This window comes from Methylobacter sp. (assembly GCF_036845245.1).
Lineage (GTDB): Bacteria > Pseudomonadota > Gammaproteobacteria > Methylococcales > Methylomonadaceae > Methylobacter_A.
Map to the genome: position 1 here is coordinate 1 of NZ_DAIUEH010000050.1, position 42,260 is coordinate 42,260.

General features: G+C 47.5%; 46 protein-coding genes and 3 pseudogenes. 19 read left to right on the forward strand and 30 right to left on the reverse strand.

Going from position 1 to position 42,260, the window contains the following annotated elements; translation table 11 throughout:
• Nucleotides 1-67: 67 nt before the first annotated feature.
• Nucleotides 68-244 (forward strand): annotated as a pseudogene (locus tag V7051_RS24725) (IS1/IS1595 family N-terminal zinc-binding domain-containing protein); the annotation flags it as partial.
• 164 nt (nt 245-408) lie between these two features.
• Here V7051_RS24725 and ftsH read toward each other — a convergent pair.
• The 3 genes and pseudogenes from ftsH to V7051_RS19160 all read right to left on the reverse strand — a co-directional run bounded on the left by ftsH (nt 409) and on the right by V7051_RS19160 (nt 3,048).
• A pseudogene (ftsH, locus tag V7051_RS19150) lies at nt 409-2,312 on the reverse strand (ATP-dependent zinc metalloprotease FtsH).
• 14 nt (nt 2,313-2,326) lie between these two features.
• On the reverse strand, nt 2,327-2,629 hold the full coding sequence (locus tag V7051_RS19155) for an SPFH domain-containing protein (protein WP_442919680.1): 303 nt from the start codon (nt 2,627-2,629) through the stop codon (nt 2,327-2,329).
• A gap of 29 nt (nt 2,630-2,658) precedes the next feature.
• On the reverse strand, nt 2,659-3,048 hold the full coding sequence (locus tag V7051_RS19160; protein ID WP_333877832.1) for a hypothetical protein: 390 nt from the start codon (nt 3,046-3,048) through the stop codon (nt 2,659-2,661).
• Nucleotides 3,049-3,524: 476 nt separating this feature from the next.
• Between V7051_RS19160 and V7051_RS19165 the strand changes: the two genes are divergently transcribed.
• A complete protein-coding gene (locus V7051_RS19165; RefSeq protein WP_334181168.1) occupies nt 3,525-4,049 on the forward strand; it encodes a MarR family winged helix-turn-helix transcriptional regulator in 525 nt (174 codons plus the stop codon).
• 319 nt (nt 4,050-4,368) lie between these two features.
• Here the strand turns inward: V7051_RS19165 and V7051_RS19170 are convergent, their stop codons facing one another.
• The 3 genes from V7051_RS19170 to rlmN form a co-directional block, all read right to left on the reverse strand.
• On the reverse strand, nt 4,369-5,043 hold the full coding sequence (locus tag V7051_RS19170) for a hypothetical protein (protein WP_333877829.1): 675 nt from the start codon (nt 5,041-5,043) through the stop codon (nt 4,369-4,371).
• A gap of 14 nt (nt 5,044-5,057) precedes the next feature.
• Nucleotides 5,058-5,612: a cyclin-dependent kinase inhibitor 3 family protein gene (locus tag V7051_RS19175; RefSeq protein ID WP_333877828.1), complete on the reverse strand. Its 555-nt coding sequence runs from the start codon at nt 5,610-5,612 to the stop codon at nt 5,058-5,060.
• A gap of 90 nt (nt 5,613-5,702) precedes the next feature.
• On the reverse strand, nt 5,703-6,758 hold the full coding sequence (gene rlmN, locus V7051_RS19180; protein WP_334168766.1) for a 23S rRNA (adenine(2503)-C(2))-methyltransferase RlmN: 1,056 nt from the start codon (nt 6,756-6,758) through the stop codon (nt 5,703-5,705).
• A gap of 805 nt (nt 6,759-7,563) precedes the next feature.
• Here rlmN and rdgC point away from each other — a divergent pair.
• The 3 genes from rdgC (at nt 7,564) to V7051_RS19195 (ending at nt 9,588) form a co-directional block, all read left to right on the forward strand.
• On the forward strand, nt 7,564-8,472 hold the full coding sequence (gene rdgC, locus V7051_RS19185; RefSeq protein WP_333877826.1) for a recombination-associated protein RdgC: 909 nt from the start codon (nt 7,564-7,566) through the stop codon (nt 8,470-8,472).
• A gap of 231 nt (nt 8,473-8,703) precedes the next feature.
• A complete protein-coding gene (locus V7051_RS19190; RefSeq protein ID WP_333877825.1) occupies nt 8,704-9,168 on the forward strand; it encodes a peroxiredoxin in 465 nt (154 codons plus the stop codon).
• A 45-nt stretch (nt 9,169-9,213) separates the two neighbouring features.
• On the forward strand, nt 9,214-9,588 hold the full coding sequence (locus V7051_RS19195; RefSeq protein WP_333877823.1) for a VOC family protein: 375 nt from the start codon (nt 9,214-9,216) through the stop codon (nt 9,586-9,588).
• A gap of 6 nt (nt 9,589-9,594) precedes the next feature.
• Here the strand turns inward: V7051_RS19195 and V7051_RS19200 are convergent, their stop codons facing one another.
• The 3 genes from V7051_RS19200 to V7051_RS19210 form a co-directional block, all read right to left on the reverse strand.
• Nucleotides 9,595-9,870, reverse strand: a complete 276-nt coding sequence (locus V7051_RS19200) for a SemiSWEET transporter (protein ID WP_333877821.1) — start codon at nt 9,868-9,870, stop codon at nt 9,595-9,597.
• A 21-nt stretch (nt 9,871-9,891) separates the two neighbouring features.
• Entirely contained in the window at nt 9,892-10,107 is a 216-nt protein-coding gene (locus V7051_RS19205) for a DUF1289 domain-containing protein (RefSeq protein WP_333877819.1), read from the reverse strand.
• Between the two features lie 161 nt (nt 10,108-10,268).
• On the reverse strand, nt 10,269-11,948 hold the full coding sequence (locus V7051_RS19210) for a DUF342 domain-containing protein (RefSeq protein WP_333877817.1): 1,680 nt from the start codon (nt 11,946-11,948) through the stop codon (nt 10,269-10,271).
• 565 nt (nt 11,949-12,513) lie between these two features.
• Between V7051_RS19210 and hisB the strand changes: the two genes are divergently transcribed.
• The 10 genes from hisB to V7051_RS19260 all read left to right on the forward strand — a co-directional run bounded on the left by hisB (nt 12,514) and on the right by V7051_RS19260 (nt 18,070).
• A complete protein-coding gene (hisB, locus tag V7051_RS19215) occupies nt 12,514-13,107 on the forward strand; it encodes an imidazoleglycerol-phosphate dehydratase HisB (protein ID WP_333877815.1) in 594 nt (197 codons plus the stop codon).
• 27 nt (nt 13,108-13,134) lie between these two features.
• Nucleotides 13,135-13,779, forward strand: coding sequence for an imidazole glycerol phosphate synthase subunit HisH (gene hisH, locus V7051_RS19220; protein WP_333877813.1), 645 nt, complete (start codon nt 13,135-13,137; stop codon nt 13,777-13,779).
• Between the two features lie 93 nt (nt 13,780-13,872).
• Nucleotides 13,873-14,607 carry a 1-(5-phosphoribosyl)-5-[(5-phosphoribosylamino)methylideneamino]imidazole-4-carboxamide isomerase gene (gene hisA, locus V7051_RS19225; RefSeq protein ID WP_333877812.1) on the forward strand — a complete coding sequence of 245 codons (735 nt, stop codon included), beginning with the start codon at nt 13,873-13,875 and terminating at the stop codon, nt 14,605-14,607.
• Nucleotides 14,608-14,609: 2 nt separating this feature from the next.
• Nucleotides 14,610-15,383: an imidazole glycerol phosphate synthase subunit HisF gene (hisF, locus tag V7051_RS19230; protein WP_333877809.1), complete on the forward strand. Its 774-nt coding sequence runs from the start codon at nt 14,610-14,612 to the stop codon at nt 15,381-15,383.
• The gene (gene hisI, locus V7051_RS19235) at nt 15,380-15,766 is read left to right on the forward strand and encodes a phosphoribosyl-AMP cyclohydrolase (protein WP_333877807.1); all 387 of its coding nucleotides are present in this window, start codon (nt 15,380-15,382) and stop codon (nt 15,764-15,766) included. Before hisF ends, hisI begins: the two co-directional genes overlap by 4 nt.
• Nucleotides 15,763-16,080, forward strand: a complete 318-nt coding sequence (locus V7051_RS19240; RefSeq protein WP_333877805.1) for a phosphoribosyl-ATP diphosphatase — start codon at nt 15,763-15,765, stop codon at nt 16,078-16,080. Before hisI ends, V7051_RS19240 begins: the two co-directional genes overlap by 4 nt.
• A 68-nt stretch (nt 16,081-16,148) precedes the next feature.
• Entirely contained in the window at nt 16,149-16,361 is a 213-nt protein-coding gene (gene tatA / locus V7051_RS19245) for a Sec-independent protein translocase subunit TatA (RefSeq protein ID WP_333877803.1), read from the forward strand.
• A 5-nt stretch (nt 16,362-16,366) separates the two neighbouring features.
• Nucleotides 16,367-16,747, forward strand: a complete 381-nt coding sequence (gene tatB / locus V7051_RS19250) for a Sec-independent protein translocase protein TatB (protein WP_333877801.1) — start codon at nt 16,367-16,369, stop codon at nt 16,745-16,747.
• On the forward strand, nt 16,734-17,540 hold the full coding sequence (gene tatC, locus V7051_RS19255; RefSeq protein WP_333877798.1) for a twin-arginine translocase subunit TatC: 807 nt from the start codon (nt 16,734-16,736) through the stop codon (nt 17,538-17,540). Before tatB ends, tatC begins: the two co-directional genes overlap by 14 nt.
• Before the next feature lie 326 nt (nt 17,541-17,866).
• Nucleotides 17,867-18,070 (forward strand): cold-shock protein, encoded by a 204-nt coding sequence (locus V7051_RS19260; RefSeq protein ID WP_292432729.1) that lies wholly within the window; start codon nt 17,867-17,869, stop codon nt 18,068-18,070.
• A 71-nt stretch (nt 18,071-18,141) separates the two neighbouring features.
• Here the strand turns inward: V7051_RS19260 and V7051_RS19265 are convergent, their stop codons facing one another.
• The 8 genes from V7051_RS19265 to V7051_RS19300 all read right to left on the reverse strand — a co-directional run bounded on the left by V7051_RS19265 (nt 18,142) and on the right by V7051_RS19300 (nt 24,767).
• Entirely contained in the window at nt 18,142-18,570 is a 429-nt protein-coding gene (locus tag V7051_RS19265) for a TM2 domain-containing protein (protein ID WP_333877794.1), read from the reverse strand.
• 92 nt (nt 18,571-18,662) lie between these two features.
• Nucleotides 18,663-19,106, reverse strand: a complete 444-nt coding sequence (locus V7051_RS19270; RefSeq protein WP_333877792.1) for a universal stress protein — start codon at nt 19,104-19,106, stop codon at nt 18,663-18,665.
• Between the two features lie 8 nt (nt 19,107-19,114).
• Nucleotides 19,115-19,627 carry a hypothetical protein gene (locus tag V7051_RS19275; protein WP_333877790.1) on the reverse strand — a complete coding sequence of 171 codons (513 nt, stop codon included), beginning with the start codon at nt 19,625-19,627 and terminating at the stop codon, nt 19,115-19,117.
• A 61-nt stretch (nt 19,628-19,688) separates the two neighbouring features.
• Nucleotides 19,689-21,584 (reverse strand): ATP-binding cassette domain-containing protein, encoded by a 1,896-nt coding sequence (locus V7051_RS19280; protein ID WP_333877788.1) that lies wholly within the window; start codon nt 21,582-21,584, stop codon nt 19,689-19,691.
• Nucleotides 21,585-21,680: 96 nt separating this feature from the next.
• On the reverse strand, nt 21,681-22,349 hold the full coding sequence (locus V7051_RS19285) for a hypothetical protein (RefSeq protein WP_334181169.1): 669 nt from the start codon (nt 22,347-22,349) through the stop codon (nt 21,681-21,683).
• Nucleotides 22,350-22,353: 4 nt separating this feature from the next.
• Nucleotides 22,354-22,746: an MAPEG family protein gene (locus tag V7051_RS19290; RefSeq protein ID WP_333877784.1), complete on the reverse strand. Its 393-nt coding sequence runs from the start codon at nt 22,744-22,746 to the stop codon at nt 22,354-22,356.
• A 125-nt stretch (nt 22,747-22,871) separates the two neighbouring features.
• On the reverse strand, nt 22,872-23,402 hold the full coding sequence (locus tag V7051_RS19295) for a YcxB family protein (protein WP_333877782.1): 531 nt from the start codon (nt 23,400-23,402) through the stop codon (nt 22,872-22,874).
• Nucleotides 23,403-23,465: 63 nt separating this feature from the next.
• Nucleotides 23,466-24,767 (reverse strand): NAD(P)/FAD-dependent oxidoreductase, encoded by a 1,302-nt coding sequence (locus V7051_RS19300; RefSeq protein ID WP_333877780.1) that lies wholly within the window; start codon nt 24,765-24,767, stop codon nt 23,466-23,468.
• Between the two features lie 387 nt (nt 24,768-25,154).
• On the opposite strand from V7051_RS19300, the gene V7051_RS19305 reads away from it, so the two are divergent.
• Both V7051_RS19305 and V7051_RS19310 read left to right on the forward strand, forming a co-directional pair.
• On the forward strand, nt 25,155-25,355 hold the full coding sequence (locus V7051_RS19305; RefSeq protein ID WP_333877778.1) for a CsbD family protein: 201 nt from the start codon (nt 25,155-25,157) through the stop codon (nt 25,353-25,355).
• Between the two features lie 228 nt (nt 25,356-25,583).
• Nucleotides 25,584-25,754: a hypothetical protein gene (locus V7051_RS19310; protein WP_333877776.1), complete on the forward strand. Its 171-nt coding sequence runs from the start codon at nt 25,584-25,586 to the stop codon at nt 25,752-25,754.
• Nucleotides 25,755-25,823: 69 nt separating this feature from the next.
• On the opposite strand, the gene V7051_RS19315 is transcribed toward V7051_RS19310, so the two are convergent.
• The 12 genes and pseudogenes from V7051_RS19315 to V7051_RS19370 form a co-directional block, all read right to left on the reverse strand.
• Nucleotides 25,824-30,971, reverse strand: coding sequence for a RecQ family ATP-dependent DNA helicase (locus V7051_RS19315; protein WP_333877775.1), 5,148 nt, complete (start codon nt 30,969-30,971; stop codon nt 25,824-25,826).
• Nucleotides 30,972-31,036: 65 nt separating this feature from the next.
• Nucleotides 31,037-31,627, reverse strand: a complete 591-nt coding sequence (locus tag V7051_RS19320) for a hypothetical protein (RefSeq protein ID WP_333877773.1) — start codon at nt 31,625-31,627, stop codon at nt 31,037-31,039.
• A complete protein-coding gene (locus tag V7051_RS19325) occupies nt 31,620-32,993 on the reverse strand; it encodes an AAA family ATPase (RefSeq protein WP_333877772.1) in 1,374 nt (457 codons plus the stop codon). The genes V7051_RS19320 and V7051_RS19325 overlap by 8 nt, the downstream gene beginning before the upstream one ends.
• A 256-nt stretch (nt 32,994-33,249) precedes the next feature.
• Nucleotides 33,250-33,574: pseudogene (locus tag V7051_RS19330) on the reverse strand (HepT-like ribonuclease domain-containing protein).
• Nucleotides 33,571-33,855, reverse strand: a complete 285-nt coding sequence (locus tag V7051_RS19335; protein ID WP_333877770.1) for a nucleotidyltransferase family protein — start codon at nt 33,853-33,855, stop codon at nt 33,571-33,573. Before V7051_RS19335 ends, V7051_RS19330 begins: the two are co-directional and overlap by 4 nt.
• A gap of 310 nt (nt 33,856-34,165) precedes the next feature.
• Nucleotides 34,166-34,435 (reverse strand): hypothetical protein, encoded by a 270-nt coding sequence (locus tag V7051_RS19340; RefSeq protein WP_333877768.1) that lies wholly within the window; start codon nt 34,433-34,435, stop codon nt 34,166-34,168.
• Nucleotides 34,428-34,694: a DUF4160 domain-containing protein gene (locus V7051_RS19345; protein WP_333877767.1), complete on the reverse strand. Its 267-nt coding sequence runs from the start codon at nt 34,692-34,694 to the stop codon at nt 34,428-34,430. The genes V7051_RS19340 and V7051_RS19345 overlap by 8 nt, the downstream gene beginning before the upstream one ends.
• A gap of 94 nt (nt 34,695-34,788) precedes the next feature.
• Complete coding sequence (locus V7051_RS19350) at nt 34,789-35,346, reverse strand: hypothetical protein (protein ID WP_333877766.1); 558 nt, start codon at nt 35,344-35,346, stop codon at nt 34,789-34,791.
• Between the two features lie 22 nt (nt 35,347-35,368).
• On the reverse strand, nt 35,369-35,635 hold the full coding sequence (locus V7051_RS19355; RefSeq protein WP_333877764.1) for a hypothetical protein: 267 nt from the start codon (nt 35,633-35,635) through the stop codon (nt 35,369-35,371).
• A gap of 86 nt (nt 35,636-35,721) precedes the next feature.
• Complete coding sequence (locus tag V7051_RS19360; RefSeq protein ID WP_333877762.1) at nt 35,722-36,543, reverse strand: hypothetical protein; 822 nt, start codon at nt 36,541-36,543, stop codon at nt 35,722-35,724.
• 90 nt (nt 36,544-36,633) lie between these two features.
• The gene (locus V7051_RS19365; RefSeq protein ID WP_333877760.1) at nt 36,634-38,067 is read right to left on the reverse strand and encodes an alkaline phosphatase family protein; all 1,434 of its coding nucleotides are present in this window, start codon (nt 38,065-38,067) and stop codon (nt 36,634-36,636) included.
• Between the two features lie 226 nt (nt 38,068-38,293).
• Complete coding sequence (locus V7051_RS19370) at nt 38,294-38,977, reverse strand: YggS family pyridoxal phosphate-dependent enzyme (RefSeq protein ID WP_333877758.1); 684 nt, start codon at nt 38,975-38,977, stop codon at nt 38,294-38,296.
• A gap of 139 nt (nt 38,978-39,116) precedes the next feature.
• Here V7051_RS19370 and V7051_RS19375 point away from each other — a divergent pair, with 139 nt between their 5' ends.
• Together V7051_RS19375 and V7051_RS19380 are read left to right on the forward strand one after the other, a co-directional pair.
• Nucleotides 39,117-40,154 carry a type IV pilus twitching motility protein PilT gene (locus tag V7051_RS19375; protein ID WP_333877755.1) on the forward strand — a complete coding sequence of 346 codons (1,038 nt, stop codon included), beginning with the start codon at nt 39,117-39,119 and terminating at the stop codon, nt 40,152-40,154.
• Nucleotides 40,155-40,218: 64 nt separating this feature from the next.
• On the forward strand, nt 40,219-41,112 hold the full coding sequence (locus V7051_RS19380; RefSeq protein ID WP_333877753.1) for a phosphoribosylaminoimidazolesuccinocarboxamide synthase: 894 nt from the start codon (nt 40,219-40,221) through the stop codon (nt 41,110-41,112).
• Nucleotides 41,113-41,224: 112 nt separating this feature from the next.
• Here the strand turns inward: V7051_RS19380 and V7051_RS19385 are convergent, their stop codons facing one another.
• Nucleotides 41,225-42,175: a hypothetical protein gene (locus V7051_RS19385; RefSeq protein WP_334181170.1), complete on the reverse strand. Its 951-nt coding sequence runs from the start codon at nt 42,173-42,175 to the stop codon at nt 41,225-41,227.
• Nucleotides 42,176-42,260 lie beyond the last annotated feature (85 nt).

The window sequence follows — 42,260 nt, forward strand, 5'->3', positions numbered from 1 at the left end:
AATAATTCCTTCGATATTGAAGGATGACAACTAATGATTGTAGCGAAAGTCCAGATAATATTGAATTATGACCTGTTATCAAGAAATTGCCTGCCCGGCTTGTGGCAGCAACCTCATCATGAAGTCTAGCCGTAGTGCAGCGGGTACACAGCGTTACCGCTGCCACAAGCCGGAATGCAAAACTAAAACATTCATGCTGAATTACCGCTGTAAGGCTTGCGAACCCGGTATCAAACAGCAAGTAGCGAAGCGTTTGGCCGAAGTCTTCCATAGTGAGAAGGAGAGGTTCTTTCGCAAAACTTGTAAAACCGAAAGATAATTCATTTTGAGACCATTAACCCTGTGCTCTACCTCAAGTAGATTAATAAAAATATCTCAATTTTGGATAACGACTAGCCAATTCTGAGCTCAGGACAAAACCAGCGGCCCGCTGGCTGAGGGCTGATGTTGGGGCTCACTGCCGCTCAGCGCATGTTCATCCTCACCGTCGACCGGTGGCTCGATTTCGAGTTCGGGAGGCGCAATCATCCCCCCTGCATCAGCTCATCAATCTGATATTTATCCAGGGTTTCCCAATCCAACAAGGCATGGGCCATGTTGTGCAGGATGTCGATATGTTCCTTGAGGATGGTTTCGGCGCGCAGATAATTGCTGTCCACCATCAGCCGGATTTCCTTGTCGATGAGCCGCGCCATCTGTTCTGACATCGGTTTGGATTGCAGACCCATGTAGCCACCTTCGCTGTCGCCGTAGTCCATCGGCCCGAGACGGTCAGACAGGCCCCATTTGGTAACCATGTTACGGGCCAAGTGGGTGGCGCGCTGGATGTCGTTTGAAGCGCCGGTTGTGACCTTGTTTTTGCCGTAGATCAACGCTTCAGCGACCCGACCGCCGAACAGGCTGGCGATCTGGCCTTCCAGTTTGTCCTTGCTGGCGCTGTACTGGTCGCGTTCCGGCAGGAACATGGTAATGCCTAGTGCGCCGCCGCGCGGCATGATGCTTATTTTGTAGACTGGATCATGCTCCAGCACCAGACGGCCGACAATGGCGTGACCTGCTTCGTGGTAGGCGGTCATTAGAAGGTCTTCACGGCTCATGATCATCGTGCGCTTTTCAACGCCCATAATCGTTTTATCGCGGGCCTTGTCGAGATCGTTCATCGTCACCACCCGCTTGTTATTGCGGGCGGCGAATAATGCGCCTTCGTTGATCAAGTTGGCCAGTTCGGCGCCGGAAAAACCGGGGGTGCCGCGCGCCAGATCGTTGATGTTGACATCGTCGGCCAGAGGAACCTTGTCGGCGTGTACTTTGAGAATCTGTTCTCGCCCCTTGATATCGGGCAGACCGACCTGCACTTGCCGGTCGAAACGGCCCGGTCTGAGCAGAGCTTTATCCAACACGTCGGCGCGGTTGGTGGCGGCGATCACGATGATGCCTTCGTTGCCGCTGAAGCCGTCCATTTCCACCAGCAGCTGGTTCAGGGTTTGTTCGCGCTCTTCCGCGCCTCCCATATTGCCGGCACCGCGCTGGCGGCCGACCGCGTCGATTTCGTCGATAAAGATGATGCAGGGCGCGCGCTTCTTGGCTTGTTCAAACATGTCGCGCACCCTGGAGGCGCCGACGCCGACGAACATTTCCACGAAATCCGAACCGGAGATCGAGAAGAACGGCACTCCGGCTTCACCGGCAATCGCACGGGCCAGCAGGGTTTTACCGGTACCCGGAGGGCCGACCATCAGCACGCCACTCGGAATTTTACCACCCAGTACTTCGTATTTGCCGGGGTCTTTAAGGAAGTCGACCATTTCCATCACGTCTTCTTTGGCTTCCTCGACACCGGCCACATCCTTGAAGCGCACTTTGATCTGATCTTCGGCCATCAGTTTGGCGCGGCTTTTACCAAAGCCGTTTTGACCTCCGCCGGCGCCCTGTTGCAGCTTACGCATGAAATAGACCATTACCGCGATCAGCAGCAAGGTCGGTGCCCACGATTCAAAAAGCTGCATGAAGGTAGACGTTATCTGTGGCTTCTGGCCCTTGATTTTGACGTCATGCTCCAAAAGCTCGTCTATTATGCGGACATCGTTAGGATTGTAGGTGGAAAAAACAGTGCCGTTGTGACGGCGACCATCAACATATTTGCCGTCGATTATCACTTCTGTAACCGCTTTGTTACGCACCGCCTCGATAAATTCCGAATAGGGAATCTCGTTTTGCTGATCGTATGCAGAAGGCGTGGGATTAAACACCGCAAACATCGTAATGCCGATCACAACCAGTATGAACAACAGAGGGATTAGTAATTTTTTCATGGGGGTGTCGCTTCCTAAGGCAAAGGGCAAAGATGCCCTGATTTGATGTTTGGTTTTTTTCGCCTTTCAAGACGGAGGTTGGCCTCGTATTCGTCGCCACCGACCGTGGTATAAAAAAGACCCACATCACCGATTCGCCACTTGGCGAACGAGTCTACAATCACGTTCTTCTTCTCGAAGGTAAGAAAACGCTTGAACTGGGTGTCCAAGGTCAGCACACGCGCATCAAATGTACCGACTTTATTGATGATGAGAGTCTTAAAGTGGAGTCCCGGTGTAAAGTCGCAGGCAACCATTTCCCCGAGACGAAACAGGATGGCTTTACGGCCATCCTGTTTTAGAGCAGTTAGTGGTTAGCCGCGTAGAGCTGTTTGATTTCTTTATACCGGTTTAAAGCATCAGCCAAAGACTCTTTTGCCGCTTGCGGCTCATTGTTCGACAAAGCCGTACGCGCTTGCTTCAACACGTTGCTGGCTTGATTACGTTTTAGATCAAGCACGTTATTGGCAATATCTTTTTGCAATTGACGGGCATCGGTAACCAGGTCTATGACCGCTTCGTTGTTTGCTCCATTGTCCAGAGCCGTTTTAGCCTCTTCTACTTTGGCAAGCGTATTGTCGATAGCTGCTTTAACATCTTCATAGGATGGGTTCGCTACGGCAGAAGCAGTGGATGACATTGCCGCCATAGATAAAGCCATAACAGAAGAAACCAGGATTTTGTTGAATGTGTTCATGGGATAAACCTCAAAGTTGATAAATAAAGTATTTCTACGTAGCAATTGAAATGAGCTTTTATGTAAGGAAGATTCAAGTTAATCGCTAGGTATGGATATAGTCTAGCAGGTTTAGTCCTGATTAGTACTATTATTTGTTCTAGTAAGGACTATTTTTTTATTAACACTGCCTTTTACCCATCGCTTCTGCTTACGATTCTAAATATATCCATTATTTATCAATAATTTATATCTTTTCAAGACATCCCTGTTTGCACGTTTAATTGGCTGCAGATTTCGTTCGATTTGAGTCGCAAGGTTGCGCGTCTTGCTGAAAAATAAGTAAAACACCTTAATAGCGACAACTTGGTTCCATTCAAATGTTAGAGTGGAAAGGTTTTTAAGGTGAATACTCCAAATTACTATAAAAAGCTTGAGGCTATTATTGATTAGGATTACCATTTAGTCCTTATTAGAACTAAATGAGTGTAACCGCTATGTCTCCTCCATCCACATTTCCCAGCGTACTACGTGAGTTAGTACGAACACATCAAGCTTTTTTAGCTTATGCGGCCATTCATGCGCATACGCTGGATCTGACGCTGCCTCAATTTGATATTATTCTGACCTTGGGCAATGCGTTCGGTATGACCTTTAAGAGGCTGGGTGAGAAAACCTTAATTACTAAAGGGACGTTAACCGGCATTGTCAACCGCCTGGAGGATAAAGGGCTGGTTCAGCGGGTTGCCTCGAAAACGGATGGCCGCAGTCAGATTGTACGACTAACGACGGCAGGAACGGTCTTATTCGACAGCGCTGTTCCCGAGCATTTGGACTATATTCATCGAATATTTAAGGGTTCTTCTCCAGAAGACATAGCGACGCTGGAAGCCGCCCTATTGCGGTTGCGGAAGGCGGTCATTGCCGAACGCGGCGATGGCAACGGAAAGCTTAATGATGAAAGCGATGGCTGGTGCACCAAAGTTAAGGATGTCTGTAAAAATTATCAAGATAGTCTGTAAATCAACCCAAATATTTGCAAGCTATCAACATTGACTAAATCCTTATCTCTCTGAATTATTTCTAACTAAAACCATCTAATTGCAGAATTCTGAATTAGTGTGTTTCAGCTAATATCGTAATAGAGTCGTTACGGATAGTTATGGTGTTAAATTGGAATGGACTGTACGGTCAAAGAATGTGGATGGGTCTCTTAATGGCCGAAACTGTGAATTGGCATATTTTTAAATGCCGTTTTCGATAGCTGAAGTTCAAATCTGTTTGGCCAACGATGTCGAGGTCGCTGCCAGCCCCTAAGGCGAAATAGAACCTAACTTGCTTCTAGCTTTTAGCCATATCGGCTTTGCGTGCAATCATCTTTTCGGCCAGCGCGTGTCCGCCACCGTTGTCAATAATGACCTGGCGAATTTTTTCGTCAGAAATCCGTACTACCACCCTGATGGCCTGTCTAATGTCTTCAGGACTCATGTCGGCGAAGAGTTTGACCGCGTGTGGGTTGCCATCGTCACTTCGCAGCGCATCGAGTTCGTCCACGCGGATGCCGAATGCTTTGCCTTTGGGATCCCCCTGAGCCCGGAATGCCAGCGCTCCGCCCACATCAAGCGTCAGCACTTTACCGTTGAGAACACCTTGGTTGTCGCCATTGAAGCCGGCGGCGTCCCAGTTGGCCGTCCAGGCATGCACACCGAACCACCGCTGCGCCTGTTTGCGTTCGCTTTGACTGAGATGTGCAATGCTCTTTTTATCGAGTTCGACCCACTCAGTCGCAATTTGGTCGGGCGTGTTCGTGTTCACATAGGTCAGAGTCGGAGCGCCGGCCAGTTGGTAGAGCTTGACTGCGATCATCTCATTGCGTGCATGCGCAGGAGATTCCAGCGTCTTCACGTAGTAGCGTTGCCCGTTGTCGGCCTGAAAAATGCCCGCAGGGTTGGTGCCCAATTGTCCGCCAACCCGCTGCATCGTGGTGGTATCAATCGGAGGCATTTCGGCGCTCATCTCTACGCTCCCGCTCAGGGAATGAGCTTAGTTCGACGCACTAATGCCAGTTGTGCAGGCGTTTCGATGGCGCCCTTGCGCACGCGACGAACGGTATGGATCGCCTGTTCGGGATCCATACCTAATTCCACCAGTAGCCGCGCCGCAATCATGCCCGCCCGGCCCAGGCCGCCTTTGCAATGCACGAGCAAATCATCGCCATTGCGCAACATCTCACGGATCTCGCGGCCTTGCGTGGCCCACTGCTGTTCGAAAGCCTGGGTAGGAACGGAAAAGTCGGCAATGGGCAAATGGAGCCACTCAATGCCGCGTCTGCGAATTTCATGCCCGAGCTGAGGCACCTTGAGAGCTTTGAGCTCTGCGGGTTCGACCAGTGTCAGCACCAGCTTTGCGCCCCATGTAGCGATAACATCCAAATCGATTCCGAGGTCGCGTTCCCAAGCACCCGTGTAAGCAAAATGGTCGTGCTTGCCTGGGCAGAAGGTAATCCCGATCCGTCCATGCGAGGGGCTCGCACGTACTTCTGCGATCTGAATAGGGTGTGTATGGCTGGTCCGCGTAGCTGTCATAGTGCTATCCTGACGAAATTTTTTATGTATTTTTTTATGAAAAATATTGTCGACTTACTCCGACCCCATTCACTGGCACTTGATGGCTATTTAATTTTTAGAATTGAGTTGACCACAGGCTGCCAATACATCATCGCCTTTAGCACTTCTTATTAAAGTCGGGATTTTAAAAGTATCTAAAACTTCTTTAAACTTTTCGATTTTATCCAAATCCGGATGATTGTAATGTGATCCTGGGAATGAGTTAAAAGGAATTAAGTTGATATAAGCCCTTTTACCAGACAGTATCGTTCCCAATTTTTTAGCATCATCGGGAGAATCATTAAAATCTTTTATCAGAATATATTCATAAGTAATAAATTGCTTTTTATTTAAAGGTATCTTATCAATATATGCTAATACCTCATCTAGCGGATATTTTTTATTAATCGGAATAAGTTCATTTCTTTTTTCTTTAAAGGGTGAATGAAGAGATAACGCAAGATTCACTCCAGGAATTTCCTGGCTCCATCTTTTAAGCCCAGGAATATAACCCGCCGTTGAAATGGTAATTTTTTGGACACCAATTGAAGTGCCGTGTTGTGATAAAAATATTTCACAGGCTTTTTTGACGGCATCAAAATTATGTAAAGGTTCGCCTTGCCCCATAAAAACAATATTTAAAATCCGCTCTTCTCCAGGTCTATTTTTCGCTAACCAGCGCCAAGCCTGTAGAAACTGGCCGACAATTTCACTTGTCGTCAAATTCCTTTTAAGCCCTTGTTCTCCGGTAAAACAAAATGAACAATTCATTGCACAGCCAACCTGAGATGAAAGGCAGATAGAATATTTATTATTAAACGGAATAAGGACGGTTTCAATTTTATGATTGTCTTTAAGTTTAAAAAGAAATTTTACTGTTCGATCTTTTGATTCATGAACAGTATCGATTTCGGGCAGAGAAAAGTCGAAATTATTTTGAAAAAAGGCCAATGAACATTTGGCAATTTGATCAATGCATTGAGTATTTTCTTTTTTCTTATAATGCCAATTAAAAAGAACTGCCGCTGCTGAGTGGTTTAAATTATTCTGATTTATAACCGTTTCTAAATCAGAATAATTTAAGTCATAAAAGGATCGTTTCAGAAAATATCTCCTAGTATTAATATTTTATCGATACCAAATAGTATGAAATATTGGATTTGGTATCGCAATTATATTGAACCTGTTTATAAGGTTTGGTATTTGTCATGTACAGAGAATCATGTTTTTTATCATAGTTAGGCATCCTGACTTTCGCCTATCCTACGAAAGTAAAGGTTTTCGCCCAAGCTTTACCGTATTTCATTCTGCCATATTCATCGTCATAAAGCTGCCAGTCACGATAGGCAGTTTATGGACGAACTCGGGCAGCCAACTTTTATTATTCTGCCCCAAAAAATGTAATAGTTTATAGGGCTATTTTAGATGACATTGAGACCATAATTTTGTAGGTGCCATTATATTGAACTCGGCCCCTTTTTTGCCGACAGAATCGGGGAATTCGCGTCGGCGGTAAAGATCGAAGTGGGTGATGATCTGGACGTGCTTGATTGTCGGGGATTTTGCTCCGTCCTGCCTGGTGAAGTTGATGCGCTCCAATACGCCTAAGACTGGTGTTAACGGTCTTAAAATCTGCCAAGGCATTATTGAGAAAATCGCCGACGTTGTGAGGGGCTTCGTTGATCAGGTATTGATATCGAGAATGTTCCGACATCCAGAATGAGCCATTCCCCATGCACCAGTCTTTCTGGTATATAAGGCGTCCTAAAATCTGTTCATTGACGCACGTACTGACCCTGTACATGAGTGTACATGTTTAAAACGTCTTTAATACATTCTCCTGTGTCACTTGCACAAAATTTACTTTATTTTTACTCTGCCAAATTTGCGATAATGCACAGTCATTTTATTTACAAGGTATTCGTTGCACATGTGGTTTAAAAATCTGAGCATTTTTCGTCTTACTGAAGATTTCACTTTGGCTCCAGCAGACCTGGAACTAAAACTTGAACAAATGGCTTTTCGTCCCTGCGGCAGCCATGAAGAATTTACTTTCGGCTGGACTTCACCGCTGGGTAAATCGTCAGAACAACTGGTGCATAGCGCGAACGGCTTTTTAATGCTGTGCGGAAAAAAAGAAGAAAGAGTGCTGCCTGCGTCCGTCGTCAATGAAATGATGCAGGAAAAGATTCTTGAAACAGAAGAACAGCAAGGACGTAAATTATCTAAAAAAGAACGCACGGCGATCAAGGACGAGCTGATCTTTGAGCTATTGCCAAGAGCCTTCACGTTCTCGAACAAGACTTACGCTTATATCGACCCTAAGGGCGGCTGGCTAATTGTCGATGCGGCTTCCGCCAAAAAAGCCGAAGATTTGCTGAGCAGTTTGCGCAAATGCTTAGGTTCGTTACCGGCGGTCCCGCTTAATACCATCGAAAAACCGGTCAAAGTCATGACCGAATGGTTGATCAACAATCAAGCGCCGGACGACATTACCATTGAAGACGAATGTGAGCTGCGCTCACCTGAAGAGGAAGGCGGCATTATCCGCTGCAAACGCCATGACCTGAGTCTGCCGGAAATCAAGAACCACCTGGATACCGGCAAGGAAGTCATCAAGCTGGCGGTGAATTGGGCTGATCGTATTGCTTTCATTATCGATGAAAACCTGGCAGTTAAGCGCTTGAAGTTTCTTGATTTGATTCAGGACCAAGTGTCCGATATTGATACCGGCTCTGAAGCGGAACAGTTCGATGTGGATTTTTCGATTATGTCGCTGGAATTGGCAAACTTCCTGCCGCGTTTGCTGGAGCTATTCGGCGGCGAGAACAAAGCGTAATTATCCTAACACCTCCACTCATCGCCAATGCTTGCGATGAGTGGAGGTGCTACTGAGTAGGGCGTGCCGTGCGCGCCTTTTACGATCTTAATCCTCTCTGGCGCGCATGGCACGCCCTACGTTGGACGTATTTACCCCGCTTAGTTTCATGGATGGCTTGCAGGGAAACTATGATGCGCTTAAACTCCGGTCTTAGGTTTTAACTACCCGTGAACTCTCAAGGAGACTCCCATGTTAGAAAAATACCAACCAGCCCCGCTATTCAGCTCAAAAAATCAATTCAATGAAACGGTTAATTTGTCCGACTACCTGGAAAAAAAGAATGTTGTGTTGTATTTTTACCCCAAAGATGACACGCCGGGCTGCACGATAGAAGCCAACCAGTTTACCCAACTTGCCGAGGAATTTGCCAAGGCCGATACGGTGGTTATCGGCGTGAGCAAGGATACTTGTGCCAGCCATACTGATTTTATTAATAAATTCGGCCTGAAAGTGGATTTACTGGCCGACGTGGATGGCGAACTCTGCGAGAGCTACGGCGTATGGCAGGAACGCGAAAAAAATGGCGTTAAAAGTATGGCTATTCTTCGTTCCACTTTCATTATCAACAAAGAAGGCATATTGGATGATGTTACGTATGGCGTCGTACCTGAGGGTCATGCTCAAGAAGTGTTGGAAAAAGTAAAAAACCTGTAATTCAGGGCGATTGTTATCACTGCCGCTGCACTTGGGATTAGGCTAATGCCAAAATTTAACTTCACCATACATCATGCCAGCCTCGTTGTTGCCGATACCGCGGTATCGCTGACATTTTATTGCGATGTGCTCGGCATGCAACAAACGGACAGACCGGATCTGGGTTTTCCTGGCGCCTGGTTGCAGTTGGGCGCACAGCAGATTCATTTGCTGGAACTGGAAAACCCCGATCCGATAACCGGCCGCCCAGAACATGGCGGACGGGATCGGCATATTGCGTTAACTGTGCCGGACTTGACACCGGTTCGGGAGGTATTGGATCAAAACGGTGTTAATTACACCTTGAGCAAATCCGGACGCAAAGCGCTGTTTTGCCGCGATCCGGATGGAAATGCGCTGGAGATTCTTCAGCCGGCATAAATTCGCTTAGGCTTTTTTTCTGTACATTAAATTGTAGATTTTAAAGCAAAGTATCGATGAGGCCAGCAGCAGTGTTATCGCGTTTGCAAATATGATTGCCTTATCGTCGAGATAAATTCCGTAAATAAGCCAACATAACACGCCCAAGGTAAAGGTGCTGTACATGCCTAACGAAAGGGATTCGGTGTCTCTTGTTTTTATCGTTAATATGGCCTGAGGCACAAATGAGGCGGTAGTGAGAGTCGCAGCTAAATAGCCGATAATTTCAGGGGTGAATATCATAAGTGTTTTGGCGTAACGCCATTATTTCCTCGCCGCGGATTTCTTTAGTTTTTTAAGTATGCTTTGACCGATAGCGTTTGCAAATTCTTCAATATTTTCATACTCCTGCTCTTGAGCAAAATCCACTACCGCCATAACCAGCTTTTTAGTTTCCGCTATTTCTTTGTGGCTTCGGCCGCAACCTTCACAATGCGTTCCTTCGTAAGTACATTTATCAATGCATGGACTAAATTTCATGGAATTTCCTCTCATCTTAAAGCTTTGTTCATAACGATAAAAGCGGGCAAAAACTGAAATAAGCTGCCCACGGTGAATTTGTCCTGAGGAATTTTAGCATACTGAAGATTAGCCTCTACAATCGCTATCGATAATCAAGCCTAGGCATTAATTTTTCTATCTCAGCGTGATCCGCTGACACTCAACATGATATTTCCAAAATCAATTTCACCGTCAACGATTTGAAAAACGCCTTTGCCTCGCTCCTCATTATTTTTCCAGATAGAGTTCCCAATCTGGACTTCAACGCCGCAATGCACGGCTTCTTCCGCAATAACCTGGACGTTCTCGGCAAGGGTCATTTCCGACAAAAGATGGACTCGCTCAGCATGCAGTTCAGCGCAATCGGTTTCAAATTTTTCCTTGGTATGAAGGGCCTTGTTTAACAACCCGTTTTTGTCTTTTTCGGGATGCGCCATAACAAAGGCGATAATCTTCTTAAGGTCTTCCTGCTCCTTTTCGTTCGCATCAATTTCAAGTTTAAGCTTGTCCTGCTGCGCCTGAAGATAAGGATTAAAACCGGCTCTGATTTTGGTTATAAACCCGGCATTCGAACCGATTATCGCTGTTTTCACCAAAACCGATGCGCTGGCAATACCGCCGATGATACGGCCTTTTTTTCCGCCTGATTTCCCAACTAATATCCGGTTAAGTGCGGTCAGGTGGTTATGCATGGAGAATTCTTCAATAACAATATCTATGCCCGCTTCCATACAGACATTTTCGGCAAAGTGCGCACTGATCGAGCCTTTGCTGATAATTATCGCGTTAAAAGTGGGCACTTCGTTTGGGTCGCCGCTATGTTCGTTATGACCGATCACGCCGCCTTTTATAACGATATTTCCACCCGCTTCAATTTCTGCCGCTTCGACGGTTCCGCCCACGAACACATCCCCAGTCACGTGAATTTTCATCCCATCCTTGACATCGCCTTTGATATTAATGGTGCCGTCAAAATTCATGTTCCCTGTTGAAAGATCCACCAGCGGCAGGTCGAGGGTCGGTTCCACGATGACGCCATGGGGGACAAGCTTCGGTTGCCCGGTGACCGCAGCCAACAGTAGACTGTTATTATCAGGGTCAAGCTCCGCCTCCGGGTCTAACTCTACACCTTGCAGTCCCGAGGCAAACTGTACATCCTGCCCTGGTTGCGGAAGAAGCACTCGCCCGGTGATGTCCCATCCTTGCTTGCCTTCGGTGGGTGGAGTGCGGCACATCAGCGGATCGCCAGGCCTTACGACAATCAACTGGCCAAGATCGCGGTAATCAACCATACCTCGCTCATCTACCTGGGGTTTCCGTTCTCTTATTTGCGGTATCAGGCTTTGGAACCGTGCGTCAAGACCCCGGACCGGGCGCAATCCTTGGGCTATGATACGATCTGTGGCGACGCCTGCCTTTAAGGCGGCCTCGATTTCATTTGTCATGATACCTTTGACTATTCCTTTTTCCTGCAAAGCCAGCTGAATTTGAAACAGAGTGACTGGAGCGCCACCGTAGGGAGGGGTTAGAGTAAGCTTGGCCGCCATTTTGTCATTGTCAATTTTAAGCTTATAACCGCCATCCCGACGCTCACCAATTTCCAGCACAAAGCTCTCAGTAGAACTGCTGTACTTTTTTAGCAAATTTGAGAGCGCGTTGTCATATAAAAACAGATTGGATAAGCTTTGCTTAGCCAGTGCCGCTTTGATTGTTGCTTCATCCAAAGGCGGTTTGCATTCACACGCTTCAAATGTTGCAAGCAACTTGCCTTCATCGCTCAGCTTAAAAGTCAGTACGTCTGTAGGTGACTCATCATTCACAACGTGTTCCTTGGATAATTATTACAGTCTGTCGAGAATAGAAAACATTGAGAATATCAGGCGTTTTTTCGCCGTTTGATCATCATCGCCAGCAGTAGGCGGAAACAGAAACAATCTTTAAATTAGCAAGATAACCTGCTTTGAAGAGTAGCACATTATTGAAAAGCCACACTTAATAGAAAAAAATCAAGGGACCTGTTTATCCATATTAAGATGCACACACTGCGAAAGTGCTTTGCTGATTTCAAAAAAAAGCCCCAGAACACTTAATCAGAGTGTACTGGGACTAAATGTCGCCGTTTGGCTGGCCTTTCTTTCCATCCCTGGCAAACATCCTTTTGGACTTTCTTAAAATCCGTTTCCCATTTTGGCGACGTAGTTATTGTCTCAAAAAATAACCACAAAAAAAGCCAGCTAAAGCTTAAGATAATGTACGCTCAAAATTACGTCCGATATCATTTTGTAAGTTGCACATTGCCAAGATTTACAATGAATAACAAACACTGCAAAATCTTGCTTGTCATAGTAGAATGCCGTTAGTCACCAAAATATAAATAATGCAAACATGGATCAACGTACTGCGGAAGTAGAGCGAAATACGCTTGAAACTCAAATCAAAATCAGAATTAACCTGGATGGGTCGGGTAAATCCTCGTTTTCCACCGGCGTACCTTTTCTTGAGCATATGCTCGACCAAATTGCCAGACATGGCTTGATCGACATGGACATTGAAGCCAAAGGCGATTTGGATATTGATGATCACCACACTGTTGAAGACATCGGCATTACCTTAGGCCAAGCGTTTACCAAAGCCATGCAAGACAAAAAAGGCATTTACCGCTACGGACACGCCTACGTGCCGTTGGATGAAGCATTATCGCGAGTCGTGATTGATTTTTCCGGTCGTCCCGGCTTGTTTTATGAAGTTAAATATCCGAAAGCCATGATCGGCAGATTTGACGTGGACTTGTTCCGCGAATTTTTTCAGGGCTTTGTCAACCATGCCGGAGTCACTTTGCATATCGACAACCTGAAAGGCGCAAATGCCCATCATGTCGCAGAAACTATCTTTAAAGCCATGGGTCGAGCCATACGCATGGCGATTACCGCCGACCCGCGTATGGCAGGCATAATGCCATCGACCAAGGGCAGTCTCTAACCTTCTAACCTTTAGCTTGTATTTCTTATGTCTTCTGTCGCTGTAATTGATTACGGAATGGGTAATCTGCACTCAATCGTAAAGGCTCTGCAACATGCCGCGCCTGAAGTCGATGTTATTTGCGTTTCCGATGCTGATTCGATTCTCCATGCTGACCGGGTAGTTTTCCCCGGTGTCGGTGCGATACGGGATTGCATGCTGGCTCTCAATCAATCGGGCTTAGCTGACGTTATCCAACAAGCTGCCAAAACCAAGCCTTTACTCGGCATTTGCTTGGGTATGCAGGCTTTATTAACCAATAGTGAAGAAAACGGCGGCACCCCATGCCTGGACATTTTTTCCGGGCAGGTCGTACATTTCCCTGAATCGTTGACAGACAGCGACGGGAACTCGCTCAAAATTCCGCACATGGGTTGGAATCAGGTTCATCAGCTGCAACAACATCCGCTATGGGAAAATATTCCCCAAGACAGCCGCTTTTATTTTGTGCATAGTTATTATGTGCAGCCGGATGATGTAACGATCATGGCGGCGACTACGCGATACCCGGATGCATTTACCTGCGCTTTGGCACAAGACAATATTTTTGCCGTACAATTCCACCCCGAAAAAAGTCAGGCAGTTGGCTTGCAACTGCTGAAAAATTTTATGCATTGGGATGGGCAAGCGTAAGGATGAATACACTTGTGCCCACTGGGTATGTCGTCTTTGGGCGGGTAAATCCGCCCCTATAATAATTACACGCCGCTGAGGATCTTATAAGTTATGTTGTTAATACCTGCAATCGATTTAAAAGAAGGAAAATGTGTTCGTTTGCGTCAGGGACGAATGGATGATAATACGATTTTTTCCGATGACCCGGTCGCTGTAGCAGGCAAGTGGGTCGCCGCCGGCGCGAAAAGAATTCATTTGGTTGACCTGGATGGCGCGTTTGCCGGCAAACCACGAAATGCCGATGTTATTCATGCCATTGTCGAAGCTTACCCCAATGTGCCTATACAAATAGGCGGCGGTATTCGCGATGAAGAAACTATCCAGGCTTATCTTAACGCCGGTGTGGAATACGTTATTATCGGTACCAAGGCGGTTAATGAGCCGCATTTTGTCAGGGATATGGCGCTGGAATATCCGCGCCGCATCATCGTCGGCTTGGATGCAAAAGACGGCAAAGTGGCTATTGACGGCTGGTCCAAACTGTCCAAACATGATGTGATCGATATGGCCCGACATTTTGAGGAAGACGGCGTCGAAGCCATTATTTACACCGATATTTCCAGGGACGGCATGATGTCCGGCGTCAATGTCGAAGCCACCGCAAAATTGGCGCGCGCGATCCGGATTCCGGTAATTGCTTCCGGCGGCATTACCAATATGGATGACATCAGGGCTTTGGGCGCTGTTGCAGCTGACGGCATCATGGGCGCGATCACCGGACGGGCAATTTACGAAGGCACGCTGGATTTTGAAGCGGCCGAAAAATTAGCGGAATCATTTCAATAACCATGAGCTTAGCCAAACGCATTATTCCCTGTCTGGATGTCGATAATGGCCGCGTCGTTAAAGGCGTGAAATTTGTCGATATTCGCGATGCCGGCGACCCTGTAGAAATCGCCAGGCGTTATGACCGTGAAGGCGCCGATGAAATCACTTTCCTGGATATTACCGCCACCCATGACAATCGGGACACCATTGTTCATGTCGTTGAACAGGTCGCCAGTGAGGTTTTTATCCCATTGACGGTCGGCGGAGGCATCAGAACCCTGGACGACATTCGCCGCATGCTGAATGCGGGTGCCGATAAAGTCGGCATTAACAGCGCGGCGGTATTTAATCCGGATTTTGTGCGCGAAGCGGCGGAGCGTTTTGGCTCGCAATGTATCGTGGTAGCCATAGACGCTAAGAAAGTCAGCTCAGCCGACGAACCCAGCCGCTGGGAAATTTTCACCCACGGCGGCCGCAAGCCGACAGGTATTGATGCGATTGCCTGGGCAAAAAGAATGGTCGATTACGGCGCCGGGGAAATCCTGTTAACCAGCATGGACCGAGACGGCACCCGCGAAGGTTTTGATTTGCCGTTAACCCGCGCCATTAGCGAGGCGGTGACGGTGCCGGTCATTGCGTCCGGCGGCGTCGGCAATCTGGATCACTTGGCTGACGGTATTATTGAAGGCAAGGCCGATGCAGTATTAGCTGCCAGTATTTTTCATTTTGCCGAATACACCATTGAACAGGCCAAACAGCACATGGCTTCACGTGGCATAGAGGTGCGTTTGTGAGCTGGTTGGACGAAATACGCTGGACTGAAGATGGCCTGGTACCGGTCATAGCGCAACAGGCGGAAACCGGAAAGATATTGATGTTCGCCTGGATGAATCGTGAGTCCTTGGATTTAACAGTTGCGGAAGGTTATGCCGTTTATTGGTCAAGGTCACGCGGAAGATTATGGCGTAAAGGTGAAGAATCCGGGCACAGGCAGAAAGTTATAGGTATATTTCTGGATTGCGATGAAGATGTTATTCTGCTACAAGTCGAACAGGAAGGCGGCATTGCCTGCCATACCGGCCGGGAAAGCTGCTTTTACCGTAGTTTGGTGGATGGGCAATGGCAAAGCATCGAGCCGGTTTTAAAAGATCCTGAAACTATTTATAGAAAATCATGAGCGATGTATTAAACCAACTGGCGCAAATTCTGGAACAGCGTAAATTAGAATCGGCCGATAAATCTTATGTCGCAAGCCTGTATGCCAAAGGACTGGACAGCATACTGAAAAAAATCGGCGAAGAAGCCACGGAAACCGTCATCGCCGCCAAAGACGGCGATAAAAAACAGATTATTTATGAAACTGCCGATTTGTGGTTTCATTGCATGGTGTTGCTGGCCGACCAAGGGCTGGGACCGGATGATGTATTGCAGGAACTGCAACGTCGTTTCGGTTTGTCCGGCCTGGAAGAAAAGGCGCAACGTAACAAGTAAAGATCTTGCAGTGCAAGGTCTCCAGCAAATACGGCATTGCAATCGCAACGCCTCCATTGGAGTAAGAAATGGGCCTTAGCGTTACTCACTTATTAGTTGTATTAGCCATCGTCATCGTTGTTTTCGGCACCAAGCGTCTACGCAATATTGGCGCTGACCTGGGTGGAGCCATCAAAGGCTTTCGCACCGCGATGAAAGACGGGGAAGAAGACAAACCTGTCGCAGATAAAGATGAAACCATTGAAGGTGAAGTCACTTCCAAAAAAACCGGTGAAAATTAACATTTATGTTTGATGTAGGATTTTCTGAACTGTGCCTGATCGGCTTGGTCAGCTTATTGGTGATAGGCCCTGAAAGATTGCCCAAAGTAGCAAGGCTGGCGGGATTTTGGCTCGGTAAAACACGCAACATGGTGGCTTCCGTCAAAGAAGAAATCAAGCTGGAGCTGCAAGCCGAAGAAATGCGGCAAATATTTAAAGAGCAGTCCGGCTTACAAGAGGTTCAGCAAATACTCGATGAAACCTCCGATACGCTCAAATCCACGATTGACCCGTTATCCACGACTTCAAGAACACAGGACGATGACTTGAATGCAGCGGTTGCCGAACCAGAGCCAAACAAAGAGCAACTACCTATAGATAAAGCCGAGCAGCATGAGTCAAAATAATTATAACGAGGCCGGAGAGCAATCTTTTATCAGTCATCTGATTGAGTTGCGTAACCGCGTATTGCGAGCGGTTTTATGCGTATTAGTTGTATTTTTGGGCCTGGCTTCATACGCCAATGAGATTTACAGTCTCTTGGCTGGCCCGTTGCTACAGCACATGCCGAAAAACAGCACGATGATTGCTATTGATGTGGCCTCCCCCTTTTTCACGCCGTTTAAGCTCGTTCTGATTGTTTCGATATTTATTTCAGTCCCTTTTATTCTTTATCAGTTCTGGGCATTTGTAGCTCCAGGCTTATATAAGAAGGAGCGGCGCATGATTTTGCCGCTGCTGGTTGCCAGCACCCTGTTGTTTTATATGGGGGTAGCCTTTGCTTATTTCGTGGTTTTCCCGCTGGTTTTCGGCTTCTTGACAGCCGCCGCACCTGCTGGCGTAGCAGTAATGACCGATATTGCCAAGTATCTTGATTTTGTTTTGGCGATGTTTTTTGCGTTTGGCATTTGCTTTGAAGTACCGATCTTCACTATCGTCTTGGTCTGGACCGGTATGGTAAGCCCCGCCGACCTCGCCGACAAACGTCCTTATGTCATCGTCGGCGCGTTTATCGTCGGAGCGGTTTTAACGCCTCCCGACGCTATCTCTCAAACATTATTGGCAGTACCGATGTGGATGTTGTTTGAGCTAGGTTTGTTATGCTCCCGGCTTTTTGTACCCGACAACGACTATCAAACATCCGATGGCACCGAAATAAAAGCCCAGCTGAATCAAATTGAACAGCAAGAAGATGAATAGCATTCTGGAGGCAACGAAGGCCTATATTGGTTAAATAAGCCAAGGGCTCTTTTTACCCAGTTTTTTCTCCATCCCTCGCAGTGTTATCAGCGTATCGATGCGGCACTTTCCTCCCTTCTCTATATAACAAACTACCCTGCTCCAACTCTTTACCGGTGGTCGGCTTTTTATACAATCTGCTAATGACAATATCATAAAAAAAACAGTACAATACCCCAAGTCAGAAAACAGATGTTGAGTTAAGGGATTCCTAAATTGTTAGGTTGTCCGGTTATCAATGTTGTAGTTCTGTGTTAACCGTAAGTTTTTATTTTAGGAGTTTCAAAATGGCAACAGGCACTGTAAAGTGGTTTAACAACACGAAGGGTTTTGGTTTTATTGCACCTGCTGATGGCGGCGAAGATGTTTTTGTTCATCATTCAGTTATTCAGGGCGAAGGGTTTAAAACTCTGACTGAAGGCGAAACAGTCACTTTTGATATCGAATCAGGTCCAAAAGGCTTAACTGCTGCTAATGTTTATTCCAAATAAGGAATAAACGGTTTTAAAAAAGCCCTTGTGATAACTCACAAGGGCTTTTTTTTGCCTTGCTGTTTTAAAAACTATTTTAAAGGACGACCTTTGGCATCTTGATGGATCTGCCCGCCAAAAAGCAGAACGCCCTCTACAAAGCCCCAGAGCGCAGCAAACCCGGGCAGACCGGTTACGTAAAGTATCACCGTCAGTGTTAACTGAATAAAGCCCAACTTGTAAAAGCCCAGATAGAAGCGATGTGCCCCGGTCCAACCCAAAAATAACGCCAGCACAGCAGACAGGTATTTATATTTAACAGCTTTAGGTGGCTCCAAATACGCGCCGACCAGATTAATGTTGCTCGCAATTGTTTCATGAACATCAAAATTAACGTCATCGCCTACATCCGGCGGCACGTCCGCAATCCAATCATCTAAATGAAACGTAAACAACGCTCCCTCAGTTTTTATCACCCCGGTTTGCGTGTCGGGATCATAACTTTCAATCTCTCCAATCATTTACTATCTACCTTTAAAATTAGGACGCCCCATCGGCCGCCATTTATAACCGCCCGGGTCACAAGTACCCTGTGGACACTACAATACCAACATCATTCGTCATGCAAACGTACGGCTAAAACATCACACTGCGCATGATGCAGCACTCCGTTTGCAGTCGACCCCAGCAACAAGGCGAATCCGTGCCGACCATGGGAGCCGACTACGATTAAGTCAACCTCGGTTTCTTCAGCAACCCTGATTATTTCCAATTTAGGGCTTCCTGTTTCCATCCAACGACAGTCTTCGGCAATATTTAGTTTATCCGCCAAATTCGCCAGTCTCTTTTTTGCCGCCGCCATTAACTCGGCAGTTAAATCGAGATCGAAAGGAATAGTCGATCCATAAGCCGCATCGGTAATCATCAGATTATCCATCACATGCACAATACTCAGTTTGGCCTGATATTTTTCGGCTAAATCCTTCGCTCTGTCGGCAACGGTGTCGCCGTGCTCGGAAAAGTCGGCCGCCAGTAATATATGTTTATAGTTTTCCATGATGTCTCCTATTTAGCACCGGCAACGTCAGGAAATAGTAAAGCCACCACCTGATAAGATCCCAGTATGTATAAAAACGCCAAGCCTAAACTAAAAGTCCAGGTTTGTCCCAGCGCATTGCGAAAAATATGCCCGGTAACCGCCCAATGCCAAATCATTAAAATTATCGTTATAGTAAATGCCAGTAAAGAACCTCTTCCGATCATCATTGAGGCCATTCCCGGCAGGGCAAGAAAACTAATCAACGCATCAGTGCCCAATAAGGCAGCGCCCGTTTGATAAAATCGCTCCGGTTTTCGATCTACGTATAACATTAACCAGCTAAATCCGACGATCAACAAAGCCCCGACAATAGCCTGTAACAGTGCGTTAAGCCAGCCCGCATTGATACTTATCATTAAAAAACTGATGATAATATCAATAACTACCAACAGCCTCACCAACCCTATGGAAGGCGGTAAATCCTGCGGGCCTTTTTTAAACAGGCAAATATCAAATAATAGCGTTATGACTTCAAACATGATTATTCCTGTATGCATCCGCCTTCGATCATAACGCTAGCTGTTCCGGTCACTGCCACGCTTACATTTCATTATTTTTGACCGCCTCAATCTCTTCCTCAGCTTCCATCCAGGCCGCTTCTGCGTCATCCAGCGCTTTATCGACTTTTACTTTGCGTTCCATCAGCTTTTTTAATTGCTCCTTTTCCGATTCCGCATAAATGGCAGGATCGGCCAGTTGGTGCTCCAATTGCCGCTGCTCATTATGATATTTTTCAACAGCGATTTCAGCTTTTTTCAGGGCGTCAAATAAAGGCTTATGTTTTTGTCTGCGTTCCGCATCCAACTTTCTTTGATCTTTCCGCGATACTGTCTGCGTACTGTCAACAACGGTTTTTTCTTCGCCTTTTTTCTGCTCCGTCAGCCACACGCGGTAATCGTCAAGATCGCCATCGAAAGGCTGTACCTTGCCGCCTGACACCAATAATAACTGATCAGTCACCGAGCGCAATAAATGCCGGTCATGCGAAACGACGACTATAGCGCCTTCATAGTCCTGCAAGGCCACACTCAGGGCATGACGCATTTCCAGGTCTAAATGGTTGGTCGGCTCATCCAGCAGCAACAGGTTCGGATTTTGATAAACCAGCAGCGCCAATACCAGCCGCGCTTTTTCGCCGCCGGAAAAGGGTTTAACGGCTTCCAGAACCTTGTCGCCACAAAAATCGAAGCCGCCCAGAAAATTGCGTAAATCCTTCTCGGTCGCCTGCTTGTCCAACTGCTGCAAGTGCCACAAAGGACTTTCATCAATGCGTAACTGTTCCAGTTGATGCTGGGCAAAATAGCCGATTTTTAACGCTTCCGCTTCGTTCCTATTGCCTGATAACGGCTGCATATCGCCTGCCAGCACTTTAATCAAGCTGGACTTACCGGCGCCATTCGGCCCGAGCAAACCGATACGATCGCCCGGCGATATCGACAATCCCGCCTGTTTAATGACGCAGGTTTGCCCATAGCCGATATCAACCTTATCCAGCGTTAACAACGGATTAGGCATTTTCCCCGGTTTGGCGAAGCAAAAATCGAACGGTGAATCGACATGCGCCTGCGCAATCAACTCCATGCGCTCCAGAGCTTTGATCCGGCTCTGCGCTTGTCTCGCTTTAGTCGCTTGCGCCTTAAAGCGGTCGACAAAGCTCTGCATATGAGCAATTTCGCGTTGCTGCTTTAAATAAGATGATTGTTGTTGCGCCAGTTTTTCGGCGCGCATCCGTTCAAAGGCCGAGTAATTGCCGGTATAAATTTCGGCCTTATTTTGCTCAATGTGCACGATATGATCGGTAATGGTATCCAGGAAATCCCGGTCATGAGAAATCAACAACAAGGTGCCCGGATACTTGCACAACCAGTCCTGCAACCAGATCACCGCATCCAAATCCAGGTGGTTGGTCGGTTCATCGAGCAATAATACGTCCGAGCGGCACATCAAGGCTTGAGCCAGATTAAGCCGCATCCGCCAACCGCCGGAAAACGAATTGACCGCATTGTTTTCCTGGTCGGCGGTAAAACCCAAGCCGTTCATTAACCGCGAAGCTCTGGCCTGTGCGGTATAACCGCCGATGGTATCCATAACGGCATGCAATTCGGCCTGTTTCAAACCATCATCGGCCTGTTCGGCGGCAAGCAACTGCTCTTGCAAGCGTCGTAATTGCTGATCCCCGTCAATGACGTAATCAATCGCGGAACAGTCAACGGCAGGCGTTTCCTGGGCAACGTGAGCGATTTCAAGCCCAGGCGGCATTGAGAAATCGCCCTCATCCAAGTGCAGCTCATCTCTAACCAGCGCAAAAAAACTGGACTTGCCCGCGCCGTTTGCGCCGGTAAAACCTACTTTTTGACCTTTGTGAATAGTGAATGAAGAGTTGGCAAACAGCACCCGCGCACCGCGACGGAGGGTTATATTTCTAAAATTTAGCATTTCAAGTAAAAAAGTAAGGTGCTCAAGGCGAAAGGTTCAAAATAAAGCTTCTTGGACAAAATTTACGAATGATCATCCCATTCAATTTTATAGAGATTATTTCGCAAAATTATTTGGGTTATAAATTCTCTCAAAATCTTTCTTATTCAGATTCTTAGCTTCTTCCATTATTTTTTGTACATTCTTATACACACTTTCCAAATATTGGAGATATTGCTCATGTTCTTTTGTGTAAGGCGATAAATCTGGTGACTTTGGGTTATCCAAATGAAATTTTATATGCCATATAGCCATAGACACATTGTGAAACTCAACTTTTATCGCTTCTCCCCATGATTTACATTCTGCGTTACTAATACTACCTTCTCCTTCAAGGACGTGCTTTTTTTGTAGATCACCTGTTACTTTGTCTAGCTCTTTGATACGGATATTGATGTTCTCAATTAATGTGTGGATTAGTTGGAAAGATATTCTTTGATTCTTGTTTAAAACTTGCACAACGTCTTTATAGTAGTTTTTGAAGATATGGTTTGATAATGGCGTGGCACAACCATTATCTATACATTGCAAAGAATATATTTGTAGCTGACGAGAATAAATTATTAGTGTCCTATTCAGTTCAGTTTGCAATTCTTCAAGTTCTTCGATTAGACATTTTTGAATCTTCTTCTTGCACAGAAAATCCTTAATAACACCAGTAACTTGAGCCAGAGACCAGCCTGCAAAAATGGAGGCCAAAGTGTATATCAGCTTTTCGTAGTCCATATTGTTAAAGTTTGAGCGATCCAGGAAACGCAAAAAATAATATATTCAGTATCGCCAAGCCGATTAACAGATAAATAGTTATCTGCATGCCCAATACTCTTTTCTTAAAGTCCTTTGCGGGAAGCCCCATCGCATGAAGTATCCGTCCAATTAACAACGTGACGCCAAGTATATGGATCAGTATTTTCGGCGCCCCATCTAATTCCAACGTTAATAACAGCATGAGTGTTATCGGGATATATTCCAATGCGTTTGAATGAGCGCGAATTGCCAAATGCAGCTCTTCGTTTCCGCCGTCGCCGACACTGACCCGATTTTTTCTACGCAGTTTTATTACCGCAAGAGAAAGTCTCACTATTAATAAGGCTGAGAGCGATGCATATATTGACGTAATCATGGATACCTCTTAGTGCTTTTTAACCGGTAAGAAAAATCTTAAATAACGTTGTAGGATAAGTAATGTCTTTCCAGGCCATGGGGAATTAAGACTGACTTTCCTTCTCCCGCCGAGGAGAAAGCTTTTTAAGCAAAGCGCTCAATCATTTTCTCCGCCTGCTCGGCAAACTGCTCAAGATTGCCTTTTTTGACCGTTTCCACCGGAATAACCAATGCGGTATTCAAACTAATATAAATATAAACATAGCGTTTGCCGTACTCCACCCTGACCAGCTCGCTCCAAGCCATTTTATGTTTGCCGCTGGGCGATTTTTCCAACAGGTAATTGGGATTGGCAGGATCTATGGTTAGCGTATAAGAGCCGAACATATTGATCTTTTCTTTAGGGGTATAGCTTTTAAGTATTTGCCTGCGCAAATCCAGCATCATTATTTTTGGCGAGAACAGCGCCCAGAGCATCGCAATAGCAATGACGTATCCCGACGACTTTATATCGCCATAATAAAAATAATAAAACGAGCCGATAAGCCCCATGATGCCCGGCACTATCCAGCGATTTTTTCTTATATTGTTCTGTATTTCCTCGTTCCTCATGAACTGTATTTCATTAAAATGGATTAAGTCTTCTTCGCGGAATTCGTATTCAATTTCAAACATGTTTTTGATCTTGGTAAATAATTATAAAAAAATAACTACGCAGGCGTAGGTACGTAAAAAATTCTAATGCATTTTTATCGTTGCATGAGCGCTACGTCTGAACAGATTGGACAGCGTCAACATCGCCGTCCTGAAATAACCGTGTACAGCCACCTGATGCATTTTATACAAGGACAGATAAACCACTCTGGCAATAAATCCCCCGATACTGACCGATCCCATCAAATTGCCCATCAGATTGCCGACCGTCGTATATTTGCCAAGCGCAACCAGCGAACCGTAATCCAGATAAACATATTTCACCGGACTACCGCCCTGTAACTTATTGACTATCGACTTGCTTAAAGTCGATGCCTGCTGATGCGCGGCCTGCGCTCGCGGCGGCACATTGCTGTCATGTCCAGGCCATGGACAGGCCGCGCAATCGCCTAGCGCAAAAATGTCATCATCACTGGTCTTCAACGTTTCATCGACCACCAATTGATTGATTCTGTTAACTTCCAGGCCGTCCAAATCCTGCATCCAATCCGGCGCCTTTATGCCCGCCGACCAGACTTTAAGATCCGCCGGTATCATCTCGCCATCGTGGGTATGAACGCCTTCCTTCGTTACTTCGATCACCCTGCGCCCCAGCTTAAGGTCGATACCCAGCTTGACCAGTTGTTGTTGCGTCGCAAGGGCCAATTTGCCGGGTAATGCGGGCAACAATTGATTAGCCGCTTCAATAATAGTCAATTTTACATCGCTGGATTCACCCAGGCCGTAAACCGCCAACAGATCGGTGACCTCGTGCAATTGCGCCGACAATTCGACGCCGGTGGCTCCCGCGCCGATAATAACGATAGACAAGGTCTTATCGGCGGCTTTACCTGCATGGCTTTTAATATACGATTCAACCAGCTGCTTTTGAAACTTGAACGCCTGTGCGGTCGTATCCAGAAACAGACAGTGTTCCGCTACGCCCTTGATATTAAAAGTATTACTGATACTGCCGACCGACATCACCAACGTATCGTAACTGAACGTGCGTCTGGGGATTAATTCTTCGCCGCTATCGCTCAGCGTCGGACTGACATAAATTTCCTTTTTCTGCCGGTCCAAACCCTCCATCTTACCTAGCCTGAAGCGGAAATGATTCCTGTGCGCCTGGGCCAGATATTCAATCTGCTCGGATTCATCCAACGTACCCGCAGCGACCTCATGCAGCAACGGCTTCCAGATATGCGTCGGCGAAGCGTCCAGCAGCATAACCTCGGCCAATCCTTTTTTACCCAATTTTTTACCCAAACTGGTAGCAAGCTCAAGACCCGCCGCACCCCCGCCAACAATCACTATCTTGTGTTTTTCATTATTCTTATCAGTCATTGTCTCCCCCTCAAAAAGCATTATTTTTCTGCACGATAGCATTATATCGAATCAACCCCGTAATGACCGATTTTACTAGCTGATATTACGTAGTCATCGCTAAGTTCAGTTAGCTGCGATGGCCGCGGTATCGTCGATAATCGATAGCGATGTGAGCCTGCATTTTTTTGTCAGAACGCGAACAGCCCGCTTCAAGTCACTGTTACATCGCATAAATTAAACCCTTACACGTTGTATTAAAGTTATGTACGGCAACGTACAGATCTCTGCCGACCTTGAGGTTATCTTATTTTCAAGTTTACGGCGAAACATACAAGTGTTCGTCCCTAAACTGGGTTTCCTGTAATGGGAATTTTTATTCTTTAATACACTGTAAGGAGAATAGACATGGCTTGGGATCAAATAGAAGGCAACTGGAAACAGTTTAAAGGCAAAGTAAAAGAAGCCTGGGGCGATTTGACTGATGACGAGATCGATCAAATTGCAGGCAAGCGGGATGTATTGTTAGGTAAGCTCCAGGAACGTTATGGAATTGAAAAAGATGAAGCGGAACGACGGCTCCATGATTTTGAAGATCGAATTCATTAACCGTTGAATGTGCTTTACTGAACAAAAGCAAGATCGCCTTTTGAATGAATCAGAATGCCGACATATATATTCCTTTTCAAGGACGTCGCGATTAGCTTTATCCGCTTACTTATACAACTGATACGGCTTATCCTGATGATGTCAGCTGTAATTTCGACGTGGTCATTACATCGAAAATGGGCATATAGTTCAGATAATGCGGCCAATGGGTTCCGGCTATCATGAATCATGACTTTATTGGGCCAACACCTAGCCGCGATAGAAATTGAACGCTGGAAGCCAACATTGACTTTAACGGTCACTAAAGAGCCGGAAATGACTGCAACATTCAAAGGCAATTCCAGCCGGATTCTACATCCGGACTGGAATTATAAGATATGTCAGTGGGCGTCGGATTGACGCCCATTTTCATTTTTGAATACTTTGAACTGTAAGCGGCATAAGTGAACACTATGGACGCGAGCACTTTTACCTATCAAAAACAATCTCAACCAGCGGCAGCTCCCACTGCTCGGCTTTACACAGCGTCTGATAGGCCTCATCACTGTCGCTTCGATAACGCATGATCATGGCTAATACCGTCACCGATTCAACAGCATTGATTTTAGCCGACCAAGACTGAGCGCCCTGTTTCGATAGCTGGGCGACTATCATGCTGTCATCTTTTAACACCACCTTGCCGTTGCTATGTTCAAGGCTAAGCCGTGAACCAGTGTTCAACCGGGCAAGATGCTGATGAATCGGATGAGATATGGTAAAACGTCCGGCATAACCCAGATCAATATCTTTCATGCCCAAAATGGCATACTGCTTGCCGATCACTTGACTTTGCAGCGGCGGACTAACGGTTCGTGATAATAAATGATCGCCGGTTATTTCGGCCAAAAACGGATTACGTTGATCTTGCCGCTGCATTAAACATAAGGTTTCTTTGGCGCGCGTCATCGCGACATAAAACAAGCGTCGTTGCTCTTCGGTGGCAGGCGCTGTCCAGCCGCCGTCGATGATCGCTAAATGCACAAATTCCATGCCTTTTACCGAATGCACGGTGCTGAGAAATACGCCCTGCCCCAGACAGCGCTCGCGGCGTTGCTCGGCCAGCACTTCATAAAGGAATTCCAGCGTTTGCAGGTTACTCACCTCGCCGTTATCGGTTTCGTCCTGCCAATCCTGCAACACGCTTTTAAGCTGGTTCAGCCAGATGTCGCCCAATTCATTGCCATAAATGTCGTCCAGATGGCTCAGCCAGTCTCCAGCCTTGCTTAAGGGTTTATGCGATTGTTTGATCGCATTTAGCAAATCGGCATTTTCTCTGATCCGGGACAGCGGCGGTTGCTTATCGGCAGGCAGCATAATGCTGACCGGAATGTCGTGCCGCTCCAGCAGAGTTCTGACCGGATCGAGCAAGCGCCATGCGCTTGCCAACACCGCGCATTGCGACCAATCCAGTTGGCTGTCGAGTTGACGCAAGCGCAACAATTCATCGACCACAGCAACCGCTTGGCTGTATTCATCTGCGGTGATCAGTTGCTGCACCCGACCTTTGCCGACCGGATCGAGTTTTTGCCAGCGGCCTCCGGCATCCAGGTTTTTTCTGCCCCGGTTGATGCGGATCGGCTGCTGCTGTTTCATTCGGTCCTGATTATGTTGGATCAGCTGGTTGGACGCGGCGATGATGTGCGCGCTGGAACGGTAATTCTCCACCAGATAATGCACCCTGGCTTGGTAATCGTCTTTAAACTGGCGGATAAAGCCGATATTCGCGCCGCGAAACTGGTAGATATTCTGGTCGTCGTCGCCCACTGCCAGAATGCCCAGTTTACGCTCCTCGTCCTGAGTGCGCCCGGCAATGGCTGAAATCAACTGGTACTGCTCGGCGTCAATGTCCTGGTATTCATCGACCAGGATATAGCGGTAACCGGCCAATAATCGTTCCCTCGTTTCGTCCGCATCGACGCCCAGCAACGGCTTGTCGCCGCGCAATAATGCGGTCGCTTCGTTGATAATCTCGGCAAACTGCCGGTTGTCGTCTCTTTGGCTTGCTATCGCGTGGCCGGTCAGGCGCAGGCTCAAACCGTGATAAGTCTGGATGGTCACTCCCCTGGCATCGTCGCCGACCAGATCCAACAAGCGCCGCCGTAATTGGCTCACCGCATTGCGGTTAAAACACAGCACCAGAATCCCTCGGGCAGGAACGCGTTTGACGCGCAACAAATAAGCGCAGCGATGCACGACCACGCGGGTTTTACCGGAGCCCGGCCCTGCCAGGATCAATAAATTGTCGCTTTCATCACTCGCGACCAGCGCTATTTGTTCGGGATTGTTCAGATCGTTGACGATGCGCTGGAACGATTGCTGGCTGGTGGCGCGCTCCAGTATATCTTTGCGATCGGAAAAATAGCGTTTCACGAACTCGGTTTTATCGCTTGAGAAATAGGCGACCACAAACGCCAGCGCATGGCTGATTTTGTCCAGCCCGTATTTGGCGTATTCGTTGATCACATGCACCTGGAAAATGCGTTCGCTGTAATGCTGCGACAAAGGCTCAAAGTCGCCTTTGTTGTATTTGCGGCCTTTGGCTTCGGGCAACACTGCTATGGTCATCGCTTGGCGAAATACCGCCAAGCCTTTTTGCAGGGTGATGATTTTTTGTTCATGCAGAAAATTCAACGCGCGTTCGACAGCGGCCAGCGGGTCTTTGACTTCCGACGACGCAACCAAATCCTGGTTCAACACCGTCAGTAAATCTTCCGCGGAAAACTCGACCAGCAAATCGCCGGACGGTTTGGCATGGTCGGGAATACGCTGCATGATGCCGTCCAAGACGACTTTGGCTACTGACTGCCGTATCTCTGCCGTCGCATTCAGCGCCGCCCAGCCCCGGTTGAGCTTGACCGCATACTGATCCAGTCCTTTGTGCCGAAGCGTCAGGCTGCCTTTTTTCCCGGCCAGGCCTTTACCGTCTTTAGCCAGGCTACCGAGCAACAAGCGCAATATCTCTGGATTGCTGTTGTCATGGCCGTCGTTGAGCAGGCTTTGATTCAGGTGGCGTAGCGATAAGGTTTGCCATTGCCCGCTGTCGGCATCGGGCGCTTGCTCTTGCATCGCTTTGAGCATAGCCCGCTCCAAAGCGCATACTTTTTCCAGTGTGGCGACAGATGAGTTGCCGACCTTGTAACGGACGAACGCGGTCAACAACAGGCTCTTTTGAATCAGTCCCGCCTTGGCCATGTCGTATAAGGTCCTGATCACCTGTTGGCTGGCGGTTTGGTCGGTCTTGCCGGTTTTCTTGTCGTCTTCGTCAGCGCTAAAAGCGCCAAGCAAAGCCAGCTCGTCGGCGCTAAAACCCTCGTCGCTTTCCGCGTTGAACAATGCTTCCAGTATCGCCAGCCAGCGCTGTTGCTGGCGTTGCGACAAGCCCAGTTTCTCGACTTTGCTTTTGGCTTCGTCGATATTCTTGACCAGCGGACGGCCTTGAAACACCTGGGTAAGGTTTTCGTTGCGCTTGATGAAGCCGCCGCACTCCAGCCACGATACCGCCATTTTGACTTTGGTGTCGGCGGCATGATCTTCATTATCGAAAGAGGTTTGCACAGCGTCATCCATCAGCAGTTCGCCGGTCGTCAACACCACATTGCCGGATTTGTCTTTTTTGCTTTTGCGCAGCCCTCTTAAAATCTGCGCAATATCGCGCTGGTTGATTTGCGACGAGGCCGACAATTTAAACTGGGTCTCGATGTCGTTTTCATCGAACAGCAACACGCATTCCGCGTCTTTTTGGTCGCGCCCGGCGCGGCCCGCTTCCTGGAGATAATTTTCGATCGAACCGGGAATGTCCGCGTGAATAACCAGACGCACGTCGTCCTTGTCGATGCCCATGCCGAATGCATTGGTTGCGGTGATGATGCGCGTGGCGCCGGTCACGAAGTTTTCCTGGATGTGCTTTTTCTCGGCGGTATCCTTGCCTGCATGGAAGGCTTCGACCTGCCAGCCTTGTTGCTGCAAATACTCGGCAATTTCCTCGGTGTTTTTGCGCGTCGAACAATAAATAATCGCGCTGCCGCCGTCGGCCTCCGGGGCCAAGCGCTCGGTCAACAGGCTGTTGATACGCGGATACTTGTCCGCGCCGTTGACGGTCTGCACTTCAAAATGCAGTTTGTCCCTTTCCACGCTGCTTGGAAAGAAGGCTAAGTCCTGCGCTAACTCAGCCTTGAAATAATCGATGATTTCATCTTTAACGTCCTGCTTCGCGGTCGCGGTAAAGCACTGCACCGGCGGCAACACGGCTTTTTGCCGCAGCGCGAACTCCTTGATAAACCGCGCCGCATACAGATAATCCGGCCTGAAATCATGGCCCCATTTGGACAAGCAATGCGCCTCGTCGAATACCCAGCAACCGATCTCCCGCTGTTCAATGGCTTTTTGGAAACTTAAGTTGCGCAGTTGTTCCGGCGACACATAGAGCAACGCAATATCGCCGTTTTGTATGCCCTGCAATACCTCGCCGCGCTCCGGCGCGGTCAGCATGCCGTATAAAGCGGCCGCATTCGGCGCGCCGGTTTTATTGCGCAGATTATCCACCTGGTCTTTCATCAAGGCCTGCAACGGCGACACCACGATGGTTAATACGCCGCGCCGTTGATAGCGCACCAGAGCCGGAAGCTGAAAACACAGCGACTTGCCGCCGCCGGTCGGCAATATCGCAAACAGCGGTTTTCCGCACATCGCGGCCTTGACGATCCGTTCCTGCAAACTGCCGCCATCAGCCGCAGCCGGTTCCGACCTGAACCCGGCAAAACCGAAATAGCGTTCCAGCCAGATAACCGGATTATGCATTTGCGCGCAATACGAGCAAGCCGGATCATTGCAGGGAATATCCCTTAGCCGGTTCAGCGTCGGCGCGACATCGTCAAAACGCAAGCGCACCCACGGCGGCAACACCGAATTGCCGCCCGCCACCCGAAGCCATGCGAGACAATAGGCTAAAGCCGTTGTAGGGGCGAATTTATTCGCCATTTGCCGAATAGCCGTATTACAAGCTTTATCCAGCGTTAAGCGCCCGAATAAATCAAACGCCCCAAGCTCATCGACAGTTTTCGCGCCCATTGCCGACAACGCCCGCTGCACGCCCGCAAACTGCGGATCACAGGAAAAAGCATAATGATAAAAATCCAGCAACCCGTCCTCAGCCTGTTGCTGTTGCAAAGCCTCCCATTGATCATGGAACAGCGACACTGCAAGACGCGCATCCGCCAACGGATCGTTCAAACTATCGCGCACCAACTTGTAGTCTTTAACCAGCCGGTGATAGGGATTTTCAGGAAACGCCAGCGGCGACAGCAATAAAGTATCGACTACCGGCTTGTTCAGGAATTTCAACTGCGAAGAGATAGCCCGGCAAACCGGAAGATCATGCTCAAGGATGTTATGGCCTAACAGGTAAATAGCATCACGGGCGAAATCGTCAAACTCGGCCAGCGTTTTTTGGACGTTGAACGGGGCTTTGCGCTGGAAGGTAAGGTCGTTAAAGACCGCGCCTATCGCAAAGATCTCGCCGTTTTCGTTGGTCTCTAAATCCAGGCTACAGCAGCCGGTTTGAAAGCTTTGCCAGTCCATTGTGTGACTATTTTGCCGGTGGGTTGTTTAGCACAGTGCTCATCACCTTACTGCGTTGGAATTTTTCAAGCCGATAAATCATCCAGAAAAAAGCGGTAGTTATAATCATCAAGCTTAGGTTCCGGATCACGACAAAAATGTTCCCACTCTCTTATTCTGGCGCTATTCCGAGAAGGTAGATTAAGTCCGTAAATTTGTATCGTGATTTTGGCCCGATTCTGCAACTGCTCATTCGCATGTGGTGAAGGTTCAATTTCGCCGGTTTTAAAATTCACTACAAAATAGCGCATGAATGCATAATCGGTTTCGTCGGGATTGAGCAAACCGTCATTGAATTGCTCACGTTTTTGCGATTGACACATATCGCAACAAGGAAACAAGTTATCCCATTGATACGCCAAACTTTGAAACTGGCTTTTTGGACGAAAATGTTCAACCGTTTCCCGGCTTTCAGCGCCCAATAGCCCATCGCAAAAAGCGCAATGGGTTTTGGTCATCTCCAACAATCTTTTTCGAACCAATTGGTAACAGTCCGGTTGAGGCCATCTGAACTGGTATTTGGGATTTTGCTGACGAGCGGCAGCAAACGCGTCGGTCCATTTTGCTGCATTAGCTTCCAAACATACCGGTTGCGGAAGTCGATCCAGTTTATGCAAGACTAAGCTCCTGTCCGGTCACTCTGGCAATTTGGCGTAGTTCGCGGTTGACGATCAGCGCCGCCTCCTCACCTCGTGCGGCCAGCTTTCCGGCTGTTTCCAGCAATACTTCCAGCCCTTGCTGATCTTTCATGAATCGGTCTCTAAGCCGGTAAAACTCATCGAATAGTGCTTCAGTCTCAATATCGAATTCATCGTCAATACCGAAGACTTCATTCAAAATAAGCCGATAACTTTTACCTGCGCCTGACTGCACGCCTTCGATAATGCCATTGCCTTGGCCGGGTTCCGGTAAACGGTAAACCCAGGCATCTTCGACCGATCCCACGACAAACGGCGAATGCGTGGAAACAAAAATCTGGGCATTGGGCAACAGAGTTTGAATCGCCGGTAAAATCCGCCGTTGCCATTTAGGATGAAGATGAATATCCACCTCGTCCAGCAGCAGAATAATCGGTTGGGAAAATACGTCGCGCTGTTCTTGCCAAGGAATTGCTTCAAGACGTAGCGACAAATCAGCTACCCAGCTGATGATCGATTTTAGCCCGTCGGGTAGGCTGTCGAAGTGGATAGTGTCGCCATTCACCCGAACCGTCACCGCAAGCGGCGAGCGTTCCAGGCGAAATTCCAGCTCCAGGTCGCAGATGTCGCGAATCAAGGTGGTGATTCTGTTCAGAGCCTGATCATAGACCTGAGCAGCCTGATTATCACCGTCCGCTTTTGCCAAGGCAGATTGAGTGCGATTGTTGGCTATCCATTGCAATAATATTTGCGGGCGAACGCTACCGTCGAATGACAATGCGGCCTCAAATGGCGTAGCGGTGATTTGTTGGATTGCCGATATTTTTGTATCGCGTAGAGTGCGTTGCCCGGAATAGGCGAAGGCTGCATACTTGAAGCGAGTCATAGGATGAAGATTGTATGGAGTAGAAATATCCGTACATTGCCTCCATAATCTCAATCCGTTTTCTTCAAAATTCTTTTTGCCGTAACCGAAATAGCGACCATTTGTTGGCTCATATTTTGCGATCAGAAAATCACCGTAGCGGTTTGAGCTTGGGCTTACTAAATTTGAATAACGAACACCATATTTTCCTGCTTGTTCCCGAAAAAGAAAGTCCACATAGCTATCCGAACTCCGAAATCGGCTGAGAATAAGACTATCGCCCTGATAACCATTAAAAATCTCCGCCAACGCATACAACAACGTACTTTTCCCGCAACCGTTCGGCCCGGTAAACAAATGGATTTCCGCCTTATCGGCATCCCGTTCGGCGGACGCTATGGGTTTAAAATCGATAGAAACATCGTCGAATACGCCCACTTGATGTAAAGCGAGAGCTTCCACACGATACGGTTGCGGCATCAGCGCGCTCCAATAAAATGATAAGTTAGCCTAGTTTAACGCATGCATCCCGTGCGAGCTATCCTAAGCCGTAAGCTGGACTCGCCGATGGATGACATTAGAAAAGACTCCAGGCACTGTATTGTGCATCACACTCCTTTTCGATACCCAACCACACTGGAAACATTAATACCGGAATGGATTGCTCGTTGAAATCTTTTTGAATTACCCGGTATTTTGACATTCGTAAATAATATGACGCGCCTTAGCCGGTAACTCAAAGCAGCTTTTCAATACTGTCTCTCAACTGCGGCAACCTATTTTCAATAACAGCCCAGATTTGCTGCAAATCCAAGCCCCAATAATTGTGAACCAAAATATTTCTAAATCCTGAAATCGCCTTCCAATTAATCTCAGGATGTTGCGCTTTATAATTCATCCGACAACTTTTGCGTTGATTCCGACAACGTTTGCAAATTACGAATAACCGCATCCTGCACCATTTGCGAATTCATAAAAACAAACTGATCGTATTCTGTGTAATCGTTAATTCTGTCAATACAATCAATGATATGTTCAAGATAAATACGGTCGTCTTTCATAATGGTTGCGCTTCTTTCAGAACTTGAGCATAAATGCGCGGATGCAAAGCGTTTTTAGTCACTAAATCCACTTTTCGTTGCAGCAGCGTTTGTAAATCGATGAGCAACTCACCTAAATCAAACAAATCCCGTCCTTGTTCCAACTCAACCAGAAAATCCACATCGCTGTTATCACCTGCATCGTCTCTCGCCATTGAACCAAATAGACAAATAGATTTAACGCCATGCTGTTTGGCTAAATTTAAAATAGCTCTTTTGTTAATCGTGATAAGTTTGTTCATAACGCATCTCGCAGCCTGGACATTAACTGGGTATGCGACAAGGTTTTACCTCGTCGTTTTCAATTTCCACATCGCGTTGTTTCGCTAACGCTAGCGCATCATCTGACAGTTCAGAAGAATCAATATAAGGGGATATCAAGACTTTCTCCGATGGCTTTCGCGATCATACGAGCTGAATCTAAAGCTTCGCTGACAATCTGATCAATACTTATGATACCTGCGAAATATATTTTCAGTTGCGTATCCAGCCGCTAACCACGGCATCGATGATATTCATAAAACAAATATTTTATATTACTTGCCGAATCCATCAGGCCACTTTAGCCGCATCATTTAATTGTTGTTGCTCTGCCAGTTTTTTATGAATGTTGCCTGGACTTAATTCCAGCCCGTTCCGCCAGCACAACGCCCCCAGTTCCAAAAAGAATTGCTTAAAGTACCCCTCATCATTTAACGGGATAACTAATTCCGTTTGCCGATCAATCAGGGGTTGCAAATCATAATCTCCCCATGAATTATCGGAAAAATACAATCGTAAAATCTTCTGCTGCACATGTTTTGCTTGAATTATTTTAATCATTATCGGCTCCCGCAATACGTTGTAACGGTTTTAATTCAATGGCGTATTGCCAATTGCTTAGTAATTCTTGCTGATGTTCTTTCGTCCATTCGCGCACCAGTTTTATAGCCTTGTTAGGCAGTGTTCCTTCTAAAAGCTCACCATTTTCAATAGCCATCAATGCTTGATGGCCTTGATACTCCACATGAAAATGTGGCGGGTTATGGTCATCATGGTACATACGAATATAAATACCAAAGAAATAAGAAATTACCGGCATATTATTTTCTTTTGTTGTCTAAGGAAGCGCTGAACAACTCTTTTATCATCACATACCTTTTGTATTTGAGTTCTAAGAATCACCAAGCCGATTATCAGGATGAAATAACCGTATCGCTATCCCCCGCCAGCAAGCGCTGCGGAATCTGGCTGAAAATATAAGCGCCGTTTTGCAAATCGAAAACCCACACCACATCGAAACGGTCTCCGGGCCATGTTTGCGGGGCGGTCGTGCTGTTGCCGAGAATCAGGTTGGCGATGCCTGGAATATCCTGGTGTTGCCAGGCAATCAGCACGATTCCGTCGCAGCCGAGGGCGTCCTTGATCATGTCGGCTTCATTCTCTTTCTTGTACTGACAGTTGATCTTGATACCGAGTTTTTCGGATAGAGGAGTGATGGTCTCCAGCGGACGCTGGCTGTTGCTGTGCTTGGCGACGCCGGATGCATAAAGATACTGGGGAGTCGCAATGCCGGGATTTTGCAACTTTCCGTCGGTCGGGGCAAAGAATACGGTCAATGCCCCGGCTCTTTGCCAGCCCAACGGAATCAGTGATTCCGGGTTTTGATTGCCGTTAATGTCCACGCCGAACGGCGCACCGGACTCGGCCGGTTTTTCAGCATGGCGGATGATCATTATTTTTTTCGCTTTCATATCAGGCTCCTTTTCTTGATGGTTATTGGACCGGACGCATGATCACTGCCGAAGCAGGATAATCTCTATCGTATTGCGGCCATAAGTCGTGTACGACAAATCCGTATGGCTTTGTCCCATCACATTGGATCTTGTCGTTTTTCACTTCGGCGCAATGCTCCGGCGACCAGGACAGCGTCAGCAGGTAATAGTCGAATTTTCCCGGTTGGCCGTCCGCATAAGCCGGAAAACTTAGGCAGAGAATCAATGCCAAAACCGCCGTGCCGATTGTTTTTACATGAAACATCATGTCTTCCTTTTATGCGGGTTTTAGTTTCCGGATCAATCAATGCCGCTATTTTCGTGAAATGCTTGAAGCTTGCCAATGCCGTTTTATTAGGTCGCTTGGTTGCCGTCCGGCTTGTTTCCGGTACCTCGCAGGCGGACCAGTTTCTGCAAAAGATCGAACCAAAACGGCGCGCCAAAGAGCGTTGCCGATGCGGTTACCAGCCAGCCGGCTAACTGGGTGCCGCTTAACGATGTGCTATCGGTCCAACCGACAGGCAAGGCCATGAGTTTGTCCAGAGTAAAATCTGTCGAGGATGCCGGCAAGCTGATGCCTGCGGCAATTGCAGGATGCTGCCAGAGCGTCGTAAAAAGATGAAAACTATCGATATTAAAAAGACCTGCAATGACCAAGGCAATTATGAAGCAATAAAGCTGAGAATGACGCTTATAGTTGCCTGACAGCCGGTTCATTCCTGCGTCGAACCATCCAGCCACCTCGGTATAAATATTTTCGATCTGTCCTCCCGATCTTGCGTAGATGCCTTGCAGCAGCTGTTTTATCTGTGGGTTCTTTATTGCGTCGATGTCCTTGCCCAGCTGTATAAAATCACCGGGTACGGTCTGTATGCTATCTATAAGCGCAATAGCAAAATGCTTTGGATCGATGTAAGAAGGTTTGTTTTCGATATCTTCCTCGCTGCTGGCATTTCCCTGGTCTTGATGCCCCACTAAGGCGTGGTTGTAGACATCGCGCGCAAGCCCGTCAAAATTTGGATCGTTAAGCAGGGATTTGACGCCATCCAATAGCGAACTGGAGCGCAGCTTAAGGAATGATGCAATGGCTTCGTTAATGGAGCTGACAATAAAAGCGACGGACGCGTAACAAAAGATTAGCCCGATTGCGACTTCTAACGTGGTGCTGTTAAACATGGATTTCCCCTTTTTTAATTGTTTTAATAATTGTTGATCATTGTCACCGGGCTCAAAGCACCGGCGATAGGGTCCTGAGCTGCATATAACCTACACTTTGCCCAAAAAAGTACGTAATTTGTCGCAAATAAAGGGAACCGCAGTAGCTGGGGTTCTGTGATCGGGAACTTCAGGCATGATTCCTCTGACCAGATTCTCGACATGATTCTCGATGTCGTCGAGAATGTTTACTCCCCGATTAACCGGAAGATGGGCGGCAGCCTCGTGCATCGCTTTCTGGAAGTCGTTCAAAGGTGCATTCAATGCTTTGGCAAGTTCATCGGGGCTTACCACGTAGGGTCTGGGGACGATCTTTTCAGGACCGGGATTACTCGGAGTGTCGAGATTCAACACGCATTCAAGATCTGGCGCAACGGCATCGCGATGACTGATAGGCGCGCCGAGAGAGAAACATTTCCTGAGTGTGGCGATGACCGATGTATGGTCGAAAGGACAGGATGAGCCTTCCGGCGTTTTCAGGATGGTTCCGGCTTTGATATAGGGGGAGACCAGCACCGCAGGAACGCGGACCCCGTAGCGATCGAAGCCGAACGGCTGGGAATGGCTGTTGTCAGGAGGAACGGCTGCCGGCGGCGGTACATGGTCGTAGATGCCGCCATGCTCATCATAAAGAATGACGAACAAGGTCTTTTCCCAGGTCGGTGCGCTTCTGAGCGCATTATAAACCTCTGCGATCAGGTCCTCGCCCATGCCGACATGATGCGGAGGATGCTGGTCGTTGGGCAATTTTACATCCGGAAAATAGCGCGGTTCGATAAAAGTATAAGAAGGTAATTTGCCCTCGGCCGCGTCCTTGGCAAATTCCGTTTCAAAAAACCTGAATCGGTCTATGTGCGGCCACAAACGGGTAAGCGTCAGCGTTTGCGGGAAATCGTGAAAATAGATTTTCCATGAGTCAGCACTGAACCGGTTGAAGACCGTCTCCATCAAATAAGGAAAATGGGCCGGAGAGTTGTTTTCATAGCCTTCCGCAGTGCCGCAATGCAGGAAAAAACGATTCGGCCATGTCTGGCAAGGCGCGGAGGCGAACCAGCTGTCGCACACTGCAAATTCTTTCGCCAGAGTGCTGATGACCGGAAGCTGCTCCGGCGTGTAGTAATGCATGATAGATTCCGGTGAATAGTTTTCCGGGGCTTCGTCGGTTTGCCTGACATAGTTGTTGACGAAACCGTTCATCGCCGGCATTCCTATTCCGGGCTTGCCGTCGAGCCCGAACAGTTGCATGTTGATGTCTGTCCAGAGTTCGCCGGGGTCCGGGGTGGGAATCGACATGGATTGCTGGTCGACGTTTCCGCTATTCCATACCTTGACGTCATCTTTGCCGTGGTTCGGGTTGGTTTCATTTCCGGTAAGTCCGTCGAAGCCGGGGTTTCCTGGATAAAGTCCTCCCAGTAGGCTGTCGAAAGATCTATTTTCCATCATCAATACCACGACATGTTCAATTCTTCCGCCAAGATTTTCCATGATTGTCTCCGCTAGTCATTTCGTTACAAGTGTTATTTCGGTTAATGCTTTTCCGCCAATTTCCGGCTTATCCTATCGTGATGAGGCGCATTAACCAACGGCGCAATTGTGGCGCAAAAATTTGTAGACGTATGTAAGCTAAAGCTGAAATTGAGCTGATGATAAGGTCATTTATGTTTTGCAGTCGGCTCTTAGTAGCCTATTAAACGCTGACAGCGAAGTTTCGTCAGTCGTAATTCCGCTCGCCGAACAACGCGGTGCCGATTCTGACGATAGTGGAACCTTCGGCAATAGCGGCTTTTAAATCCCCGGTCATGCCGAACGAGAAGGTATCCAATTCCGGTCTTCCCAGTTTTGCAACGGCTTGGTAAAGCGTTTTATAAGGTAGGCATTGCTGCTCGAAATCGTCTTGCGGAGCCGGAATAGCCATTACGCCGCGCAGCTTCAGGTTAGGCAGTTTGACGACCTGTTCGCAAAGTTCAGGCAATTCGGCCAAGGTAATGCCGGATTTGCTTTGTTCGTCGCTGATATTGACCTGCAAACAGATATTTAACGGCGGCAAATGGGCCGGGCGCTGTTCGCTAAGGCGTCTGGCTATTTTTAAACTATCGACGCTGTGTACCCAATCGAAATGCGCCGCCAAAGGCTTGGTTTTATTGGATTGGATAGGGCCGATAAAGTGCCAGGTAATATCGTAAGCGCCCAGTTCCTGTTGTTTTCCCAAAGCTTCCTGCAAATAATTTTCGCCGAAATGGCGTTGCCCGGCTTGATAGGCGACAGCAAGATCCTCGGCCGGTTTGGTCTTGCTGACGGCCAGCAACAGCACCGAGCCCGGCCGACGGTTATAGGCAAGTTCAGCAGCGCTGATTTGCGAACGTATTCGTTTGAGTCTTTGAGTTATCGTTGTCATTAGTCATCCGTTGTCAGTTAGCAGCAATTATTAAACAACAATTTATCACTAAAAACTAACGTAACAACACACATTCAAAAAAACATAAAGATGAACTATGGTATAAAAACAATTTTATTTTTGTCTTCAAGAGGATGTTATGGATATTGCCGAATTACTGGCTTTTTCAGCTAAAAACAAAGCGTCGGATTTACATTTGTCGGCAGGGCTTCCGCCTATGATCCGGGTCGACGGCGATATTCGGCGAATCAATATTCCGGCATTGGACCATAAGGAAGTGCATGCGCTGATTTATGACATTATGAATGACAAGCAGCGTAAAGATTATGAGGAATTTCTGGAAACCGATTTTTCGTTTGAATTGCCCGGCGTTGCCCGCTTCCGTGTCAACGCATTTAACCAGGAGCGTGGCGCTGCCGCAGTATTCAGGACGATTCCTTCGGTAATAATGAGTCTGGAAGACTTAAAGGCCCCGAAGTTTTTTGAAGAGCTGTGTCAAAAACCGCGCGGCCTGGTTCTGGTGACAGGCCCTACCGGTTCCGGCAAGTCAACTACGCTGGCCGCAATGATTAATCATATTAACTGCAATGATTACGCACACATACTCACTGTAGAAGACCCTATCGAGTTTGTTCATGAGAGCCAAAAATCGTTGATTAACCAACGGGAAATCAAACGCGATACCCACGGTTTTAATGAAGCGTTGCGTTCGGCGCTACGGGAAGATCCCGATATTATTCTGGTCGGCGAAATGCGTGATTTGGAAACCATCCGCCTGGCAATGACCGCAGCCGAAACCGGCCACCTTGTATTCGGCACGCTGCATACCACCTCAGCCGCTAAAACTATTGACCGTATTATCGACGTATTTCCTGCCGCAGAAAAAGACATGATCCGGGCCATGCTTTCCGAATCGTTGCAGGCGGTTATTTCGCAAACCCTGCTCAAAAAAATCGGCGGAGGCCGTGTTGCCGCGCATGAAATCATGGTCGGCACACCGGCTATCAGGAACTTGATTCGCGAGGCCAAAGTGGCGCAAATGTATTCCGCGATTCAAACCGGACGCAAAGACGGCATGCAGACGCTGGACCAGAATTTGAAAGAACTGGTCGATAGAGGCGTGATTACCGCAAAAATGGCTATGGAAAAAGCGGTTAATCGGGATATGTTCCGCTAGGAATATGCGAACTTCGAGATTAATAACTGGTAAAATCACTTTATTTGACACCCAGCGAGAACTTATGACCGCTCCCAAAGCCCTATACGAATCAACACTGTCGTCTTTAAAACTCCGCGCTCGCGGCAAAGTGCGGGATATCTACGACATCGACGACAAGCACATGCTGATTGTAACCACCGACCGGCTGTCTGCATTCGATGTGATTTTGCCCGACCCGATTCCGGGAAAAGGCCGCGTTTTAACCAACGTGTCCAATTTTTGGTTTGAAAAAATGAAGCATGTGATGCCCAATCACTTGTCCGATATTCCGCTGGAACAGGTCGTGCCCGATGCTGCCGAGCGCGCACAGATCGAAGGCCGCGCTATCGTCGTCAAATTATTGAAACCGCTGCCGGTTGAAGCGATTGTGCGCGGCTACCTGATCGGCTCAGGCTGGAAAGATTATCAAAAATCCGGTGCGATCTGCGACATTAAACTGCCTGAAGGCTTGCAGCAGGCGCAGCAATTGCCGGAGCCGATTTATACGCCGTCTACAAAAGCCGAAATGGGCGACCATGATGAGAACGTATCTTTTGATCGTACTGTTGAATTGATGGGCCGGGAGCTGGCTGAAAAAGTGCGCGACGCGAGCCTGAGACTGTACCAGGAAGCCGCCGCCTATGCCAAGGAACGGGGCATTATTATTGCCGATACCAAATTTGAATTCGGCATTGACGATGACGGCGTTTTATACCTGATCGATGAAGCTTTAACGCCCGATTCATCCCGCTTTTGGCCTGCCGATCAATATCGGGTGGGTATCAGCCCGCCCAGTTTCGACAAGCAATATATCCGGGATTATTTGGAAACACTGGATTGGAATAAAACCGCGCCGGGGCCGCATCTACCTGCCGAAGTGGCCGAATATTGCGCAGCTAAATACCATGAAGCGGAAGTTAGATTGACGCAAGGTTAGTTTTCAAATCGATACCCAGCTCCCCACACACAAATCAACAGTGAATGGGGAGCCCCACGGACAGCCATCCATTGCGTCAATGCCAAGTCAAACACAGCCTGTGAAGCCTACCTTAAGGCGTGATTTTCACACAGTTGATACAGCTGAGTTCATGATTCAACAAGTACTGTAGCTGAAACAAGTCCGGTTTATAATCCTGATCAATGTCCGCCAATATGCGGTTTTTGATTGGATTACCGGAAGCCGTATCAGTCTTAACTTCCTGCACGACGTTGTTCCATGCTGACATGTGGTCAACCATAGTGTTAGGCCAAATACGGGGCATATCTGTAATAACGAAAATCGCTGCACCTATCGCAGCGGAAATTGAACAGAAAAAGGGCAGTATCGTGCTAAATTTCCCAATGGTACGAAACAGCATCAACCATATAGCACTGCCCATGATGAACATGAAAAGACTCGGAAATATAACGTAGCGCCCCCCAATTAAATAGGGAAGTACCGCGTCATCCGGTGCAATGGAGCGTAATCGAACAACTATCAGCGCAATATAAATAAGTAAAGCTGTCAAGGGGTACGCAATTACTGCGAACGCGTATAAATACTCTTTTCTATTGGTTTTTAGGTAGTGACGCATCAGGACAACAAGAATCAGTATGCTGATCGCCAAGAATCCGACGCCACAACATGCGTCAACGTTTTGCTTGTCGAACCTTGGCGAAATCAAACCGCCATTCACCCAGATTATTGACCTTAGGCCTGCATAAATCGAGTCCATCAATAGGGCGAAAAAACGAATCGCAATACCGAGAGAAGAAAGAGGTTCCCCAACAGCTTGAGGAACCGGCGCGCCCCGAACCATCAGAAACCCGTGAATCGCCGTCAACGCAGCAGCACCGGCCAACGCAATTAATCCTTTTTTCACATCATTTTCGGATACCGCTCCAGCATAGTTGAATATCAAAAGCAAACTAGCACCAGTAAAGAGTGCTGCCCCACTCATAGCAATACCCACTCCAGAGGCATGCATTGAAGCATATCCCAGCAGAACAAAAATAACCAATCGGCCCGTAGCCGGTTTGTTAAGGTATCGTACTAGTGTTTAATTGCATTAATAGCATTAGATATAGGTTATAGTTGGCGTTATG

Coding starts and splice junctions, on each gene's coding strand:
- V7051_RS19325 (WP_333877772.1), bottom strand. CDS start 32,993: ATGCCGCAACCGTATCGTGTGGAAGCTCTCGCTTTACATCAAGTGGGC.
- V7051_RS19165 (WP_334181168.1), top strand. CDS start 3,525: ATGTCTCCTCCATCCACATTTCCCAGCGTACTACGTGAGTTAGTACGA.
- V7051_RS19335 (WP_333877770.1), bottom strand. CDS start 33,855: ATGAACAAACTTATCACGATTAACAAAAGAGCTATTTTAAATTTAGCC.
- V7051_RS19190 (WP_333877825.1), top strand. CDS start 8,704: ATGTTAGAAAAATACCAACCAGCCCCGCTATTCAGCTCAAAAAATCAA.
- V7051_RS19280 (WP_333877788.1), bottom strand. CDS start 21,584: ATGCTAAATTTTAGAAATATAACCCTCCGTCGCGGTGCGCGGGTGCTG.
- V7051_RS19355 (WP_333877764.1), bottom strand. CDS start 35,635: ATGATGTTTCATGTAAAAACAATCGGCACGGCGGTTTTGGCATTGATT.
- V7051_RS19200 (WP_333877821.1), bottom strand. CDS start 9,870: ATGATATTCACCCCTGAAATTATCGGCTATTTAGCTGCGACTCTCACT.
- tatA (WP_333877803.1), top strand. CDS start 16,149: ATGGGCCTTAGCGTTACTCACTTATTAGTTGTATTAGCCATCGTCATC.
- V7051_RS19205 (WP_333877819.1), bottom strand. CDS start 10,107: ATGAAATTTAGTCCATGCATTGATAAATGTACTTACGAAGGAACGCAT.
- V7051_RS19315 (WP_333877775.1), bottom strand. CDS start 30,971: ATGGACTGGCAAAGCTTTCAAACCGGCTGCTGTAGCCTGGATTTAGAG.
- V7051_RS19295 (WP_333877782.1), bottom strand. CDS start 23,402: ATGTTTGAAATTGAATACGAATTCCGCGAAGAAGACTTAATCCATTTT.
- V7051_RS19290 (WP_333877784.1), bottom strand. CDS start 22,746: ATGATTACGTCAATATATGCATCGCTCTCAGCCTTATTAATAGTGAGA.
- V7051_RS19265 (WP_333877794.1), bottom strand. CDS start 18,570: ATGATTGGAGAGATTGAAAGTTATGATCCCGACACGCAAACCGGGGTG.
- V7051_RS19260 (WP_292432729.1), top strand. CDS start 17,867: ATGGCAACAGGCACTGTAAAGTGGTTTAACAACACGAAGGGTTTTGGT.
- V7051_RS19170 (WP_333877829.1), bottom strand. CDS start 5,043: ATGAGCGCCGAAATGCCTCCGATTGATACCACCACGATGCAGCGGGTT.
- V7051_RS19240 (WP_333877805.1), top strand. CDS start 15,763: ATGAGCGATGTATTAAACCAACTGGCGCAAATTCTGGAACAGCGTAAA.
- V7051_RS19345 (WP_333877767.1), bottom strand. CDS start 34,694: ATGCCGGTAATTTCTTATTTCTTTGGTATTTATATTCGTATGTACCAT.
- V7051_RS19160 (WP_333877832.1), bottom strand. CDS start 3,048: ATGAACACATTCAACAAAATCCTGGTTTCTTCTGTTATGGCTTTATCT.
- V7051_RS19370 (WP_333877758.1), bottom strand. CDS start 38,977: ATGACAACGATAACTCAAAGACTCAAACGAATACGTTCGCAAATCAGC.
- V7051_RS19365 (WP_333877760.1), bottom strand. CDS start 38,067: ATGGAAAATCTTGGCGGAAGAATTGAACATGTCGTGGTATTGATGATG.
- V7051_RS19375 (WP_333877755.1), top strand. CDS start 39,117: ATGGATATTGCCGAATTACTGGCTTTTTCAGCTAAAAACAAAGCGTCG.
- hisH (WP_333877813.1), top strand. CDS start 13,135: ATGTCTTCTGTCGCTGTAATTGATTACGGAATGGGTAATCTGCACTCA.
- tatC (WP_333877798.1), top strand. CDS start 16,734: ATGAGTCAAAATAATTATAACGAGGCCGGAGAGCAATCTTTTATCAGT.
- V7051_RS19275 (WP_333877790.1), bottom strand. CDS start 19,627: ATGTTTGAAGTCATAACGCTATTATTTGATATTTGCCTGTTTAAAAAA.
- hisF (WP_333877809.1), top strand. CDS start 14,610: ATGAGCTTAGCCAAACGCATTATTCCCTGTCTGGATGTCGATAATGGC.
- V7051_RS19175 (WP_333877828.1), bottom strand. CDS start 5,612: ATGACAGCTACGCGGACCAGCCATACACACCCTATTCAGATCGCAGAA.
- V7051_RS19195 (WP_333877823.1), top strand. CDS start 9,214: ATGCCAAAATTTAACTTCACCATACATCATGCCAGCCTCGTTGTTGCC.
- V7051_RS19310 (WP_333877776.1), top strand. CDS start 25,584: ATGACTTTATTGGGCCAACACCTAGCCGCGATAGAAATTGAACGCTGG.
- hisA (WP_333877812.1), top strand. CDS start 13,873: ATGTTGTTAATACCTGCAATCGATTTAAAAGAAGGAAAATGTGTTCGT.
- V7051_RS19300 (WP_333877780.1), bottom strand. CDS start 24,767: ATGACTGATAAGAATAATGAAAAACACAAGATAGTGATTGTTGGCGGG.
- hisB (WP_333877815.1), top strand. CDS start 12,514: ATGGATCAACGTACTGCGGAAGTAGAGCGAAATACGCTTGAAACTCAA.
- V7051_RS19380 (WP_333877753.1), top strand. CDS start 40,219: ATGACCGCTCCCAAAGCCCTATACGAATCAACACTGTCGTCTTTAAAA.
- rdgC (WP_333877826.1), top strand. CDS start 7,564: ATGTGGTTTAAAAATCTGAGCATTTTTCGTCTTACTGAAGATTTCACT.
- V7051_RS19350 (WP_333877766.1), bottom strand. CDS start 35,346: ATGAAAGCGAAAAAAATAATGATCATCCGCCATGCTGAAAAACCGGCC.
- V7051_RS19305 (WP_333877778.1), top strand. CDS start 25,155: ATGGCTTGGGATCAAATAGAAGGCAACTGGAAACAGTTTAAAGGCAAA.
- V7051_RS19285 (WP_334181169.1), bottom strand. CDS start 22,349: ATGGACTACGAAAAGCTGATATACACTTTGGCCTCCATTTTTGCAGGC.
- V7051_RS19360 (WP_333877762.1), bottom strand. CDS start 36,543: ATGTTTAACAGCACCACGTTAGAAGTCGCAATCGGGCTAATCTTTTGT.
- V7051_RS19340 (WP_333877768.1), bottom strand. CDS start 34,435: ATGATTAAAATAATTCAAGCAAAACATGTGCAGCAGAAGATTTTACGA.
- V7051_RS19270 (WP_333877792.1), bottom strand. CDS start 19,106: ATGGAAAACTATAAACATATATTACTGGCGGCCGACTTTTCCGAGCAC.
- tatB (WP_333877801.1), top strand. CDS start 16,367: ATGTTTGATGTAGGATTTTCTGAACTGTGCCTGATCGGCTTGGTCAGC.